We start from the raw sequence: 43,348 nt of genomic DNA on the forward strand, positions 1-43,348 counted from the left end.
CGTTACGTCCTTCGTACGTGGCTGGATACGTCAGGCCACCGTCACAACTTGTCCGCGTCATCCGTACGACATGCGCGGGCTCATTCTCATCGAGGTTCCATATGACACAGACGATTGCCGGCATCAAGATTCCCGACAGCGCGATGGCGCGCGAAGCGACCGAACTCGTGCGCGACACGGAAACGGATCTGCTCTTTCATCACTCGCGCCGCGTGTTTCTGTTCGGCGCGCTGACGGGCGAGCGCAAAGGGCTCGCCTACGATCCCGAACTGCTCTACATCGGCGCGATGTTTCACGACATGGGGCTTGTCGAACCCTACAGCAGCAAAGACGAACGCTTCGAGGTGGACGGCGCCAACGCGGCGCGCGATTTTTTGCGCCGCCACGGTATCGGCGCCGCGGATATCGACGACGTCTGGGATGCCATCGCGCTGCACACCACGCCGGGCATCCCGAAGCACAAGCGGCCGGTGGTCGCGCTCGTGACGGCGGGAGTGGAGATGGACGTGCTCGGGCTCGCGTACCACGACTTCACGGACGAGCAGCGCCACGAGGTGACGCATGCGCATCCGCGCGGGCTGGGGTTCAAGGAGGGGATCATCCACGCGTTCGCGTGCGGAACGATGCACAAGCCGGAAACCACGTTCGGCAACGTAAAGGCAGACGTGCTGGCGCTCAAGGACCCGCACTATCACCGCGAAAACTTCTGCTCGATCATTCTCGGCTCGGCCTGGAAGGATTGAGACGCCCTGGACGGGCCGTCGGCGCGGCCTGCGCTTACAGCGATACGATGACGCGCATCGGCGTGGGACTGCCGAGTTCGAATTCGCGCGTGCGGCCGGCGCGCACGTCGAGCAGCAGGCGGTCGATCTGATTGACCGCCGCGCGCATGCGCTGAGCCTCCGTGGTCGACGACGAATGGTCGGCCTCGGCGAGCATCGATTGGCGGGTCTCGACGAGCAGGGAAATTGCACGCGAGCGCGACATGAAGAAGCGTTCCATCTGTGCAGCCACGCGAACGAATACGGGGAAAACGGATATTAACCGTACACAGACAATTGAGCCGCGTGGAAATTCCCAGCTGGGCAGGATGTGCCGCGTCACGACGCACGTGGTGTGGCGAACGCCCGAGGCGCCGTCGTTCGGCGATTGCCTGATTTGATCGGAATCGGAGTTTGGCAGTTGGGAGCGCGGATACCGCTGCTGCCGGGAGAGGTGCTGGCCGGTGTGGCTACCAGCAAGGCCTGTGGTGCCTGGTGGAGCGGGCGATGGGAATCGAACCCACGTCTCCAGCTTGGGAAGCTGAGGTAATGGCCATTATACGACGCCCGCAGAACGCGCAATTCTACAGGGGTTTGGGTGGGGATGGCAAGCGGGGCGTTTTGGCCGGTGGCAGCGAAACTGGCGTGGCTGCTTGATGGAGCGGTGGCATCGCCGAGAATGGTTGCCAATCGTCAAGGATCGGCCCAAAACGGTCCGTCAACGCAATTTGCTCGACTGATGGAATCCGCAAATAGCCGGGGCGATTCCGCCCGGGCCAGGGAGCAACTAGCCGGTAGCGCGCTTGCCGGCGAGCCGTCGTGTGGACTCTCTTGGCCAACCGGTCACGAAGTACTAAAAATTGCGCGTCGTGATTGGTTAGACTATAACTAAACGGCATTCGACCAAGCACAGACAATCGAATCCGGCAAAGACACCCGAAGCGATGTCACTAGCAGACAGACTTCAGGAAAAACCACAAGAGAGACCATTATGAAGTTCGAGCTTCCGGCAAACCACGGGTTGTCGGTGGAATCTGTCGAATCGCTTGTCTTTCGTGACGGCACTGAATATTCCCTTACAGACGTTCAATTTGCTGCGCTCGATGCCGGGGTCGGCCGCGGTGAAAGCGTATTGATCGTTTCTCCAACGTCTACCGGGAAGACGCAGGTCGCGCTTTGGGCCATCGCGCATGGATTGGAGAACAACTGCCGAACGGTGTACCTGCTGACGCATCGTGCTTTAGCAAGGCAGAAGTTCGAAGATTTTCGAGAACAGTTGATCGAGAGTCATCTGGACGGCGATCTTACGTCGTTGGTAATTGCAACGGGTGACTACGTTGAAACAGCCGACGGCAGCGTACCCAAGAATCCTCTCGACGCGCCTCTGCTCGTCGCAACGTACGAGAAATATCTCGCGTTATTATCAGCGAATGGTGTGCCGTCTGATATGAGCTCCACGGTTGTTGTTTGCGACGAAATCCAACTCATCGGTGACGAGCATCGTGGGCAGAACGTCGAAGTGTTGCTCACGTTGCTTAAGAACGCCGGGTGGCGGCAGTTCGTCGGGCTTTCCGCTGTGCTTCAGGCGAATGATGCGCGAGATCTCGCTCATTGGCTCGGAGTGAAGTTGGTTTCAGCGGACCATCGTGAAAAGCACTTGAGATATGAATGCTGGACCAATCAGGGGATATTTTCGGTGGAGACTAACTCCCCCGAAACGATCGTGCAGTCGACAGCGACGGGATCGAGCAGCCTCAATCCTCTGGATGTCTTAGCGGTGCTTCTACGGCAAGAGCCGGCAGTCCGCCCGATCATCGTTTTCTGTACGAGCCGCAAGCAAACCTATGATTTCGCTGCAGCGTATTTCAAGTCGATAACCAAACCGATTGCAGGCCAATTGTCGCTTGCCTTTGATCAGCTTCCTGTTACTACAGCGAATGCATTGTTGGCGCAGTACTTGCCGCATCGGTTTGCTGTTCACAGCTCAGATCTGACCGAGGAAGAGCGCACTATTATCGAGCAACACCTGCTGAGCGGACAGCTTGACGTCGTCTTCGCCACGACAACATTGGCGGCCGGCGTTAATTTTCCGTTGGGTGCTGCGATCATTTTCTGGGAGCGATGGAATAACGAGCTGCGGGGGCGCGAGCCTATCTCTGCTGCCGAGTTTCATAACATGGCTGGGCGTGTTGGCAGAATGGGGTTCGACCATGACCACGGTCGAGTGATTTTCTTGGCTTCGAGTGATCAACAGATTCGTGCTTCTAGGCAATATCTGGACCTTGGCAGTTTGCCCCCTCTTCAGTCTCGGATAGGCCCTGGTGGATTTGATCAGCTTGCACTTCAGCTGGTTGCGTCGGGATTGTGCAAGTCGAGGGCGGAGGTCGATGTGCTCGTCAAATCCACGTGGAGCGGGCTCAGAGAGGAAGACAGGAACACCGCTGCGTTTTCTACGTGGTCGTCGCGCCTAGGAGAATCGATCGACTATCTAAAGCAGGAAGTGTTGCTGATCGAAGCGACCTCTGGACGACTTGTTGCGACGCCGTTTGGAAAAGCCGTCGCTCACTCGGGATTGTTACCGGAGACCGGGGTAGCGCTCATGCGTCATCTGGCGCATCAGGCGGATACTCTTCCAGAGTACCTGCCTGGCAGTCAGCGAACGCCTGACACTGACAAGCTCGCCTTTCTCGTCACCTCGGCGTGTTTTAGTTCCCCGGAATTCAAGGGCGGGCCACGCGAGACACGCACGAGACACTTGCCATATCAGCTTGAAGAACCGTACTTGATAGATGCGGACGCGTTCAGCAAAGAACTTATGGAGCCCGTATGGCAAGCCGATCCAGCGCCGGTCAACGCCGCCAAGATTACAGTGGACTGGATTAACGGCGCTGAACTCCGGGACATAGAAAATTCGCTAGACGCGCTTCGTGCCGGTAGTCTGCGCGACATGTTTCGGAACGTATGCTGGGTGTTGAGCGGTGTCGCCTCCATTGTCGAGGCTGTCACAGACGCCCGAACGCCAAATGCATTGCGGCCACCGTATCTCACGATTCCCAATAACCAACTCGCGAACCTTAGGAAGCTACCGCGATATTTTCGCCGATTGTCACTCAGAGTGGCAGAAGGGTTGCCGGACGACGTGTTGTGGATGACCTGGTTGAATAACCGCGACGCCGCGTTCAGATTAACGCGGGGAGAGATACTGGCGCTCAGACGTCACGGCTTCACCTCTTTAGATCAAATAATGCAGGGAACGCCCGAGGCCGACCAAGTTAGGCTAGCGGTATTCGACGCCATAAAGCCAACTCCGCACACGAAGGCGAACTGGTTGCGCGATGCTTCGCGACAATGGAAGCAAGAGCAGCGTCGGCGAACAGCAGAGCGACACGCTACGCGTGCAAAGCATTGCCCCCATGCACAACATGTCGAAACTTACTATACCTCCCGAGGTACTGACTTTGAAGCGGCGTTTGAAAAGGCTATGCAGTTGCTTAATATCAAATTTCAACGCCTTGACGATAGGGCCGTGACGGGCGCTCCTGACTATCTTCTGGAGCTCTCGGATTCTCCGCCTCTCATTCTCGAATTGAAGTCGAAAGTTAATGATAAGCTGGTTGACTACAACTCGGCAGTCGAAGTCTTGGCCGCGTCAGAGGTTCACGGATACAAAGAGATATTTTGCGTAACGCTCTGCCATCCTGGTGTGGATCCTAGTGTGCCGAGTGTGATCAACGCGTGCGGCAGATTGAGTGTGGTCGAAAGTCATGACCTAGGCGAGGCGCTTCTTCGGGTGTGCGAGGGCAACCTTACGCAGGCTCAGCTATGGCAGTGGCTTGCTACACCTGGCCAAGCGAAAGCCGATGATCTTCCGTTCAGAACTTATCCGTAGAACCATATCGCGGGGCGCACGTGTGCTCGCTGGAATAGCGGTAGCTTGCTGTCAAGCTGGTGCGGAATTCGATCAGCCGGTCTTCCGGTACTACATAAGATAGGGCGACCTAAATCCGAACATGCCGACAATCTACTGCGATGAAGCTGGAAATTCGGGCGCGAACCTGCTCGACAGGGATCAACCGTTCTTCGTTCTCGCGTCTAACGATTTTTCGAGAGATGAGGCGGTGGCGCTACTAGAGCATGTTAAGTCGCCGCAGGGGGCAGAGCCGAAGTTCACGGCACTCAAGAAATCAGGTGCCGGGGTTGCAAAGCTCATCCGCTTTCTTTCTGATCCCCGACTCAACGAAAATCGTGTCGTTGCCGACGTGTTCGACAAGCGATTCATGATCGTTACGAAAATGGTCGACCTAATTGCAGAAACACTCGTTCATCGGATAGGGGGAGACCTCTACGAGCGCGGCGCAAACATCGCCATGTCGAACATGCTGCACTATTGCATGCCTGTTTTCTGTCGCGAAGAGAATACTGATCGATTCCTGCAGTCCTTCGTCGAACTTGTCCGTCAAAGAGAAGAAGCGCAGATATCCGCGTTTTATGATGCTGGAAAAGCGATGGTGGAGGCTTCGACGAACGAAAAGTTTAAAGAGGATCTCATGTATTTTACCGAGCCTCGACTGTTCTCGCTGTGGTTCAGCGAGGAAATTACCCCGCAGGCTCTCGACCCGGCGATTCCTGCGTTATTTGGCCACATTGCCACCTGGGGGGCAAGGAAAGACGAAAGATTCGAGGTTGTTCACGACTCGTCTAAACCAATTCTCGCTTCCCAAGCAACGTTTACCAACATGATGGCCCTCTCCCATGAGGAGTCGGTGCTGGTGGGTTACGATCGACGCAAGTTTCGCTTTCCGTTGCGAGCAACGTCGCTGTCGCAAGCCGATTCAAGGGAGCACCCGCAACTTCAGGTTGCCGATCTGTGCGCGGGACTTATCAATCACTTCAACAAATGCAATTTGGTTGGTGAACTTGATGACTTGGCCATCGCTACCCGTGAATTGCGAAGACTGGACTGGGTATTTGACGCGGTGATTCCAACGACTGACGTCACACCTGAAGCGCTTGGCACCGAGGAGGTGGGAGGCATCAATCCGGTGGATGGCGTTATCGACTATTTGTCGCAACGGACCACACGAACCGAGTAAGGCGGACGGCGCTATGTGAGCCTTCGCAACTTCCACGGCGAGCGTTGAATGCGTCACGGTCAGCGATGCACGCGTCGTATTAGTATGATCGCGGCGACAGATGCGCGGGGCCGGGATGTGAATTGACTTCGTCTGTCAAATTCGGTTGATGGAGTTTGCTAATCCGAGCCGGGCATATCTTGTTGTCTTGGCCGGACGTTTGCCCGGATAGTCGTCACATGGACGACATTCAATATCCCAACGATTTGACCAGTGAACAGATACAGGCGCTGGTCGAATCCATCCAGGACTGCTTCGGTAATGATTTCTCGCGGGCCGAGTTCACGAACCATCTGCTGGCACTGCTAGAAGACGTGCCGGGATTCGAGATCGGCGATGTTTCTGCATCGCTGATCGAGTCAGCGTGGGGCATCTACTCGGGCGGTCGCTCATGAGCCGGCCGCTATTCCCACTCGGCCAAGTTGTTGCGACGCGCGGCGTAGCGGCCCATCTTGAACGCCACCGCATCTCCGCTTTTCTGTACCTAGACCGTCACGCTCACGGCGATTGGGGCAGGGTGCCTGCCGAGGACGCACGGGCCAATCACCGTGCCGTCGTGCATGGAACGCGCATCTTGTCGAACTACGACATTGCGGACAAGTACGTCTGGATCATCACTGAGGCAGATCGGCACATGACAACGCTGCTGTTTCCGAGCGAGTATTGAGCATGAGAGGCAAGCATCGCATCGCGCCTGAAATGGCGATGCCGGACCTGATCCGCCGTCCGCTGCGCGACTTGATTACGGGGTTGGCGCGAGTTCCCACGACACTGTCCGGCGAACCAGACTACTCCGAAACTGATCCAGCCGTGCTAGTTGACCTCGCGGAATCGGCAGAACTGGTGCTTCAGATCGTGCAGGAGGGACTGGCTTCGATCGGTTTGCTGTACGCACACACGGCGAACCAGATCGCGGAAGGGAACGTCAATGCCGCGCATGCTGTCGCCATTGGCCGTCTTCAGGTCGAACTCGGGGAACTGCTTCCTTGCATCTATCGGTTGTCGTCGGAGTGCCGACGCTACACGGCGGACTACGTGGGCGATTAGATCACTTGCGCCGCGTCGCCTTCACTGGCTCGACCTCGAACGCCAGCATGTCGCTCGGTGCCACGTTCAAGGTTTCGGCTAGGACGCAGATATTGTATAGCGCGATATTCCGTTGGCCGCGCTCGATCCCGCCGACATACGACCGCGCCAAGCCCGATTCGAGGGCGAGTTTTTCCTGCGACCAGCCTTTCGCCTTCCGCAGTTCCACCAGCCGTTTTCCGAACAATTCGAGCGGGTCGTAATCCATCGTTGGATGTCCATGAACATCCGGTGGAGGGTATGGATTTGACCTTTATGAAGCCACTCTCTATAGTGACACGCACTATGAGTGACAATTTGGGGTGGCGGCATGTCGCCATGCCATCAATGGTCGCCGGAAAATTACAGAAAGCCAAACGGGGTGACGGGAATGATCAAGCTGGAAATCAGTCTTACAGGAGCGGGGCCGGACGAAGCTCGTCAGCTGGAAGCTGTGCTGCGGAAGGTTCTTGCCGAAATGAAGCCGCAGTTGAAGGGTATTGAGGCGACCATTGCCGCAACTCCTGTCGCAGATCCCTATGAATCGACCAAGAAAAAGATCCTCGACCATATCAAGTGGCGGAAGATCGAAACGGCAGAGCGTCTGACCGAAGATTTCTGGGAAGTCGATATCCAGGACTGGTTGAATCCTAAGGACAAGAAGAATCTCTATTCGGCCATCGACTCGTTGTGCAAAGACGGGTATCTCGAACCCGGCGCGGATCGACGTACATATTATCTGACGAACTTCGGCTACAACGTGATCTACTGACAAAAGGCGAGGCCAGTATGTCGCACGATTCGAAGAACGGCTTATTCGCGATGATCGATCGCCTATGGCGAGCGTTCGTAGCAATGTATTGGGTAGCAGTAATGGTGCTGCTCCCTATCGTAGCGGTGCGCGGTTTGTACGTCGCGTATCGCAGAAAACGTGCTGCCACGGACAAGCACGAACGGCGCTATTGGCGTAACGAAATCCTGTTCAACTGGTGCCTGCTGTACGGGACCGTAGTGGTCTATTACCACATCTTCCAAGACATCCTTTTCCTCCCGTTTAGCTTTCAGGCTCAGGCGCGGTTCACCGCCTACTTCGACACAATCATGGGCCTGCCGGCTGCGATTTGGTATGGTGCTTCCGGCCAGAGCGGTGTGTTCGGCGATGACCCGATGGCTCTCCTGATGCCGACGTTCTTCGGCGTCTTCATCGTGTTCCTATGCTCGTTTGCATTGAGCTGGTTGCGCGTGTTCGGCCACGTAGATGAAGCGGGCGACTGGATAGCACCGAATCGAGTCAATCGTGAGCGAATCGCTCAGTTTGAACACGAGGAAGCGCCTTCCCGAGCGCTGTCGAAACAGTGGTACATGCATAAAATGCAACACCCAAGCAATCATCCAGCTTGGGACGAACTGCCCGAAGAGAAGCGACGGAAATTGATCGAGAAATGGGAGGCGGAGAAGGCCGACCTCTGGAGAAAAATCGAAGAGTGTCCTCGGGCATCGTACTTCAGCCGATCGAAGTGACCGAGATCGAGGCGGACATGAAGTTCGGAAAGCTGTTCGAGGGAAAGGTATGGCCGGAGGTGTCGGAGCGGATCGGCGTTATGTCGGTCGATTCGCTCGATCGGCTATGGATACCCGTTGCCGAAGAAGGCGGCTATCTGATCGCAAAGTCGAGAGACGGTCAGGCGGCATTACTCGGCCGCATGGGGATGCGTTATGACGGCAAGTTCTGTATCGAAGTCATGGTGCGAGCGACCATCGAGAACGGCAGACTCTCGGTTCCCGAGTTCTGGCACGTCGATCATCGGAATGATTTCGCGGGCGAGCAGCAGCACGCGAAGTTCATCGATGAAACGCCATGCACCGGACGGGGATTTTTCGAGCCAACGCTTCATCTCAGAGACGTAACGGAGCGTGTCGCTATACCGTTCCGACATCCGTTTCGCATTACCGAGGTCGGTTGCGCGCGAGACGCTGTCGTTGTTCTTCTGGTGCGAGTTCGCCACGTTTGCGGCAATCTGGGATACCTCCGACTCCGACAGCGGCGGGTCGCAATTGGCGGCGTTGTACTCCAGCAGTTCCTCTTCCAGCAGGTCAGGGTTCAGACCTGCATTGAGCAGGGAGAACCCCTCGAATGCGACGGACTCGTTGCGGTTACCGATGATCGCAGATTTCGATTTGGCGGATTTCCGTTTGCGCGTCTTCGTGCCCTGCGTCGAGCAGAGCAGTTCAAGCAGCCACGCAGGGGCACGGGAAATGGGCAGTACGGGCTCCTCGAAGAAATAGGGCTCTCCGTTGATGGCTGACGGTGGAGCGAGACAGTAACCGCCCTCCGCCTTCACATCGACGCGAGGCAGGAAGTTGATCCTGCTCGGCACCTTCAGGTTCTCCGGATACCGGTAGATGAGGTGATACCCACCTGACGGTGTGAACACCTTGCGAGTAGGAGGGAGTGCGCCGTGTTCTTTCTCCAGACGACTGATCGATTTGAGGCCGGTTGCATCCCCATTCTTCACATCGACATCGACAACGAGCACGTAACCGGACGCCGGTCCTGTCGCGTAGGCGACGTTGTAGTCGGGGCATTCATTCGCCCATGCGCGATGCTTGTCGGGGTCCATGTTCGCATCCTTGAATCCGTGCTGCGTAGCAGGAACCTTATCGTTCAGGCGGATAGGGAGCGGGGCGAGGCCTTCGGCTGCGAGGGCGGAGTATTTTTTGATTGGATCCGTATTCATGCTTAGGAATGCATAATAGATGACCGAGAGGTAGTGTATGCACCATCTCCCGGTAGCGGGTTAGCAGATTTTGAGTGTTATTCGCCCGTAATCGGGCATGTCAAGTCGTGGTTACGAGGTCCGCAGGTGTCAGGCATACACCATCTCCTCGGAGCCGACCGGTACAGAGTCCATTGGCAGAGCGAGGTCCGTTGTTGTGTAGATGGCGTTGCACTCCTCGCAGACGAAGCCATACGGTTTTCCGTTCATCCCGATAATGCGGAGCGGACTGTGCCCGATCGGGTGCATGGGGCAGTGGATGTAATCTCCGATCCGAAGGCTGGACAGGGGCTGCTGGCCGTCAACAGCGGTAACCGGCCAAACGGGGTACTCGGGGGGCAAGTCAAGGACCCAATTATCAGGGCCGGACCATTGAAGAAGCCCCTCTTCAAGAAACAGGTGGAGGGAGCGTGTCGCGTCATTAAATTCGGTATGCATAATATTTCCCTGTGAAGTGGAAGGCCAAGCTGTTCACCGTGAACGTCGCTGGATCGAAATCAAATGCGAGGGAGCACCTCGCCGCACGTTCTTCGTCGCCGAGGAGGTGTGCAGAAAAATTCGATGGACTGGACTGTACGGAGGCGGAAAGCGCGGCGCAAGATGAGTAGCTTTTGTCTTTTCCGGCGCGGAGCACGAACTGGCGGGAGCCGAAAAATCGAATGCGCGAGCTAGAAGGGTGTTACAAAAAAAGGGGGAAGGGGTGGAGGGGTTACGTCATTTGTAACAGGCCTTGTCGGACCGTTTTGACGGTCGACGATGCATGTTTTCGGTCGAGACATCCCCTCGAGATTGGAGGCACAATTCCCTCACATGTGTTGCTAGGGAAAACCCTTATTCGCTGGTGTAGTTTCGTTGCTTTCTTACGTCAATCTAGTGAAAACCCCTATTTTTGACGATTCGATTCCATGACGGGTAGGTGCAAATTTTCGGGGGGAGCCTGTCGTATATTGGTCATTGGGAGACGTCCGGCGGGCCGGCTCCCTCGGTCGCTCGGCGTCCTTCTCCTCGCCCTCTCACCCGTGCGCGCGAGCACAACACATCCTAAACAATTCAACGATTTCTTCATTTTTCAAAAATTTCTCCATTTCTCTCTCCTCCTATACAAATTTTCTAAAAACAGGAAGAATTGTTTAATTGTTTAAAAAGCCGTTCCCTTCTGTTGGATGTGAAGAAATTTCATCCCCGCAACGCGGGGGCGGTCGGCGACGCTGGAATACGAGGGGGCGAGCGGGAAGGTCCTGCGGCAGAATCCTAGAAAGCTGATGATCTGATGTGGAAATCCCCGACAGATCAAGGGGATAGGAGAGATGCGGACGAGGGTGACGTGAAAACTGTCACTGTTCCTCATCGGATTTCATGCTGGTAGCTGTCGTGTCGGTCGTGATTGCTCGTCGCCGTTGCCCCGAAGGTCGATCTGCCGGACCCTGGCCGCACTTTCAACGAACGGAGTGCGATCATGGTCGATCAGAAGCAAGGTGCAATCGGTAAGGACGAGAAAGCCGGCAAGCCGGTTGTTGTTGACCAGAAGGAGGGCGCGGCCTTGAACTCGACGGGGAACAATATCGCAGCGAAGGCGACACAGGCGACGGCGGCCGCGCCGACGAAGATGGAACTGGCGACCGAAATCTACAAGCGGATGCGGACCGTCAAGGATGTGACCCGGAAGGACATCATCGAAAAGTTCGTCGCCGAGGTGAAACTGACGAAGGCCGGCGCGAGCACCTACTATCAGATGATTAAGGACAAGCACGAGCCGCAGGGTAAGAAGTGAGCGCTGGCAAATTAGGGGTAGCAGCGGAAGGCTCCTTGCGAGCCTTTCCGTTCATTTGGATTGTGGATTGCGCACGCGTTTTTGGGACGTTTTAAGCCTGTGCGACCAAGCGATCACATCCTCGAAGGCGAATGACCGGGTGCGGCCCGCCAAAAAATCCGATGAATAGCGTTCGTACGTCCTGATGCTGTGCTCCACGCTAGTAATCCGCTTGGCTATGTGCCGTACTTCTGCAATTTCCCCCCTCCGGTAGGGGCCGCGCGCCCACTTCACTCGCGTAAGCAGTTCATTTGTGCGCGCGTCCCGGCCTGCCGAGCTACATTCAGCCTCGTACCATTGTAGGAAGCTTTCGACGAGCTGGTTCTCAGCTTGAAAAAAAAGGAACAATGGTGTCGACGAGTTGCCCACTCGCGCGTCCGCGAGATGGTTCAATGCTGCCGCCAAATCACCGGTCTCGAAGAACATTTGGTAAAACTGCGGCATTTGTTTATCCAGATATCCTTCGGTTGGTTTTTCGACGCTACCTACGAGGAAGTTGAATGGCGCGGGCAGTCGGATTTTGATGTCCTGAACTAGCCGAAATCCGTAGCATGTCGCCATCACTACGCCTAGGTTGCCGCGACAGGCAACGTTGATGCGCCGTAGTAGATTGCGCAGCAGATCCCAACTTACCAATTCGCGATTCGGCCCAACTTCCAGCCCACGCGTCTTGTCGCCGTGAGCGTTAAAGTGCAGGATGGGGTTTAACTCGATCTGACGCGCACATGCTGCGATCCCTTCTAGGACGCTGCGAACGTCTCCGGTGTTACGAACTCTTAAATGCACCAGATGCCGATTTCTGCCAATTCCCTGGTTCCGCAGATCCTTCAGCCGGTGGCCGATATTTCTGTCGGGTGCCCATTCACTCTCTGGAAGGCACTCGATCACAAACACGGCATTATTCTTGATATGCCAAGTGAGTGGGAACCCCTGCCAGAAAGGGGCGTGCTCGAACGGGCCGATATCCGGAGTATCGTTTATAGGTGATTTTTTCATAGGTATCTTGGCTGGCGCCTCGGCTCCCGTATGTCAAGGCTTGGTGCTTCGGCGTCCCTTCTTCAGATAACGGCCGATGCTCCAGTCGTAGAGAGAGGTGGAGAAAAACACCCCAAGTCCGTAGTATGTGCTCGTCTTGCCATTCCAACCCACGTACCAGGAAACGCCTCCCGCAATACAAATCAAAAGCCCAACAAATCCCCACGTGATCAGATCGGAAATGGTGATCTTGACGCGCCCCGGGGTTTCGCCGTGTCGGAACCAAAGCCAAAGGTTTTTTAGGATCGTTCCCGCTGCCAATGGGTAGGCCGTCAAAAAAAACCGCGCAGAATCGATCCAGATCGGTCGTTGCGTTGGGGCGATGGGCAAAATAACCTGCGGTCGCCCATAGGGTGAGGGCGACAACGACGAGTCCGACGGATCCGCCTACCTTATCGGTTGCGTCAACTGCTGCAACGATTCGATCTCGCATACTTGTCTTTCGCGAGTTAAAGCTGTGTATACGGTCTATCGACGAAAAACTTGAATTTTGGCAATGCGGGAAGGGGCAGAGGAGGCATGGGCGAGGGTGAAGTGAACACTATAACTGCCGCACGTCCGATTCTCGCACGCGTCGCGTAATCGCGCGCTGCGATTGCGGACATGGAATTCGAGAGATTGTTCGAAGGGAAGCCGTGGTCCGCGACGACGGAGCGGGTTGGTATCATATCGGTCGATTCGCTCAGTGAAGGCGGCACGGGCGACGGCGGACGTGCCGACGAAGATGGAACTGGCGACCGAAAACTGCAAGCGGATGCGGACCGTCAAGGATGTGACCCGAAAAGATATCATCGAGAAGCTCAGCGCTGAGGTGAAGCTGACGAAGGCCGGCGCGAGCACCTACTACCAACTAATCAAGGACAAGCACGAGCCGGTGGGCAAGAAGTAGATTTTGATGCCTGTTGCGGTGGAGGCAGACATTCGAATTTATCTGTCTCCCTCAATTGCCCCAAAGACTCGCTATGTACGCCAGCTCAGCATTGATCATTCGCTGAGTTGTTGCTGAACTCGCGCCGTAGGTGAATGCCTTCGCTTTCCTGATGTCTAGCACTGTCATCACATCGGTTGGTGCTGCCAGTTTTCGGAGCTCAGTTTCCATGAGATAAGTTATCAGGTCGGCGCGCGGTTTCGTCAGTGCATCGGCCTTGAAATACAGTTTGATGACATGACGGATGCTGTCAACCGACATGCCGAGCTCTGGATTGATATTGATTTGAATGCCGGCATGCTCATAGCTCGCTCTTGGTGGCGAGAACCAAACAAGGCTTTTCTTTCCCCACCACTTTCTGTAGCCTTCGAGTAGCGCAGGGTAGTTCTTAATTTTCTTAGGATCACTAAGCTTGTCGAGGATGCGATCCAATTCGCTTTTCGGTTTGCTGCTCTGGTGAAGGTGAATGATTCCCTCACGCAACGTACGATAAAAATCGAGTGCTGGCTCATAGTCGGGGCGTTCCTTGACGCTCGCGACCTTGGTTGCTTTTGGCGTTCCAGACTTCGAGACGATGTCCACGAAATCGGTAAGTGAAATGACGGCCATCTGCTTTCGCCCTTATGAGAGCCGTAGACCCCTATTTGCCTTTCGGCCCGCGCTTGTGCGGTTCGGGATCGTTCTTCTCGTCGGCAAGGATCCGGGCTGCCATGCTCTTCACGGTTTTCTTGCTGGCAGTACCGGTTTTCAGGGCGCGAGCGGCGTTGCTTGCGAGATTCTTTGTTGGTTTTTGCTTTTCTGCCACCGCAGCCTCCGCACACTTAACAATGGTCGTACAAAGATAGTCGGGCATATCGTCACATTCAAGTAATAAGTGCGTGAGCGAGTCGCGGGTGGGGAGTTGTTACCGATTGACTCATCAGGCAAAATACACCGGTTCGGTAGCGCCCACGGGCATCTCTGCGGGTTGCGCTGCACGTTACCAATCGGCCCTTTGGCGCCCATGCGAGCGATCGCGTGTGCGTGACCGGCGGAATCAGGGGCGGGTCCGAATCGCAAGATGCGGTCCGCAACGAGGATGCCGAAGGGGCGACCGGGTCGCTTTCTGTCCCTAGAACTGTTGGGAAGGCGATTAACAAACGTGTGGGGCATCCCCCAGGCAGGGAGGCGGGCGCGCCGGCAACGTCGCGGCGCATGTCTTCGAAGCATCGCCCTCGTTGCGCCGGCCGGAAGCTGGTCTGCGCGGCCGTGGCCGCCATCGCTTGCATCACCGGGATCAAAACCAGCGTAATGGAGGTGAGAATGAGAAGCATTTGCATCTACGCCGCCGCTTCGGTCGAAGTGCTGCGCCCACGGGCATCTCTGCGGGTTGCGCTGCACGTTACCAATCGGCAACCTGCGCCCATGCGAGCGATCGCGTGTGCGTGACCGGCGGAATCAGGGGCGGGTCCGAATCGCAAGATGCGGTCCGCAACGAGGATGCCGAAGGGGCTTTCAGCCGCTGGTCTAGGGAGGATGTTCAACGCCAGCGAAGCACCTGAGATATGGCTAGAAACGCATACCATACTGCCCTGTCACTTGATGCCCTACGCGCGGCGTGGGGCATTCTATTTAAGAAATCTTCACCTCGATCCCGCAATACTACGGGCGTCGATGACATCTCCATCAACGACTTTCGTGCTGACGAAAAGGCTCGTCTCAATCGATTGGCTCGCGATTTGCACCGCAAAGCGTTCCAGTTTTCCGATCTTCGACCACACCTCATTCCGAAGTCTTCAGGAAAGGATCGGTTGATCTGCGTTCCGACGGTCCAAGATCGCATTGTGCAGAGAGCACTTTTGAATTTTCTTTCGGATCGCTACGCAGATCGGCTTGCTAACAAGATCAGCTATGGCTTCGTGAAGGATCGTGGGGTGAAGAAGGCTGTTCACGACGCTTGTGAGATTCGAGCGAAATATGGATGGGTCTACAAGACAGATATCGCGTCTTTTTTTGATTCCATTGATCGGTTGCATCTTGAGCGAGCGCTGAAGGCTGTCATCCGTGAGCGCTCCCTCCATCCGCTGCTGATGCAGGCAATTGGTTGCGAGATTTCCGCGACGAAGGGGAGCGTTGCGAAGAGGATCAATCGACTCGGCATCAAAGCCGGGCGAGGCGTGCGACAGGGAATGCCGCTATCCCCATTCTTTTCCAATATCATGCTGGCCGGTTTTGATCGCGTGATTGAGCAGCAGAGTCTTCGTGCGGTCAGGTATGCGGACGACCTGATTTTCTTTGCCTCGTCTCGTGGTGAGTGTGAGGATGTGGCTGAATTCTGCGCGCGCCATCTCGCCCCGATTGGGTTGATGGTGCCACCGGTTGAGCCCGGCTCGAAGTCAGTGATATACGAACCCGAGCAGGCTGCCGAATTTCTTGGTGTGAGCTTGGTTCGCCACCAGTCCAGCTACCGGCTTGAGTTGACGCAGGAACAAATCGATGTCATTCGTGATGACCTGCTTAAGCTCGGCTCAGTCCAGGAACTCGTGGCGCGACGGATAGCTCTGCCAAAACTGGGTAATGTACTCATGTTGAGGCGAAACGGGTATTTGGCAGCCTATGACATGTGTCACAACGTAGAAGATCTGGGTCGCGAGTTGGGGAAGTTGGAGCAGCGGCTACTTCGAAGAATCTATAGCGAAGGCCTCGGGATCGATCTCGCCAAGTTGTCGCCTGTGGCCCGCAACTTCTTGGGATTGAATTGACGTAGTTCGTTGAAGAGTATGGCAATAAGTATTCGATCTTGAGGTGAACAGTGGCTGCTGCATGTGAAAATGGCAGTGCGTTCGTCTTCATTGGAAATCAAATCACTGGACCTGATGATGGCAGAGAGCATTCCTCCCAGAGTATTCATTTCCTATTCTTGGGACAGCGAGGACCACAAGGCTTGGGTCCGCGCCTTGGCCGAGCGTCTCACAAAAAATGGTGTTCACGCGAGATTGGATCAATGGCATATTGTTCCAGGACAAAGCCTCACTCAGTTTATGGAGGCGGAAGTTTCTGGATGCGATTTCACCCTCGTAGTCTGCACCAAGGAGTACGCGCGGAAATCTCTGGCGCGAGTTGGCGGTGTAGGCTATGAACAGCAAATCATTACTGGAAATATTGTCTCGGGGAAGGCTAGGGAGCACTTTATTCCAATCGTTCGTGATGGCGATTTCGCTGCGGGTCCTGAGTGCTCGATACCTGCTGCATTCCACGGAAATTACGCCATTGATATGCGCTCCGACGCTAATTCGGATTTTTCAATGGAGTCGCTGCTAAGAGCGATTTTCAAAGCGCCGATGTATTGTCCGCCTGACCTTGGCGAACCTCCGATCTTCGCAGTTGATCAAGAACCGATCACAATTGAGCAAGAACAACAAGAAGGTGAGGAAATCCATCTTGCTGAACTTGATATAGATGGTTGGCGCCTGCGAAGTGGCGTTGCTAGTCACCGCCGATGGCCCGAAACGTTTGAGATTCCGGATGAGCAAGAGCGTCGTGGACTCGTAAGTGGCGACATCGTCAAGCTTATGTTCGATATACAGGTGCCAGACGATCCCGAACTCGGTGATTGCTCTAGCGAGCGGATGTGGGTCATCGTACACGAGCGATCTGGTCCCTACTATATTGGAGAGCTAAACAATATTCCCGCTTGCGCCGACGAGCAGGAGCACCTGGCGGTTGGCGATCGAGTCGTGTTTTTGCCGGAACATGTCATCTCGATCTATTCGCGTGGTGGCGCAGAGGTGACAGTCGATGACGAAGACCAGGCTTAACGGTTTTTAGAATCGAGTTCTTAACCGTAATTTCCTCCCTGCTCGAAACGCTCGTTGCCGAGAGTGCGTCTCGAATTGCAAGGGGAATGAAACAGTCTCCGTGCTTTAAAACGCGAGGCTATATCGTCAGCTTCTTGATGTCGGTGCTGGCGTGAAAACTGGCATCGCAGTGAATCCCGCATGAACAGCGGTTCATCGTGAGGCTGGGAGAAATTATGACGTGAGAACGCGCGTTGTTAGTGATTTTAATTAACGCGCTGGGGCTTGGGAAGCTGGGGTAATAGCCATTATACGACGCCCGCGGAGCCGGTGATTCTACAGGGATTTTTGAGGTTTGGGCAGTGGCGGGGTTTGGACGCTGGCAGCGAAACCGGCGTGGGTTGATGGTGGAGCAATGGCATCGTTCGTAAGATGACTTGTCGCCCGTGTTGAAGGGGCCAGCTCCAGGTTTCGGCGTATGATCACGCGATCTACGGCTACGGGTAGTGAGCGATGGCGCTGGCTAGCGTTCCATTCCAAATATCGGGCCATGCACAAGCCGAAATCGATCGATTTCGGGCTCTCGCAGAGCATTGGGCGAGTGCCGCGCAGCATGCCATCGTGTCGTACTTGGCCATTGAAGACGCAGGCGCAAAGTGGCTTCATTGGGCGATAGTTCGATACGTCTACGAGACAGTCCGCCCGTCTTTGCTCGAACCTTCTGTCGTAGAGCTGGACGGGATTGTAGTAGGGCGAGTGCCGATTGATTTGGCGAACGCGAGTTTCGACCTTGATCGAATCCTCCGTACAGGGCAGATCGAGATCGACGGCGAGTTCTACACGCTGCCGCAGACTGAAGGGAATTCCTTGGGGGCAACGTTTTTTGCGGACAGCCATCCTCAAGTTCAACCCAGTCAGGCAAGATCGCCAGCGCTGATGCTGTCAGCCGGCCGGTCGCCAAATCTGGACCAGCGGCTGCTCAGAGATTTTGAGCATCGGGTGCGATCTCTCGACGCTCCGTACGACGGCATGGCTGACTTGTTGAATGAGCATCTCTTGCCCATCGCAGTCATGCAACGTACGGATGCAGCCATAGAGATCTTGCTCGAAAGACCGGCGGAGACTGTCTTGGGGGATTCGTTCATCGGCGACGGCAAACTTTCAGCCAAGATCGTTGCTAGCCCTCGTGTTGATCCTTCCCTGCTCAAGGTTGGTGTGAAATATACGTCGGATACACAGAAAGCTACGCGATTGTCGGTAGGTGGGGCAACGCTTGGCTGGACCGATCAGGATGACGGCCTAATTGCTGCGCGAGTTGAGCAAGATGTTGGCGATGCGCCAGTCTGCCAAGTCTTTCTCAGCTACGCTGGACATCATATTTCACGATGGTGGGTCGGTGATCCCATGCGATTGCCCAGTCAGCGCGCGGCATTCCTTGCCCAATTCGATAAGAACCTCGCAAAGCTACGCGAAGAACTATTGTCGCGCGATTCGCGTGGTCACCCGTTCGAACGAGTCTTGGCACTCGTACTGGAAGAACTCGGGTTCGACTGCATGTATCTCGGTGAGGTGTCCCACTTGCAGGAAGCGCCGGATATTTATTGTGAGACTCCGACTCGACGGGTGGCAGTGATCGAGTGCGCGGCAGCCGTCACCAACTCCTCCGAGAAGCTTTCGAAGCTACACCAGCGCGTGCTACGTATAAAGGACAGCTTTGCCGTGCAGCGACTCGGAAATGTTCGGGTGAACGGAGTCCTCATCACAAAGCACGGAGATGCAGAGATCGTGCCGTTTATCGAAGAGGCAGAGCGATTCGGATTAGCTATCGTTGGTCTTTCTGCGTTGACTCGTCTTGCGGATGGATTGCGCTTCAAGATTCAGCCCGATACGCTGTATGATGAGCTTTCTAATCCTGTCCAGCGATCTGCGGACCTGTTTGATCAGATTGGTACATCCCGGCGAGACTCCTCAGTTGTTTAAGTGCAGGCCTTGGCTCAGCTTGGGCTTGTCTCCAGTTGAGCGATACAGAATGACCGCATTTCATTGAGAGCCCCGATCGCCTCCTTGGCCGGATAAACCTTCGCTTCTTGAAGAGCCTGCTCGATATGGCTTCTGTTTTCTTTCAGTAGTTTCCGAGCAAAATCCGGAACGAATGGCGACTGCAAACCCTTCTCGACGTGCGAAAGATCGAGTTTAGGTCCTTCGACGTGCTCGAATGGACCCAGTTTCGATGACAAATACTCGCTGAAATCGAGAGCAAATTCGAGGCAGAAGGTGCGGACATCTTGTTCGGGCGCAGGTATTTGAATGAGTGCCCCTCTGTTGTCAAACCTGCGGATTTCGGCCGGGACGTAGAAATGACCATCCGCCCAAACGGAAATCATCGGATTGCCGTCATGAGTTGCCGCATTCCTGCTCATTCTCATGAATTCGCCGTGCCTCAACTGACCGATGTCTGTCCATGTGATCTTCGGGTCCAGAAAAGTGGAGCCAGCATCTTTCAAAGTTTGGACGGCGTTGCTAAAAGAAGAAAAAGCGAAAGGGACTTCGGCATGCGCGCTTTCGGGCTGATTTAGTCCCATGCGTAAGGTCTCAATGGACTCGTCGCAACACCTTACGATCCATCGCAAATGGAATCCGAATTCTTCGATTTTTCCTTTGAAAAAATTTGAGACCCAAATACGGTGTAGTTCCGGCGTGAGATTCATAGGCAACCTCTTTGCAAAGAGGAGGATTCTACTTCGTTGCGTCGACCGCAGGACTGCCGGGATAGTCGACGCATCGACGACATCCGACACTACGACGATTTTTCTCCGCTGACCATCGACCAGATTCAAGGGTTGGTGGAATCTATTCAAGACGCGTTTGGCAATGATTTCTCGCGAGCCATCTTCACGAATCATCTGTTGGCCCTGCTCGAAGACGTGCCGGGTTACGAGACGGGCGATGTCCCTGCGACGTTGATCGAGTCGGCGTGGGTTGCCTACAGTCAAAGCGCGTCGCCGTCAAAGTAGTCTGAATCTATCTTCTTGATCTGATAGCTGCTCGCGGTTGAAACCTCGACATCATGATCTACCATGAGTTGAACGAGCAACTCGCGATCCAAGAGAATGATCTTCGACGTGATCGCGTTTGCGTATTCCTTGGCTTCGCGAGTAAAGGTGGCCGATGGCGTCTTCCAATTTGTGTCAGTAGGAACAACTGCCATCTGCAATATCGACACCTACGTCTACTCTGCGATCGTGGGCACGATCGCATCTATTAGTATGATCCTCCGGGACGGTCGAATTAACGATGCATATGCGCGGCTGAGAAAATGCTACGACTCTGCGGTGATAAACGTTTACTCAAATTTATACCTTCGGGAGCACTACGAGAAATGGGATTTCACGGCGGAGACGCTGCTGGCCGAGCAGATCAATGGCTGGCTACATGGTCGAGTGAAGTTGCCCGAGTATCGCGTGATGTCGAGTTATATACGGTCCAGCGAAAAGCTTTGTACGATCAACAGTCTCTTGCACGCGGACGATACATACAAGAAGACCCGAGGTCGATGCAACGATAACACTCACTACAACTTCTTCGAAAACATCATGCTGAACAATCGAGAAGTGTATATCCGCAGCCGGGGTGCCGCTATCGAACAGATTCGACTGGATGCGATTGTGATTTTCGTTCTCCACTTCTCCTATGTAGTTTCGGTGAACGAGCACTACTTGGTGTCGAGCGACTACACGGATTATATGGAGTGCGGCTTCGCTCTCCCGGAAGGCTGCGAGCACTGGGTCGCACCCTACGCGCAAGATGCGTTCAATTCGATCCTGCGTGTTCATAGGCCCGACTTAGCAGAGGCCATTCGGCAAAGTAGCGCAATGCAATTTGATGGCTGATAGGAAGTCTAGGGGAAGATTGGGAAGAGTGATGTGAAAACTGTCATTGTTCCTCGCCGGATTTGCGGATGGTCGCCGTCGTGTCGGCAGCGGGTGCTCGCCTGCTGTTGCCCTGAAGGTTGATCTGCTGGACCCTGGGCGCACTTTCAACGAACGGAGTGCGATCATGGTCGATCAGAAGCAAGGTGCAACGAGTAAGGACGAGAAAGTGGGCAAGCCGGTTGCCAGCGATTCGAAGACGGGCGCTGGTGCGTCGGCGGCAAACGTAACGGGGAACGATACCGCAGCGAAGGCGGCACAGGCGACGCCGGCTGCGCCGACGAAGGGAACTGGCGACGGAAATCTACAAGCGGATGCGGACCGTCAAGGACGTGACGCGGAAAGACATCATCGAGAAGTTCATCGCCGAGGTGAAGCTGACGAAGGCCGGCGCGAGCACGTACTACCAGATGATCAAGGACAAGCACGAGCCGATGGGCAAAAAGTAATACGATGGATGACTAAACGATGCGACGAAAGGCACATTCACAGTGCCTTTCCTTTTTTCGAGTCGCACGTTTCGCTCTGGTCAGGAAGGTTGCCCAGCTTGATCGCGTGGTGGAAGCAATGACGGGTCGAGCCTGCATGCTTCAAGTTCAAGAAGGGCAGGCTGTTTCCACGATCCGGTAAGGTGCGCGGCGTATTCCAATAGGGGGATAGGGCCGACGAATTTCTTGGCCTGAGGGGCGACGACGTAGACTTGACCCGCATGCAACGTGGTTGTCTCTCGCCAAAGGCCGGGATCATCTGACACCGCAATATGCGCGCTTCTTCCCGCCGGCGTGAAGAGATGCAACCCAAGCTTGTCCTTGCTCGGCATGATGGCGATGGTATACGCGCCACGCCATGAAAGCAGGTTCCCGGCGCTGTCGGCGGGGACCCCAAAAAAGCCTGTCCCATATATAGGGATAGCGTTCGCCCGTTCGAGATCCTGCTCCCACATGGCATCTTTCAGGTGGGCTGCATACGGGGTGGTGAGAAATTGATCCCCGAAGAGATTGTAGCCTACCGCGCGAGCGACCTTTGCCATGAACCGAGCTTCAGGATTGACGCCGATGCTCATGTTGACGTCGCGTGGACCGTTGCCGAGAGATTGAATTTTATCGATATCAATCTGCGCCTGTGCGTCGGGTGCACGGACGAATGGGCTATCTTTCGGGTCATCAGTGATGCTGAAATTCAAAGCATATCTTCTGGCACGACGGAAATGCGCTTTGAAAGAGCGCAGTGCAAGACTAATCCACCACGGATGAGTAACGGTGAGTGCCAGGTAGGCGCGTCCGGTGTCCTTTTGTCGCGCGATCGGATCGCCGCCCAAGTAGGTGGCGAAGCGCTCGTCGTCGCGCTGGTGGAAGTGATAGACGTGCTCCCCGCATGGACCGAGCCAGGATTCACACACTTCATCTGTCGTCGAGATTGCTCGTATTTCGCCCATGTAGATTAGCGGCAGCGTGCTATCTTGGGAATCTAGCGTGAGGTAATCGCGAGACGCAACCGCGTCATGATTGTTGCGGAACCAACTTTTAATGAACGGGCCATCGATGAAGAGGCCAGACAGGTTATTGCATCGTTGGCACACTCGCCGAGTCTTGAAAAGGTCGCTGCACAGCGATCCACCAAGGCTGTCCGGAAAGATATGCTCCAGGGAAAACTCGGCTATGGGCTTGTCTTTCCCGCAATAAAGACAATTCTTCGCTGGGAAATCACCTGTAACAACACTGTCATTGGATGCTGGCATGGTGGGCTAACATTTTGGCAATGTGGAAAGTCGATTGTATATGCTACCAAGAGCGACAGCGGGGGCAGTAGCAGGGCTCGATCTGTGTAATCTCCTTTGGAGTGGGGTTCGGGAAAATTAGAATCCCTGCATCGACAGGGATGCATTTCACAGTTTTAGATTATTTTTTGTTCGGCTGTTTACTGAGTCCTCGATAGAAGGTATGGGCTCTCCATAATATTCTCGAATTAGGTCTGATTGGGATGCTTGAATTCCAATGAATGGTGCATCCAGCTCTGAGCCGGGAGGGCGAAAGCAGATTACCGCTCCGCCATTCATTCTCTTTTCATAAAGTTCGAGTGTTAGAAGAAATGCGCGAAAAGCAAAGCGAGGTAGACCTCGGATCGCCCATTTTGATTTTTCTAGTCCGGCATTTTCGAAGAATTGCTCCGCGTGCTGGCGAGAGAACATTAGTGGAATGAGTGCCTTGCTTGATCCAAATTGACGTGTTGCGTAATGAGATCCAGTGATTTCTCCATCTCGAATCTCCATGATAATCCAAAACGGCTCCCCGATATAGCTGTCATCAGGGAGTGCCACAGCTTTAAGTCGTTCAGCAAGAATGGTTCTGAAAGACGGAAGATCTTCAAATTTCAGCGGAATGATGTCGTTGAATTTTGCAAAATCGACTGCTCCGCTTTGATATCCGTTTCTCGATACGATAACGCCGATAATGGTCCCAATGTCTCGTAGCTTTGATTCGAATTCCTGAATCTGTCCTTTCGCGACGGGGGTAGCCCAGTCTTTGCATTCAATGGCTACTCTATGACGGATGCCCGCCTTGGTGAATTCGTAGTACACGTCGATTTCATGCTGCACTCCAGACTTACCGTTGACGATGACCCTCTTTCCAACTACGACGCCTTCGTCCCGCATATTAAGAAGGGAGCTGTAGATCTGCTGCACATCATTTTCAAGTGATGACCCGGGCTTCATGATTCTCTGTCTCTACGATAGCCATGGTGAATGCCCACCACGTGTTACTTTGCCTAGTCAAGGGCCGAGGCGGGGTGGCGGAGCGGAGGAGGTATCTCGGTCGAATGTTTCAGACACCTCGCTTATCCAGATAACGGATTTCATGCAGAGGAACTTTAGAGCCGGAAGCTATATCGTCAGCTTCTCAAGATTGGCGCTGGCGTCAAAACTGGCATCGCGGTGGAACCTGCGCGAACAGTGGTTTTGCGTGGAGCAGCGAGAAAACGTGACGTAAGAACGCGCGTGAATAGTGGTTTTGAGTAACGCGCTGGGGCTTGGGAAGCTGGGGTAATAGCCATTATACGACGCCCGCGGAGCACGCAATTCTACGCGGTTTTGCCCGAATTCCGCAATCTCGCGCGCCGCAGGCGCGGCACGCGAGCTTTACTGCATTCAAATGCCGAACAACGTGAGCGACACCGCCAGTCTCGTCACGACCATCAGGAGCACCTGCACGATCACGAAGAGCAGGATCGGCGACAGATCGACTCCGCCTACCTGCGGCACGACGCGGCGCAACGGATTGAGGAACGGTGCGGTGAGCTGATAGAGAATCGGCATGGCCGGCGAGCGCGGATTGAGCCACGAGAGCAGCGCCATCAGGATCGTCAGCCAGATGAGCAGGTTCAGCGCCCATTTGACCACCGTGAGCACGGCAACGAGGAGCAGCATGGGCAGCAGGCCGAGCGGTTCGACGCCGGCAATCAGCACCATTAGCACGACATAGACGAGTGCCGCGATCAGCGCGGCGACCACGCTTGCCCAGTCGATACCGCGCGCACCCGGAATCACGCGCCGCAACGGCAGCACGAGCCAGTTGGTGACCTGCAGCACGGCGCTGGAGACGGGGTTGTACGGCGGCATGCGCACGAACTGCAGCCAGGCGCGCAGCAGCAAGGCGGCGCCGAACAGCGTGAAAACGGTATTGAGCAGAAAGCGGGCGATATCGCCGAACATCGCGTGTCCTTTTCTTTCAGGGCGCATCGATGGATGCGCCGGCCTTGTTGTCGAATGGTGTTCCGCGTGGGGCGCAGCCTCGCGTGAGCGCCCCGAAGGCATGCGCCCCGCGCCGCCTTCGCGCGGCAAATGGATGGCGCCGCGCCGGTCGTCACATTATCACGGCTTACTCGCCGCTTGCATCCGCCGGAATGCGGCCAAGCGTGCGCACGAGCGACGCCTCGACGGCGCTCGCCATCGTATCGATTGTCGCGGGCGGTGCCTTGCGCCTGCGTGCGAGCTGGATGGCACGTCGTGTCATGAGCGCGTAGAGCGGCGCATGGTCGCCGCCCAGCGATTCGAGCAGCGCGAGCTGCTTTTCCACGACGCCCGCATCGCCGCGCGACACCGGGCCGGCAAGCGCATTGACGAGCCCTTTGTCGCGAGCGGTTTCGATCGTGCCGGAGAGCATGGGCAAGACGGCGCGCAGCGCATCGTTTTCGTCGAAACCGAGCTTGCGCCACAGGGCGACGCACTCCGCGAGGCTGCACAGTGCGAAGCTCGCCGCATAGTGCGCGGCGGCGTGGTACAGCATGCGGCCGCCCGGCGGGATCGAGAGCGGATGGCAGCCGAGCGCGCGGGCGAGGTCCGTGAGGGCGTCCTTGAGACGACCATCCGCCTCGATGGTGACAGAGCAGCCGGCGATGCGCGCCAGGTCTGCGAGATTTCCGGCGAACAGGTAGAGTGGGTGAAAACCACCGGTTGCAGCGCCCTGGTCGCGAGCGGCTGAAAGCAATTCCACCGGCGACGCGCCGCTGCAATGCACGAGGGCCCAGGCGCCAGTGCGCGCGGACAAAGGGTCGAAGCGAAGACTGTTCGCTGTCGAACCGATGGCATCGTCCGGGACGGTTAGAAAGACGATATCGGCTGCGTCGACAACCTCTTGCGGGTCGTCGTACGCGACACATTGCCCGATCTGACTGGCGAGCGCACGAGCCGATTCCGGCGTGCGACTCGCGATGGCCGCCACCGGATACCCGGCGCGCGAGAAGCCGTGCGCGAGACAGAACGCGATGCGGCCCGCACCGATGAAGCCGATGCGCGGTAGTGGGGACAGAGACATGGTTTCTGCTCCGACGAAATGAATACGGAAGGGTGGAGTATCGCCCATCAAAAGGGCGATAACCGCGGCGGACGGCTGGTTTGGGCGGGCGTCGTCGGTCAACACGCTGTGGCGTGATGGCCGCTACGTTGCGACGGGCGCTTTCCTCAGAACAGTACTGGCCGAGTATGGCGGATGCCACGGCTCATGTACGGGCCATGCCCTTGACGCAACGGAAACTGCGCACAATTTCCGCTCGGCTCCGGCTTTCCGTTGTGGTTGGTCGTCGTGTTGCTTCTATCCGGCAGTTCGTTTCGGGAGCGTTCACCATGAGCATCTTTTCTTACCGGAAACACCTGCGGTTCCTGACCCACTCGCAGCGCCGTCGGTGGTGGGACCAGAGAAAACGTCTGACGCCACGCGTGCAGATCGGCGGTGCCTACGTGCCGCCCAGCGTGAGCCGCGAATTCACCTACGTCAAAGTCGGATAGCGCCGCGGGCCCAGCCGGCGAATAGCTTATGAACAGACCCCGAGCGCCCGGCCACGTGCCGGGCGTTTTGTTTTTCCGTCAGGCGATTTGATGCTGCTGCCGGCTCTTCTTTCGTTCCGCAGCGGCGCGCAAGTCCAACACAACGGCATGACCCGTGCTGCCGGATCACAACACCACCACCCCCGAATTTGTAATTAAACATTACCGGTCCGGCGTGGGCCGCCGTCGGCGAGCCGGTAAGAACGCCTTTGACTATCGATACGGCACGGCAAATGTCTTGATTTATCTTGAATTCACATGGGCCGCGCGAATCCAACATGAAGCGGCCGTTCCCCCTGCTCGCCGACGCGTTCACGGACCTTGCAATTTGCAACAAATGGCGTCGGCGGCATAACGGCGTTTTCGTTACATTGAACGCATGACCGTACCGTCATGCGGGCCGGCAGGGTGCCGTGCCGCAAGGAGAAGAGAAGTGAAGAAGACCGTTTCGTTTGTCGTTGCCGCCGCGCTCGGTTTGGGGCTTGCGGGTGCGGCCGAGGCCCATGTGTCGATCGGCGTCGGCATTGGGGTGCCGCTGGCCCCTGCCTATCCTGTCTACGCCGCGCCCCCGCCTGTTTATTACGCACCGCCTCCGCCGCCAGTCGTCTACGCGCCGGCTCCGGCTTACTACTACGGTCCGCCGCCGGGCGTGGTGGTCGGCGGTTACTGGGGCCGGCCGTATTGGCATCACGGCGGCTACTGGGGACACGGCCACTGGAGGCGGTGAGCTTCGGCCAGATGCCGGCCGGCGGTCGATGCGGTCTCTTGTAACCGTATCGATGACGCTCTGATACGAATGGCGCAACGTGAGGCTTCCCGCCCCGTTGCGCCGTTCTGCGTTTACAGCACGCCGTTGTTCTGCGCGTGCTGCACGATGAGGTCGTGATATCCGTTCACGATCACGCTCCACGAGAAGTACGCAAAGAGCAGCGCGGAAAGAACGTGGCATGCGCGCAGCAACCCGGGCCCCGCCCGTTTGCGGCCGTGGCTCGCGAGGCTGCAGAGAAACAGCGTCCAGGCGAGGCCGCCCAGGAAAAAGCCGCTGAGAAACACCGCGGCGCCGCTGGCGTTCGTTGCGCCGGACTTTGCGATGAGCGCGCCGCCCACCGCGGCGAACCACAGAATCGCAGTCGGCGACGAGAGGGCGAGCAATGCCCCGCGCGTGAAGCCGCGCGAGGGGCTGAGGTGCGGGGTACTGGCATCTGCTTCGCCGGCCACCGCGGGCGCCACGGCGGGGTTGACGGCCTCTCGCGCCATCTTCCATGTGAGGAACAGCAGAATGGCGCCGCCGCCTATCCAGACCACCCACCGTACCGGCGCGAACTGCAGAAGCGCGGCCATGCCCGCGAGCGCAAGCGCGGCGTAGATCAGATCACCCAGGCAGGAGCCGAGGCCTAGCCAGAATCCCGGCTTGAAGCCGTGTGTCAACGTGAGCGAGATCATCGCTACGTTGACGAGTCCAATGTCGAGGCACAGCGACAGCGAGAGAAAGAAACCGTCCGAGAACATCGAGAGGGCGGGCATGCGCGAACAAACTCCAGTTTCTGATTTGTTGTGACGACTCGCGTACAGGAATGCGCGGCCAGTCGCGAAAGCGGTCTGCACGTGACTGTGCCGCCGTCACGCGACCGTCGCTTTTTTAGCCGCCTCCGAGTCCGAGTTCGTCCCACAGGCGATCGATGCGCGCCTTGACCGCGCTCTCCATCACGATCGGGCGACCCCATTCCCGGTTGGTTTCGCCGGGCCATTTGTTCGTGGCGTCGAGGCCCATCTTCGAACCGAGGCCCGCCACGGGCGACGCGAAGTCGAGATAGTCGATGGGCGTGTTCTCCACGAGCACCGTGTCGCGCGCGGGGTCGATGCGCGTCGTGATGGCCCAGATCACTTCCTTCCAGTCGCGGATGTTCACGTCTTCGTCCACCACGACGATGAACTTCGTATACATGAACTGCCGCAAGAAGCTCCAGACGCCGAACATCACCCGCTTGGCATGGCCCGGGTAGCTCTTCTTCATCTGCACGATAGCCATGCGGTAGCTGCAGCCTTCGGGCGGCAGGTAGAAGTCGGTGATCTCGGGGAACTGCTTCTGCAGCAGCGGCACGAAGACTTCGTTGAGCGCGACGCCCAGCACGGCCGGTTCGTCGGGCGGCTTGCCTGTGTAGGTGGAGTGATAGATCGCGTCGCGGCGCATCGTAATGCGCTCCACGGTGAACACCGGGAACCACTCCTGTTCGTTGTAGTAGCCGGTGTGGTCGCCGTAGGGGCCTTCCAGTGCGTATTCATACGCGGCAGCGGCGCCTTTCGACGGACGCGGCGGCGCACCGTGCGGTGTCTCGGGAGTCACGTGCGGATCTTGCGGGTAGATGAAGCCTTCGAGCACGATCTCGGCGCGTGCCGGCACCTGCAGCGTATCGACGCCCGGCGTGAGGCACGACGCAAGTTCGGTACGGGCACCGCGCAGCAGTCCCGCGAACTGGTACTCGGAGAGCGTGTCCGGCACGGGCGTCACCGCGCCCAGGATGGTGGCCGGGTCTGCGCCGAGTACGACCGCGACGGGATATGGCTTGCCCGGGTTGCGCAGCGCGAACTCACGAAAGTCCAGCGCGCCGCCGCGGTGCGCGAGCCATCGCATGATGAGCTTGTTGCGTCCGATTAACTGCTGCCGGTAGATGCCCAGATTTTGCCGCACCTTGTTCGGCCCACGCGTGACGGTGAGCCCCCACGTGACGAGCGGCCCTGCGTCGCCGGGCCAGCAGGTCTGGATAGGTAACCTTCCGAGGTCGACGTCCGCGCCTTCCCAGACGATTTCCTGGCAGGGCGGCGAGCCAACTGTCTTCGGCGCCATGTCCCACACGGCCTTGGCGAGCGTGAAGAGCTTGCCCGCGTCCTTGAAGCCGCGCGGCGGTTCGGGTTCCTTGAGGGTCGAGAGCAACCGGCCCACGTCGCGCAGCGACTCCAGCGCGGCACCTTCGCCATCGGACTCCGACGCGTCGACGCCCATGCCGAGCGCCACGCGCCGCGGCGTGCCGAACAGGTTGCCGAGCACCGGGAACCCATGCTGACCGCGATGCTCGAACAGCAGCGCGGGGCCGCCGGCCCGAAGCACACGATCGCATAGCTCGGTCATTTCCAGCACGGGCGACACGGGCTGGGCGATGCGGCGTAGTTCGCCGAGCGTATCGAGGCGGCTGATGAAGTCGCGCAGGTCTTTGTATTTCATTCGGATGGGTCAAGGCCGCGCGAGTGCGGCGAGGCCGAAGAGGTGAGCGAAACAGACGGACGACAGGGTGCGTTCCCGGCGTCCAAAACGGTTGTCGATTTTACCTGCGTTACCCGCCGCACGTTGGTGGCGGAAATCGCGATGGGCCGGAAACGCGCTCAGTGAGCGGTTCTCCACGCGCTGAACAGCGTTCATTATTACATTTAGTTATAGTTGTGACGGGCTATAGTGTTGACGATCTATAAAACCCTGCTAGAATCGCTCGACATTGGTTGCAGGGCTTGAATTCTTTACCATCGCCCCCGGTCCTTCAGACGCAACGCGTCACCGTTTGCCGACCCCTGCACGGCTACTGAACGGTCTAGATTTGTTGTCCTCGCCGGCGCCACGTGACGCCGGCTTTTCGCGTGGGAGTCACTGCGCGCATGTCTTCGACACATGCCGCCCGACTTTTGTGGATGACTCCCCGTACGGCGCACCTGCCGTTTCCCGACGCTACCGCACCAACCAGAGCGCGTGGCGTCTTTGACCCTTCGAATGGCCGTACGTCGGCTTGCCGACACGTTCACCGGGTCATGCAACATGGGAGATCCGGAATGAACACCTGGTTAACGTGGCGTCCCGACGAACGGTTCGCTGAACGCATCACGCAAGGTTTGCGTGCCGTTCTGCGCCGTGGGACGCGTTTGAGTCACCATCTCTTCAGCGTGGTAGGCGGCATGGCCGTCCTGTTCGCGCTCGCGCTCTGGCTGATGCCCAGCTGGCGCGGTACATTCGCGGCCCGCGTCATGCCGTTCGTGTCGGCGGCCGTCCAGGCTGGACCGGCGCGGCTGTTGCAAGGCAATCCGCTGCCGTCGTTTGCGCCGCCGGGCGCTCGTAGCGGTGTGTCGGACGACTCGCTGGCCTCCACGGCAAGCAATTCCGCGGTCGTGGCAGGCGGCGTGGCGCCCGTATCGATGTCGGGCGTTGCGGGCGACAGCAACAGCGCCGCAGCCACGTCCTCGCCGTTTGCGTCCGTCACGTTGAACGGCCTCGATCCGCGTTCGTTGCCGAGCGTCGGCGAACTCGCCCGGATGATCCCGTCGCAACGCGTGGCCGCGGATGCGCGGGATAACCGCGTGCTCGTTTCCGTGCGGGAGCAGGCGCTCGTCGCGACGTATCTGTCGCGCCGCTATCGCGTGGCCCAGGAGCCCGTTGGCGAACTGGTGAAGGCGGCATTCGACACTGGTCGTGAAGTCGGTCTCGATCCGCTCCTGCTGCTGGCCGTGATGGCGATCGAATCCGGCTTCAACCCGTATGCCGAGAGCGGCGTCGGGGCGCAGGGCCTCATGCAGGTCATGTCGAAAGTCCATTCCGACAAGTTCCAGTATTTCGGCGGCAAGAGTGCCGCGCTCGACCCGCTCGCGAACATCAAGGTCGGCGCGCTGGTTCTCAAGGACTGCATTGCACGCGGCGGCTCGCTCGCGGGCGGCCTGCGGCTGTACGTCGGGTCATCGACGCAGGACGACGGCGGCTACGGCGCGAAGGTGATCGCGGAGCGCAGCCGTCTGCGCGACGTGGCGCGCGGCGTGAAGGTGCCGATCAACGCGCCCCAGGCGCCCACGACGGCGGCCGCTCCGGCGCAGCAGTCGCAGACCACGGTCGCCTCGGCCAAGCGCGTGCAGGTAACGCTCGATGGCGCGCATCCGCTCTCGGACAAGGCTGCTGCGGCAACGGCGCACGTGCCGGCTCAAGACGACGCCAGCACGAGCGCGCAGAAACATCCGTCGTCTGAGATGGGCGCCTGACGCGTTCGCTGGAGCGCGCAAGCCGACTCAGGCGAAGCGAAGAAGGCGGGACTGTCGTTGGCCGGATGGGCAAGGCTGACGGAAACAGGCGAAAAACAGAAAGGGCACCTCGCGGTGCCCTTTTTCGTTGACGCGGCGTTTGGGGTGCCGCTCGCTTTGTCTTCGATGGGACGCTCAGCGCCCCGTGCGCTCGAACAGTACCCGCAACCGCTGTACCGCTTCCTCGAGCTTCGCCTGCGCCGTCGCGTAGGAGAGGCGAATGTAGCGGCGCGGCTCGTTCGTGCCGAAGTCCATGCCCGGCACGAGTACGACGCCGGCGTCATGGAGCATTGCTTTCGTCAGTGCGTCACTGTCGCCGGCTGCGGGATGAGGCACGTCCGTGCAGTCGGCGTAGACATAAAACGCCCCGTCGGGCATCACCGGCACCGAGAACCCGAGCGACGCCAGGGCCGGCACGATGTAGTCGCGCCGTGCCTGGAATTCGAGCCGCCGGGCTTCATAGATAGCGAGCGTGTCGGGCTCGAAGCAGGCGAGTGCCGCATGCTGTGCGAGCGCCGAGGCGCAGATGAACAGGTTCTGCGCAAGTTTCTCAAAGGCGCTCACGAGCGTGGGCGGCACCACGAGCCAGCCAAGTCGCCAGCCGGTCATGTTGAAGTACTTCGAGAAACTGTTGACCGTGATGACGTCGTCGCCGAACGTCAGCGCCGAGACCGGCCGCGCGCCATAGCTGAGGCCCTGGTAGATCTCGTCGACGATCGTGAAGCCCCCGCGCGCCCGCACCGCCTTGACGATGCGATCGAGCTCGGCCGGCTCGATGGAGGTGCCCGTCGGGTTCGACGGCGACGCCAGCAGCACGCCGCGCGTGCGCGAGGTCCACAGGCGCTCGACGTCGTTTGCCGTCAACTGGAAGCGTTCGGCCGGACCACTCGGCACCAGCACCGGCTTGCCTTCCGCCGCGGCCACGAAGTGCCGGTTGCAGGGGTAGCACGGGTCGGGCATCAGCACTTCGTCGTCGCGATCGACCAGTGCCGCACAGGCGAGCAGCAGCGCCGCCGACGCACCCGCTGTCACGACGATGCGCGCCGGGTCCACGCTGACGCCGAAAGCCTGCTCGTAGTGGCCGGCAATCGCTTCACGCAGCGCGGCGATACCGAGTGCGCTCGTGTACTGCGTCACGCCGCGCCGCAGCGCGGCCGCGGCGGCTTCGACGACAGGCTCGGGCGCCGTGAAGTCGGGTTCGCCGATGCCCATGTGGATGATGTCGCGCCCGGCCTGCTCGAGCAGCGCCGCCTCCTTGGCCAGTTCCATCACATAGAACGGCTGGATGGCGTCGACGCGGGCGGCAAGCCGCAGCAGCGGTTCGGCTACGGAGTTCATACGGTGTTTCCAGTTCCTGCAGGTGCCCGGCGACTCGGACTTCAGCGGCCCGGGCTTGAGGCGTAACGACGGGGCTTAACGTCAGAGCTTAGCGGCGGCGCGCGGCCTGCGATTCGTCGGGCCGCAGTTGCGCCGAGAGCTTGTCGAGCACGCCGTTTACGTATTTGTAGCCATCCGAGCCGCCGAACGTCTTGGCGAGTTCCACGGCTTCGTTGATCACAACGCGATACGGAACGTCGATGTGGTGCTTGAGCTCATACGTGGCGACGAGCAGCACGGCGCGTTCGACCGGCGAGAGTTGTTCGATCGGACGATCGAGACAGGGCGTGATGTCGGCGGAAAGCGTGTCCGACTCGCGGATCACCCCGTGCAGGATTGCTTCGAGGTGTTCGTGATCGGCTTTGTCGTAACCCTGCGAACCGCGCAACTGTGCATCGATTTCGCCGGCGGGCACGCCCGAAAGCAGCCACTGATACAGCCCCTGCGTGGCCAGTTCGCGGGAGCGTCGGCGTGCGCTCTTCATGCCCGTTCCTCTTCGTCTTCCTCGTCTTCGTCTTCTTCGTCGTCGCCGTCGAGTTGCTCCAGCGCGACCGCCAGGTTGGCCATCTCGATGGCCACGCGCGCGGCGTCACGGCCCTTTTCCGTCATGCGGGCCACGGCCTGCTCGTCGGTGTCGGTGGTGAGCACGCCGTTGGCAACCGGAATGCCGAAGTCGAGCGCGACGCGCGTGATGCCGGCGCCGCTTTCGTTCGAGACGAGCTCGAAGTGATAGGTCTCGCCGCGAATCACGGCGCCAAGCGCGACGAGCGCGTCGAACTGGCCGCTTTCGGCGAGCTTTTGCAGTGCGAGCGGAATTTCCAGCGCGCCGGGCACGGTGACGAGCAGCACGTCTTCGCCGGCCACGCCGAGGCGTTCGAGTTCTTCGATGCACGCGTCAGCAAGGCCGTTGCAGACCGGCTCGTTGAAGCGCGACTGCACGATGCCGACGCGCAGGCCGTCGCCGTCGAGATTCGGTTGGTATTGTCCGATTTCCATATGAGGTCCGTAGTGTCGGGTTGAGCGTGGAGAGGCCCGAAAGTGCCGGGCGGCTTTCGGATAGTGGGCCGCGCGTGTTTCAGTCGTGCGGCGATGGCGTCTCGGGCGGGTAGGGCGGCAGCGATTCCTTGCTGCCGGGCATCGGCATGAAACCGGTGACTTCGAGGCCGTAGCCCGACATGCTGCCGAGCCGCTTCGGTTTCGAGAGCACCTGCATGCGGCCCACGCCGAGTTCGCGCAAGATCTGCGCGCCGACGCCGTAGGTCTTGAAGTCGACCGGGCGCCGCGCGAGAGCCTCTGCGCGCTCTTTCTGGTCGAACGCCTTGAAGACGTCGATCAGATGTTCCTTGGTGTCGCCGCAATTGAGCAGCACGACGACGCCGAGTTCGCGCGATGCGATTTCCTTCATCGCCGCGTCGAGCGTCCACGAGTGCGTGGACGCGCCGGTTTCCAGCAGGTCGAGCACGGAAAGCGGCTCGTGCACGCGCACGGGCGTGTCCTGGTCCGGCCTGGGTGTGCCGCGCACCAGCGCGATGTGCGGCATGCGCGTGGGCTGATCGACGTACATGACCGCGTGGAAGGGGCCGTGCGCGGTCTGCATGGTGCGCTCGGCAACCCGCTCGACGATCGATTCGGTGCGGCTGCGGTAGTGGATCAGGTCCGCGATCGTGCCGATCTTGATGCCGTGTTCCTTGCCGAAATCGATGAGGTCCGGCAGGCGCGCCATCGTTCCGTCGTCCTTGATGACCTCACAGATTACGGAGGCGGGCGTGAGCCCCGCGAGCGCCGTGAGGTCGCAGCCCGCTTCGGTGTGCCCGGCGCGCACGAGCACGCCGCCCGGCTGGGCCATGATGGGGAACACGTGGCCCGGCTGCACGATGTGGTCTGCACGTGCGTCGTGTGCGACTGCGGCGGCGATGGTGCGCGCCCGGTCTGCGGCCGAGATGCCGGTGGTCACGCCTTCCGCGGCTTCGATGCTGACCGTGAACGCCGTACCGTACTGGGTGCCGTTGCGATACGTCATGAGCGGCAGGTTCAGCTGCTTGCAGCGTTCCTGCGTGAGCGTGAGGCAGATCAACCCGCGGCCGTAGCGAGCCATGAAATTGATGGCTTCCGGCGTAACGAAGTCGGCCGCAATGATGAGGTCACCTTCGTTTTCCCGGTCTTCTTCGTCGACGAGAATCACCATTCGGCCTGCTTTCAGTTCGGCGATGATCTCGGGGGTGGAGGCGAGCGTCATGTGGGCGGCAATTTGGAGAAAGCGCGTATTTTACGCCACGCTGACGCGCCCGTCCCCTCGGCCGGATGGAAAAGGCCTCCGCGCTTTCCCTGCTTGCGGCCGCTGCTCCGCTCCTCCACCCGGTTAGCCCAGCAGGTGCGCGGCGATCGAACGGGCGAACGCGGGCAGATGCTCGCCGCCCAGCATGCCCAAAAGGCCGACTAGCGCCACGGCGGGCGGCGCGGGAGACTTCACATCGAGCACGCTGTAGATCACGCCGACGAGCACGCCCACGGCAAGCGAGACCAGATAGGTTTTCAGCATGGCCGGCCTCCGTCACATCGCGATCACGACACGGCCCGCAGTACCCGCAGCCACGGCCTTGTATGCCTCGTGCGCGGCGTCGAGCCCGAAGCGTGCCGCGATGACGGGGGGCGCCAGCTTGCCGCTTTCGAAACCGTCCACGAGCGCGTTCATGAGCCGCGCGGATTCCGCCACGCCGAGCTTGGCGCTGTCCGCGCCGAAGAGCTGCGTCTCGTTGTGATAGAAGTCGATCAGGTCGAATTCGACGCGCCGCCGGCCCGTCGCGCTGATTTCGACCACGCGGCCGCGCCGTCGCACGAGGCCGAGCGCCGTTTCGAAGGCGACGCCGCCCACCGTGTCGTAGACCACGTCCGCGCCGCCGCCGGTCAAGGTCTTGACGGTTTCGACGGCGGAGGCGTCGAGCGGGACATAGTGATCGGTCAGCCGTCCGGCTGGTGAATCCGGGCGCGGCGGATGGCGGTCCACGGCGATCACGCGAGCGCCGCGCGCCTTGGCGATCTGCGTCACGGCACCGCCTACGCCGCCGCCCGCACCGATTACGGCGATGGTTTCGCCCTCGCGCAGTTGCGCGTAGTCCACCGTGCCGAGCCAGGCCACGACGAAATTCACGCCGATCGCCGATGCTTCTTCGTGGCTCAGGTTCGCAGGCTTGCGCGAGAGCGCGGCGGCCGGAATGCGGATGAATTGCGCGTGGGTGCCGTCCCGCGTGAAGCCGATGTCGCCGCCGGTGCCCCAGACGTCGACACCTATCCAGTCCGGCGGCCCGTCCACCACGACGCCGCTGAAGTCGCGCCCGGGAATGCGCGGCAAAGCGGTGTGCTCGAAATGGCCGGACACGTTCTTGACGTCGCTCGGATTCACCGATGCGCTGACGATCTTCACGATGGCCGAATCGCCGTCGCGCTCGGGCGTGGGCACGTCGACGTATTCGAGCGCGTCTGGACTGCCGAAGGTGCTGAATCGGATGGCTTTCATGGCGACCGTTCCTGTATGAGATTGCGTCGCCGCGCAGGGGCGACGTACGGTCCGAAGTGTAGGTGGCGTGCAGTCCGTCGAGTAGACAAGCGCTTTCGAATTTCGGACAAGGCGGCGTGCGGCGTTTTCGGCGGGGAAGTGTCGCGGCTGGCGCTTACGTCGCTTCGCTCTATGCGCCGTGCGCCACGCGGTGCCGCAGTCAGTCGGCCTGGGCGTCGGCGCGGCTCGAGCCGTCTGACGCACTGGCGGCCCCGCTGACGCCGCCGCTATCCGAAGGCGCTTCGGTAGCCAGCGTGGCGCGCGTGTAGAACCCGGTGGGCGGCGCGCCGAGCTCGCGGCGGAACATGTCGCTGAAACTGCCCGGCAGGTAGCCGAGCGAGCGCGCCACGCTGCCCACCGGCTGCCCTTCGGCAAGGCGCGACACGGCGACGGCAAGCTGAACCTGGCGGCGCCACTCGGCGAAACCCACGCCCAGTTCGCGCATGAACAATCGGGCGAGCGTCCGCACGCTCGCTCCGGTGTGGGCAGCGTGCTGTTCGAAGCTGACGTCGATGGACGGATTGGCGATTACCGCCTCGCACAGTGCCGCAAGCCGGCGGTCGGCGTGCGCGCCCGGCAGCGGGATGCGCAACGCGTGTCGCGGCGCATGTTCGAGTTCGAGCACGATCATGCGAAAGGCGGCGTCCAGATAGGTGTCGTCGCGATCCTGCTCGTGCTCCGCAATGGCGCTGATCAACTCGCGCAGCAGACCGTTGACCTCGAACACGTCGCACCGGTTGCTCAAGTGCTGCACGTAGGCGCTGCGCAGATAGACATTGCGCATTTCGACAGCGCTCAACATGCGGATGGCGTGCACGGTACCGGCCGGCAGCCACACCGCGCGCTGCGGCGGCACCATGAGCGCTTCGTCGCCGGCTTCCACCCACATCACGCCTGCAACCGCGTAGAGCACCTGCGCCCAGTCGTGCGCGTGCGGCTCGATGTAAAGGCCGCGCGGATAGCGCCGCGCGAGCGCACGGCCGCTGCCGTGGCTTGCCTGCAAGTCGGGAGGAATGGCCTTGGGCATGCTGGTGGCTGCGTTCAGGCTTGGAAAGATGAGGGTGCGGCCGGGCTGCTGCTGCCCGGCTGTTGAGACGCGATAACCGGTTCCGCTCGCGACGGCTGCCGCATCCGGGCGGCGTAGACGACCGCGTTACAGCGGCTTGCGGTCGTCCTGTTCCAGCGAGAGCATCCGCTCCACATCGCGCAATTATGTTGAGTCTGGCTGGAGACGGCCAGCCTATATACGCGTGGTTGCAAAGTGACAGCAGTATACCGTCAGAAATACCGTCGCCTGACCGTGTCTGTAGCGAGACGACTTCGGAAATTGGACCGACTGTCGTGTGACGGGGCACCGCGCGAACGCGGCACCTTCCTCGATCGCGCGGCTGCGGCTGTGACGATTGGCAAGGCGGGAATGGCGGTGCCGGTCGGGATGTCTTGCGGTCTAGCGCTCCCCCTCCCGTCCGGATGCTGCGCCTTACGTCGCATCAGGGGTGATAGTTCTCGTCCGGCGGCGTGGCGGGCGTCATGTTGATCACGGCCTGCGGCGTCGGAGTGTCCCAGTTGTTGACGCCCGAGATCCAGGCATTGCCGCCGAACCGCACCCATGCGTTGTCCTGCCAGCTGTAGTGCACGTGGGCGCGCACGGTGATGTCCGGCAGATCCTGCACCGGCACGTTGCTCCATTGGACGGTCAACGTGTATTGATAGCCTTGCGGCGCCCAGCCGTCCGGCGGAACCTGGGCAAAGATCGGGTTGAGGTCGTACTGGGGCGGATTGCCCAACAATGTGGTGGCTGCCGCAATCCGGCGCTGTGCGGGTGGAACGTAGTTCATTGCGCTGCTCCTGTTCGTTCGATGTCGGGAAGGTCCGGCTGCGGTCTCGCGACTACGGCCTGTTCGAATGAACGTCTGGCGGCTGGCAACGTGAAAACCCGTGACGGATGGTGACCTGAGACGACCGACGACAATCGGCGATGCGGCCAGTTTGAGACGTTCGACGTCGACCCCTGAATCAGTGACGATGAGACTTGCTCGGTGGCTCACGCCGCGGCTGAATGGGTATAACTGGCGAGGATTTCGAGGGCTGGATCGAGGATCGTCGCCTGCGGCTCGGAGGTACGGTGGGCGACGACTGCGATCAATGATCGAGTCTCTAAATCTAGCGATTCGCATGGGTCGAGATACGGCCAGGATGGGACACTCAATCGGCAGCGATAGGTGGCCGAAACTCAACCAGTTTCAGCCATCCAGGTCGGAGCGTATCCGACAGCCTGTCGCCGCCGCTTAACTCGTCGTCAGGATAATTTTCCCCACATTCCCCGCCGATTCCATGCGGCGATGGGCGTCGGCCGCGCGCGCCAGAGGAAACGTACTGTCGACAACGGGCTCGAGGCGGTGGCCACCAGAGAAGCGGCAGAGCCAACGTTCACCGAAACGCCGGACCATCGCGTGCTTTTCAGCCTGGGCGCGTGACTTCATGACCGTGCCGATAATCTGGATGTGGTGGTACAGAAGAGTCTCCAGGTCGACACTCACCTGGCCGCCGCCACCCAGAATCCCAACTTGCACAAGACGCCCCCCGTGCGCGAGGGAAGCGATATTGCGTGCGAAATACGGCTCCCCGACGAAATCAATCACAACATCGACGCCCCGCCCACCAGTCTTCTGGGCGACGACAGCCGCAAAATCCTGCGCGCGGTAGTCAATGACATGGTCGGCGCCGAGTTGAACAACACGTTCGAGCTTCGTCGCCTCGGCAGTCGCAAATACAGTCGCGCCGGTCGCGTATGCGAGCTGGACCGCGGCGGAACCAACGCCGCCCGCCGCCGCATGAATGAGCACGGAATCGCCCTGCTGAAGCCGTCCGAGATGCATCATCGCTTCATGCGCAGTGACGAATACTTCAGGGATGGCAGCCGCGTGCACGTAGTCGAGCTGCTCAGGAATCGGCATCGCCATGCGCCAGTCGATGCGAGCAATTTCAGCGTACGCGCCGCCACCGACTACCCCCATCACGCGGTCGCCAACCTTATAGCCTTCGACCGACGCGCCGACCTCCAGCACCTCGCCCGCGATTTCCAGCCCCATGATGGTCGAGTCGCCGAAGTTCGGCCGTCCGTATCCGCCGCGTCGATGCGTGACGTCAGCGCGGTTCACGCCTGCTGCATGTACACGGACCAAAAGGTCGTCGGGGCGCAGTTCCGGGTCGGGAACGTCGGCGAGTTTGAGCACATCGGCATCGCCGAATTCGTTGAAGGTGATGGCTTTCATGATTGCGTGTCCTGTTATGCCTGTACATCGCCAAGCGTCGATTGCGCGGCGGCGGAAGCCGAGATAGCGGCCGGAAATCCTGCGTAGAACGCGAGGTGGGTAATGGTTGCTGCGAGTTCTTCCCGCGTGACGCCATTGCTCACAGCACGGCGCAGATGCGCGGGAAGCTCGTCGTGGTGGCCACCAACAGTCAGGGCGGCGACGGTCACGAGGCTTCTGTCTCGCGGCGAAAGCGCCGGGTCGGCCCAGACCTGCGGAAACAGCACGTCATCGACGAGTGCGGCGAGCTTCGGCGTGAATGCCCGCGCGGCTTCACGCGGGCTGTCGAAATTGGTTTTTGACATGATGTGGCGCTCCTCAGATTTGGCTGATGAACTTGTTGGTGAGATAGAACTCGATGCCTTCGGCGCCACCTTCGGAGCCGATTCCGCTTTCCTTGAGCCCGCCGAACGGAAGCTCAGTGGAGACGATGCGGTACTGGTTAATGCCAATCATCCCGGCTTCCAGCCCGTCGCCCACGGCGAGGGCGGTGCGTGCGTTGTTCGTGAACGCATAGGCCGAGAGGCCGTACGGCAGGCGGTTCGCTTCGGCAAGACCGTCTTCCAGCTGGTCGAAACGCATCAGCACCGCGATGGGACCGAAAGGCTCCTCGTGCATCACGCGGGCGTCCATCGGCACGTCGGCGAGCACGGTCGGTTCGAAGAAGTAACCGTCCCCCGCGATGCGCTGGCCGCCTGCCAGCACCTTTGCGCCGCGCGCCACCGCATCCGCGACGAGTTCTTCCATCTTTGCAATCTGCCGAGGATTTGCGAGCGGGCCGACCTGCGTGCCGGGCTGCATGCCGTCGCCCACCCTGAGCGCCTGGGTAGCGGACACGAAGTGGCCAACGAACTCGTCGTAGACTTCGCGCTGAATCAGGAAGCGTGTTGACGAGATGCAGACCTGGCCGGTGCCGCGAAAGCGGTTCGCCGCGCCTTCGACGGCGGCCCGTTCGACGTCTGCGTCTTTGAAGACGAGCACGGGGCCGTGACCGCCAAGTTCCAGCGTAATCGGCTTCACGCCTTCGGCGGCCCGCGCGGCAAGCAGTCGGCCGATGGGAACTGAGCCCGTGAACGTCACCTTGCGGATGATCGGCGACGCAATCAGCGTCTTCGACACCTCGTCGGGTACGCCGAAGACGACCTGCAGCACGCCCTTGGGCAAACCTGCGTCGTCGAGTGCGCGGGCGAGAGCGAGGGCCGTCGCGGGGCTTTCCTCGCCCGGCTTGATGATGACGCTACAGCCAGCGGCCAGCGCCGCCGAGAGCTTCCGGGCAGGCGTGATAGCCGGAAAATTCCACGGCGTAAAGGCGGCGACTGGTCCGATGGCCTGCTTCTTAACCAGTTGCTGCACACGAGGACGGTTCGACGGCACAACGCGACCGTCGATACGGCGCGCTTCTTCCCCGAACCATTCGAAGTATTCGGCTGCACGCAGTACTTCGTCCCGGCTTTCGGCAAGCGGCTTGCCCTCTTCGAGCGTCAGCAGTTCGGCAATGTGAGTGGCGCGCTCACGAATCAGGTCCGCGCCGGCTTTAAGAATACGTGCGCGCTCCGCCGGCGCCGTATTGCGCCATACGTCGAACGCGCGCTTTGCCGTACGCAACGCCAGGTCGAGGTCAGCTGCCGTTGCAAGCGGCACGCGGCCCAATTCCTGCAGCGTAGCGGGATTGACGACCGGGGCAGTGTCGCGTTCACTGGCAGCAATCCACTCTCCGTTGATGAAAAGATAGAGGGAGTCGTAGTCGGCATTCATTTTCACAACCTCAATATGGTTAGTAATTCGAATTAATAATGGTTAATGCCCAGACCGACAAATGAATTCATCCTGACGTTGCCGACCCTGGCGAAACTGGAGGAAGCGGTCCTGGCTTTCGGCTTTCCGTCAATGTCTGCCTGCGGAACGCAGTCTAGGCGGGAAGCGCAACCGGTTTTAGCCAGGGCAGAAAGAATGATTCTTTCCGTGAGAGGGAAAATCCGCGCGCTCCGACCGGTTACGCTTACCGACACGCAAGGCGGCGCTCGCCTATGATGGCCGTACGCCCGTGCAGCGCGGGCGCGGATTCAGTGAAATCAGACGAACGGGACAGGTGGGATGGACAAGTTATATAACATGTCGGTTTTTGCAAAAGTCGTCGAAATGGGGAGCTTCACTGCGGTCGCGAACCATCTGGACACGACAGTAGGGAACATCTCGCGCGCGGTTTCGGTACTCGAGGAGTCGCTGGACACCCGGCTCATACAGCGCTCGACGCGCCGTCTGGTCATCACCGACGCGGGACGGCGGTTCTACGACCGGTGCGTGGCCATCTTGACCGACGTGGAGCATGCGGAGGCCGAGGCGCGGGACGCTCTGCTGGAGCCGCGCGGCACGTTGCGCGTCCACTCGGTGCCCGGGCTTGGGCGCAATCTGGTGACTCGCGCCGTCATGGCGTACCGCAACTCGTATCCGGAGGTGTCGGTCGACCTCCTGCTGTCCCAGCGCATGCCGAATCTGCTCGAAGAGCAACTCGACGTCGGTATCGTGATTACACGAACGCTACCCGACTCAGCCTACGTCAGCCAGAACATAGGCACCAGCCATTGCATCCTCGCAGCATCGCCCGAGTACCTGGCAGCCCATCCGGCACCGACGTGCCCGGAAGACCTTATCGACCATCACTGCGTTCTGCTCGGGACAGTCGATTATGCGCCCGACGAGTGGCATCTCCAGAGCGCGGCTGGCGACGCTACCTTCCGCCCAACCGGCCCACATTTCAGCGTCAACGATATGGATTCGATGTCACAAGCCCTTCGAGATGGCGCGGGTATCGGCCTCCTCGCGGCGTTCTCAGCGATGGATGACCTGCGCAGCGGCGCACTCGTTCGCATACTGCCCGGGTATCACACGCAGGTGCGCAACGTCTATGCGGTCTACCCATCTCGACAGTTCGTCGACGCAAAAATCAAACGGTTCGTCGAGATGTTGAAGGCCCACGTGGGAGAGCATCTGGACGCTTACGCGAGAGAACTCGACCTCGCTCCCGCCGCAATTCTGCCCTCAGTTCGCTAGTTTCAGGTACAGCGAGTCTGCGCGAAGACCGCTCAGTCGCTGTATCTGGCAAGGCTCCCCCAACGGTAGCAGACGAATTGCGCGATCCCTGCTCCGCAGTGTGGAGCCGTTTGACCTCTTCCCGAGACCGTGCTCAGCCGATCGCGCCTCCAGTTTCGAGAGCTCGTTGCGCGTAGCGCGGGACACGGTGCAAAACTGCGGGCGAATCTGTTCATCTGTCGGGTAGTGGGACCCCAACCGACGTTCATGCCAGAGCGGCGGCCGACCGCTTCGGGTCGGGTTATGCCATTTGCATCGCGCGCACGCCAGACACGAACGTCACGATCCGTCGTCGGGCGCTAGACGGCCGATTCTGTTGAAAAACTCGCTTTTTGGCCTGGATGTTTTGGTGGCTCGAGATCGCAGTTCTCTAGCGCGGCAGTTGCGATAGAGACTTCGGGAGAGAAACGGTCGCCCCGATGCCCCTCAAGCGAT

Annotated in this window: 42 protein-coding genes, 1 tRNA gene and 2 pseudogenes; 19 read left to right on the forward strand and 26 right to left on the reverse strand. The window is 59.2% G+C overall.

Going from position 1 to position 43,348, the window contains the following annotated elements:
* The first annotated feature begins 101 nt into the window (after positions 1-101).
* On the forward strand, positions 102-743 hold the full coding sequence (locus PKKP23_RS18370) for an HD domain-containing protein (protein WP_017774456.1): 642 nt from the start codon (positions 102-104) through the stop codon (positions 741-743).
* Positions 744-777: 34 nt separating this feature from the next.
* Here PKKP23_RS18370 and PKKP23_RS18375 read toward each other — a convergent pair whose 3' ends face one another.
* Together PKKP23_RS18375 and PKKP23_RS18380 are read right to left on the reverse strand one after the other, a co-directional pair.
* A complete protein-coding gene (locus PKKP23_RS18375; RefSeq protein ID WP_017774457.1) occupies positions 778-1,002 on the reverse strand; it encodes a hypothetical protein in 225 nt (74 codons plus the stop codon).
* A 255-nt stretch (positions 1,003-1,257) separates the two neighbouring features.
* Positions 1,258-1,332, reverse strand: a tRNA-Gly gene (locus PKKP23_RS18380).
* 420 nt (positions 1,333-1,752) lie between these two features.
* Here PKKP23_RS18380 and PKKP23_RS33765 point away from each other — a divergent pair.
* The 4 genes from PKKP23_RS33765 to PKKP23_RS18405 all read left to right on the forward strand — a co-directional run bounded on the left by PKKP23_RS33765 (position 1,753) and on the right by PKKP23_RS18405 (position 6,940).
* A complete protein-coding gene (locus PKKP23_RS33765; protein WP_161978117.1) occupies positions 1,753-4,650 on the forward strand; it encodes a DEAD/DEAH box helicase in 2,898 nt (965 codons plus the stop codon).
* 121 nt (positions 4,651-4,771) lie between these two features.
* Positions 4,772-5,854 carry a DUF3800 domain-containing protein gene (locus tag PKKP23_RS18390; RefSeq protein WP_126877939.1) on the forward strand — a complete coding sequence of 361 codons (1,083 nt, stop codon included), beginning with the start codon at positions 4,772-4,774 and terminating at the stop codon, positions 5,852-5,854.
* Positions 5,855-6,072: 218 nt separating this feature from the next.
* Entirely contained in the window at positions 6,073-6,288 is a 216-nt protein-coding gene (locus tag PKKP23_RS18395) for a hypothetical protein (RefSeq protein WP_126877940.1), read from the forward strand.
* A gap of 274 nt (positions 6,289-6,562) precedes the next feature.
* Entirely contained in the window at positions 6,563-6,940 is a 378-nt protein-coding gene (locus PKKP23_RS18405) for a hypothetical protein (protein WP_126877942.1), read from the forward strand.
* Position 6,941: 1 nt separating this feature from the next.
* Here PKKP23_RS18405 and PKKP23_RS18410 read toward each other — a convergent pair whose 3' ends face one another.
* Positions 6,942-7,187: a helix-turn-helix domain-containing protein gene (locus tag PKKP23_RS18410; RefSeq protein WP_085517517.1), complete on the reverse strand. Its 246-nt coding sequence runs from the start codon at positions 7,185-7,187 to the stop codon at positions 6,942-6,944.
* 162 nt (positions 7,188-7,349) lie between these two features.
* Between PKKP23_RS18410 and PKKP23_RS18415 the strand changes: the two genes are divergently transcribed.
* Complete coding sequence (locus tag PKKP23_RS18415) at positions 7,350-7,730, forward strand: hypothetical protein (protein ID WP_126877943.1); 381 nt, start codon at positions 7,350-7,352, stop codon at positions 7,728-7,730.
* 17 nt (positions 7,731-7,747) lie between these two features.
* The gene (locus PKKP23_RS18420; RefSeq protein ID WP_126877944.1) at positions 7,748-8,479 is read left to right on the forward strand and encodes a hypothetical protein; all 732 of its coding nucleotides are present in this window, start codon (positions 7,748-7,750) and stop codon (positions 8,477-8,479) included.
* Between the two features lie 170 nt (positions 8,480-8,649).
* Here PKKP23_RS18420 and PKKP23_RS18430 read toward each other — a convergent pair whose 3' ends face one another.
* Complete coding sequence (locus tag PKKP23_RS18430) at positions 8,650-9,696, reverse strand: bifunctional DNA primase/polymerase (protein ID WP_240659056.1); 1,047 nt, start codon at positions 9,694-9,696, stop codon at positions 8,650-8,652.
* Positions 9,697-11,191: 1,495 nt separating this feature from the next.
* Between PKKP23_RS18430 and PKKP23_RS18435 the strand changes: the two genes are divergently transcribed.
* Positions 11,192-11,506 (forward strand): hypothetical protein, encoded by a 315-nt coding sequence (locus tag PKKP23_RS18435; RefSeq protein WP_126877945.1) that lies wholly within the window; start codon positions 11,192-11,194, stop codon positions 11,504-11,506.
* 51 nt (positions 11,507-11,557) lie between these two features.
* On the opposite strand, the gene PKKP23_RS18440 is transcribed toward PKKP23_RS18435, so the two are convergent.
* Positions 11,558-12,541 carry a hypothetical protein gene (locus PKKP23_RS18440; protein WP_126877946.1) on the reverse strand — a complete coding sequence of 328 codons (984 nt, stop codon included), beginning with the start codon at positions 12,539-12,541 and terminating at the stop codon, positions 11,558-11,560.
* Positions 12,542-12,574: 33 nt separating this feature from the next.
* Positions 12,575-12,946 carry a hypothetical protein gene (locus tag PKKP23_RS34325; protein WP_176049074.1) on the reverse strand — a complete coding sequence of 124 codons (372 nt, stop codon included), beginning with the start codon at positions 12,944-12,946 and terminating at the stop codon, positions 12,575-12,577.
* A 316-nt stretch (positions 12,947-13,262) separates the two neighbouring features.
* Here PKKP23_RS34325 and PKKP23_RS34155 point away from each other — a divergent pair.
* Positions 13,263-13,469: pseudogene (locus PKKP23_RS34155) on the forward strand (hypothetical protein); the annotation flags it as partial.
* A 51-nt stretch (positions 13,470-13,520) separates the two neighbouring features.
* Here the strand turns inward: PKKP23_RS34155 and PKKP23_RS18450 are convergent.
* The gene (locus PKKP23_RS18450) at positions 13,521-14,117 is read right to left on the reverse strand and encodes a hypothetical protein (RefSeq protein WP_009689783.1); all 597 of its coding nucleotides are present in this window, start codon (positions 14,115-14,117) and stop codon (positions 13,521-13,523) included.
* 31 nt (positions 14,118-14,148) lie between these two features.
* Entirely contained in the window at positions 14,149-14,361 is a 213-nt protein-coding gene (locus PKKP23_RS18455; protein ID WP_126877948.1) for a hypothetical protein, read from the reverse strand.
* A gap of 691 nt (positions 14,362-15,052) precedes the next feature.
* Here PKKP23_RS18455 and PKKP23_RS18460 point away from each other — a divergent pair.
* From PKKP23_RS18460 to PKKP23_RS18470, 3 genes are all read left to right on the forward strand, one after another.
* On the forward strand, positions 15,053-16,249 hold the full coding sequence (locus tag PKKP23_RS18460; RefSeq protein ID WP_126877949.1) for a reverse transcriptase domain-containing protein: 1,197 nt from the start codon (positions 15,053-15,055) through the stop codon (positions 16,247-16,249).
* Positions 16,250-16,318: 69 nt separating this feature from the next.
* Positions 16,319-17,305, forward strand: coding sequence for a toll/interleukin-1 receptor domain-containing protein (locus tag PKKP23_RS18465; protein ID WP_126877950.1), 987 nt, complete (start codon positions 16,319-16,321; stop codon positions 17,303-17,305).
* A gap of 492 nt (positions 17,306-17,797) precedes the next feature.
* Positions 17,798-19,264, forward strand: a complete 1,467-nt coding sequence (locus PKKP23_RS18470) for a hypothetical protein (protein ID WP_126877951.1) — start codon at positions 17,798-17,800, stop codon at positions 19,262-19,264.
* 14 nt (positions 19,265-19,278) lie between these two features.
* Here the strand turns inward: PKKP23_RS18470 and PKKP23_RS18475 are convergent, their stop codons facing one another.
* A complete protein-coding gene (locus tag PKKP23_RS18475; RefSeq protein WP_126877952.1) occupies positions 19,279-19,992 on the reverse strand; it encodes a hypothetical protein in 714 nt (237 codons plus the stop codon).
* Between the two features lie 36 nt (positions 19,993-20,028).
* Between PKKP23_RS18475 and PKKP23_RS18480 the strand changes: the two genes are divergently transcribed.
* The 3 genes and pseudogenes from PKKP23_RS18480 (at position 20,029) to PKKP23_RS18490 (ending at position 21,662) form a co-directional block, all read left to right on the forward strand.
* Positions 20,029-20,298 (forward strand): hypothetical protein, encoded by a 270-nt coding sequence (locus tag PKKP23_RS18480; RefSeq protein WP_240659057.1) that lies wholly within the window; start codon positions 20,029-20,031, stop codon positions 20,296-20,298.
* 96 nt (positions 20,299-20,394) lie between these two features.
* Entirely contained in the window at positions 20,395-21,174 is a 780-nt protein-coding gene (locus PKKP23_RS18485; protein WP_176049076.1) for a hypothetical protein, read from the forward strand.
* Between the two features lie 166 nt (positions 21,175-21,340).
* Positions 21,341-21,662: pseudogene (locus PKKP23_RS18490) on the forward strand (hypothetical protein).
* Between the two features lie 80 nt (positions 21,663-21,742).
* On the opposite strand, the gene PKKP23_RS18495 reads toward PKKP23_RS18490, so the two are convergent.
* From PKKP23_RS18495 to PKKP23_RS18510, 4 genes are all read right to left on the reverse strand, one after another.
* Entirely contained in the window at positions 21,743-22,951 is a 1,209-nt protein-coding gene (locus tag PKKP23_RS18495) for an HNH endonuclease (protein WP_126877953.1), read from the reverse strand.
* Between the two features lie 147 nt (positions 22,952-23,098).
* A complete protein-coding gene (locus PKKP23_RS18500; protein WP_126877954.1) occupies positions 23,099-23,926 on the reverse strand; it encodes a restriction endonuclease in 828 nt (275 codons plus the stop codon).
* Positions 23,927-24,358: 432 nt separating this feature from the next.
* Complete coding sequence (locus tag PKKP23_RS18505; protein ID WP_017774458.1) at positions 24,359-24,922, reverse strand: YggT family protein; 564 nt, start codon at positions 24,920-24,922, stop codon at positions 24,359-24,361.
* A 166-nt stretch (positions 24,923-25,088) separates the two neighbouring features.
* Complete coding sequence (locus PKKP23_RS18510; protein WP_126877955.1) at positions 25,089-26,024, reverse strand: Rossmann-like and DUF2520 domain-containing protein; 936 nt, start codon at positions 26,022-26,024, stop codon at positions 25,089-25,091.
* 308 nt (positions 26,025-26,332) lie between these two features.
* On the opposite strand from PKKP23_RS18510, the gene PKKP23_RS34160 reads away from it, so the two are divergent.
* Both PKKP23_RS34160 and PKKP23_RS18515 read left to right on the forward strand, forming a co-directional pair.
* A complete protein-coding gene (locus PKKP23_RS34160; protein ID WP_168724576.1) occupies positions 26,333-26,494 on the forward strand; it encodes a hypothetical protein in 162 nt (53 codons plus the stop codon).
* Between the two features lie 418 nt (positions 26,495-26,912).
* Positions 26,913-27,260, forward strand: coding sequence for a hypothetical protein (locus tag PKKP23_RS18515; protein WP_233411300.1), 348 nt, complete (start codon positions 26,913-26,915; stop codon positions 27,258-27,260).
* Between the two features lie 113 nt (positions 27,261-27,373).
* Here PKKP23_RS18515 and PKKP23_RS18520 read toward each other — a convergent pair whose 3' ends face one another.
* Positions 27,374-28,057, reverse strand: coding sequence for a LysE family translocator (locus PKKP23_RS18520; protein WP_126877956.1), 684 nt, complete (start codon positions 28,055-28,057; stop codon positions 27,374-27,376).
* A gap of 115 nt (positions 28,058-28,172) precedes the next feature.
* Positions 28,173-29,753, reverse strand: coding sequence for a UbiD family decarboxylase (locus PKKP23_RS18525; RefSeq protein WP_126877957.1), 1,581 nt, complete (start codon positions 29,751-29,753; stop codon positions 28,173-28,175).
* Positions 29,754-30,349: 596 nt separating this feature from the next.
* Here PKKP23_RS18525 and PKKP23_RS18530 point away from each other — a divergent pair.
* A complete protein-coding gene (locus tag PKKP23_RS18530) occupies positions 30,350-31,540 on the forward strand; it encodes a lytic transglycosylase domain-containing protein (protein WP_017774464.1) in 1,191 nt (396 codons plus the stop codon).
* 174 nt (positions 31,541-31,714) lie between these two features.
* Here PKKP23_RS18530 and PKKP23_RS18535 read toward each other — a convergent pair whose 3' ends face one another.
* From PKKP23_RS18535 to PKKP23_RS18585, 11 genes are all read right to left on the reverse strand, one after another.
* Positions 31,715-32,917 carry a pyridoxal phosphate-dependent aminotransferase gene (locus PKKP23_RS18535; RefSeq protein ID WP_126877958.1) on the reverse strand — a complete coding sequence of 401 codons (1,203 nt, stop codon included), beginning with the start codon at positions 32,915-32,917 and terminating at the stop codon, positions 31,715-31,717.
* An 88-nt stretch (positions 32,918-33,005) separates the two neighbouring features.
* Complete coding sequence (gene nusB / locus PKKP23_RS18540) at positions 33,006-33,440, reverse strand: transcription antitermination factor NusB (RefSeq protein WP_017774466.1); 435 nt, start codon at positions 33,438-33,440, stop codon at positions 33,006-33,008.
* Complete coding sequence (gene ribH, locus PKKP23_RS18545; protein ID WP_017774467.1) at positions 33,437-33,952, reverse strand: 6,7-dimethyl-8-ribityllumazine synthase; 516 nt, start codon at positions 33,950-33,952, stop codon at positions 33,437-33,439. Before ribH ends, nusB begins: the two co-directional genes overlap by 4 nt.
* A gap of 79 nt (positions 33,953-34,031) precedes the next feature.
* A complete protein-coding gene (gene ribBA / locus PKKP23_RS18550; protein WP_017774468.1) occupies positions 34,032-35,192 on the reverse strand; it encodes a bifunctional 3,4-dihydroxy-2-butanone-4-phosphate synthase/GTP cyclohydrolase II in 1,161 nt (386 codons plus the stop codon).
* Positions 35,193-35,315: 123 nt separating this feature from the next.
* A complete protein-coding gene (locus PKKP23_RS18555; RefSeq protein WP_017774469.1) occupies positions 35,316-35,495 on the reverse strand; it encodes a DUF1427 family protein in 180 nt (59 codons plus the stop codon).
* Positions 35,496-35,507: 12 nt separating this feature from the next.
* The gene (locus tag PKKP23_RS18560; RefSeq protein WP_126877959.1) at positions 35,508-36,470 is read right to left on the reverse strand and encodes a quinone oxidoreductase family protein; all 963 of its coding nucleotides are present in this window, start codon (positions 36,468-36,470) and stop codon (positions 35,508-35,510) included.
* Between the two features lie 199 nt (positions 36,471-36,669).
* A complete protein-coding gene (locus PKKP23_RS18565; protein WP_126877960.1) occupies positions 36,670-37,536 on the reverse strand; it encodes an AraC family transcriptional regulator in 867 nt (288 codons plus the stop codon).
* A 463-nt stretch (positions 37,537-37,999) separates the two neighbouring features.
* A complete protein-coding gene (locus PKKP23_RS18570) occupies positions 38,000-38,347 on the reverse strand; it encodes a hypothetical protein (protein ID WP_126877961.1) in 348 nt (115 codons plus the stop codon).
* A 450-nt stretch (positions 38,348-38,797) separates the two neighbouring features.
* Positions 38,798-39,784 (reverse strand): NAD(P)H-quinone oxidoreductase, encoded by a 987-nt coding sequence (locus tag PKKP23_RS18575; protein ID WP_126877962.1) that lies wholly within the window; start codon positions 39,782-39,784, stop codon positions 38,798-38,800.
* Positions 39,785-39,798: 14 nt separating this feature from the next.
* A complete protein-coding gene (locus PKKP23_RS18580) occupies positions 39,799-40,128 on the reverse strand; it encodes a carboxymuconolactone decarboxylase family protein (protein ID WP_126877963.1) in 330 nt (109 codons plus the stop codon).
* A 13-nt stretch (positions 40,129-40,141) separates the two neighbouring features.
* A complete protein-coding gene (locus PKKP23_RS18585; protein WP_042304184.1) occupies positions 40,142-41,578 on the reverse strand; it encodes an NAD-dependent succinate-semialdehyde dehydrogenase in 1,437 nt (478 codons plus the stop codon).
* A gap of 339 nt (positions 41,579-41,917) precedes the next feature.
* On the opposite strand from PKKP23_RS18585, the gene PKKP23_RS18590 reads away from it, so the two are divergent.
* On the forward strand, positions 41,918-42,874 hold the full coding sequence (locus tag PKKP23_RS18590) for a LysR family transcriptional regulator (protein ID WP_042261622.1): 957 nt from the start codon (positions 41,918-41,920) through the stop codon (positions 42,872-42,874).
* The last annotated feature ends 474 nt before the right edge of the window (positions 42,875-43,348 follow it).

The sequence above is a fragment of the Paraburkholderia kururiensis JCM 10599 = LMG 19447 genome, assembly GCF_003986935.1.
Lineage (GTDB): Bacteria > Pseudomonadota > Gammaproteobacteria > Burkholderiales > Burkholderiaceae > Paraburkholderia > Paraburkholderia kururiensis.

Bases quoted from the DNA above. Each gene is read 5' to 3' on its own strand.
- PKKP23_RS18370 (WP_017774456.1), top strand. From the start codon at position 102: ATGACACAGACGATTGCCGGCATCAAGATTCCCGACAGCGCGATGGCG.
- PKKP23_RS18375 (WP_017774457.1), bottom strand. From the start codon at position 1,002: ATGGAACGCTTCTTCATGTCGCGCTCGCGTGCAATTTCCCTGCTCGTC.
- PKKP23_RS33765 (WP_161978117.1), top strand. From the start codon at position 1,753: ATGAAGTTCGAGCTTCCGGCAAACCACGGGTTGTCGGTGGAATCTGTC.
- PKKP23_RS18390 (WP_126877939.1), top strand. From the start codon at position 4,772: ATGCCGACAATCTACTGCGATGAAGCTGGAAATTCGGGCGCGAACCTG.
- PKKP23_RS18395 (WP_126877940.1), top strand. From the start codon at position 6,073: ATGGACGACATTCAATATCCCAACGATTTGACCAGTGAACAGATACAG.
- PKKP23_RS18405 (WP_126877942.1), top strand. From the start codon at position 6,563: ATGAGAGGCAAGCATCGCATCGCGCCTGAAATGGCGATGCCGGACCTG.
- PKKP23_RS18410 (WP_085517517.1), bottom strand. From the start codon at position 7,187: ATGGATTACGACCCGCTCGAATTGTTCGGAAAACGGCTGGTGGAACTG.
- PKKP23_RS18415 (WP_126877943.1), top strand. From the start codon at position 7,350: ATGATCAAGCTGGAAATCAGTCTTACAGGAGCGGGGCCGGACGAAGCT.
- PKKP23_RS18420 (WP_126877944.1), top strand. From the start codon at position 7,748: ATGTCGCACGATTCGAAGAACGGCTTATTCGCGATGATCGATCGCCTA.
- PKKP23_RS18430 (WP_240659056.1), bottom strand. From the start codon at position 9,696: ATGAATACGGATCCAATCAAAAAATACTCCGCCCTCGCAGCCGAAGGC.
- PKKP23_RS18435 (WP_126877945.1), top strand. From the start codon at position 11,192: ATGGTCGATCAGAAGCAAGGTGCAATCGGTAAGGACGAGAAAGCCGGC.
- PKKP23_RS18440 (WP_126877946.1), bottom strand. From the start codon at position 12,541: ATGAAAAAATCACCTATAAACGATACTCCGGATATCGGCCCGTTCGAG.
- PKKP23_RS18450 (WP_009689783.1), bottom strand. From the start codon at position 14,117: ATGGCCGTCATTTCACTTACCGATTTCGTGGACATCGTCTCGAAGTCT.
- PKKP23_RS18455 (WP_126877948.1), bottom strand. From the start codon at position 14,361: ATGCCCGACTATCTTTGTACGACCATTGTTAAGTGTGCGGAGGCTGCG.
- PKKP23_RS18460 (WP_126877949.1), top strand. From the start codon at position 15,053: ATGGCTAGAAACGCATACCATACTGCCCTGTCACTTGATGCCCTACGC.
- PKKP23_RS18465 (WP_126877950.1), top strand. From the start codon at position 16,319: ATGGCAGTGCGTTCGTCTTCATTGGAAATCAAATCACTGGACCTGATG.
- PKKP23_RS18470 (WP_126877951.1), top strand. From the start codon at position 17,798: ATGGCGCTGGCTAGCGTTCCATTCCAAATATCGGGCCATGCACAAGCC.
- PKKP23_RS18475 (WP_126877952.1), bottom strand. From the start codon at position 19,992: ATGAATCTCACGCCGGAACTACACCGTATTTGGGTCTCAAATTTTTTC.
- PKKP23_RS18485 (WP_176049076.1), top strand. From the start codon at position 20,395: ATGATCTTCGACGTGATCGCGTTTGCGTATTCCTTGGCTTCGCGAGTA.
- PKKP23_RS18495 (WP_126877953.1), bottom strand. From the start codon at position 22,951: ATGCCAGCATCCAATGACAGTGTTGTTACAGGTGATTTCCCAGCGAAG.
- PKKP23_RS18500 (WP_126877954.1), bottom strand. From the start codon at position 23,926: ATGAAGCCCGGGTCATCACTTGAAAATGATGTGCAGCAGATCTACAGC.
- PKKP23_RS18505 (WP_017774458.1), bottom strand. From the start codon at position 24,922: ATGTTCGGCGATATCGCCCGCTTTCTGCTCAATACCGTTTTCACGCTG.
- PKKP23_RS18510 (WP_126877955.1), bottom strand. From the start codon at position 26,024: ATGTCTCTGTCCCCACTACCGCGCATCGGCTTCATCGGTGCGGGCCGC.
- PKKP23_RS34160 (WP_168724576.1), top strand. From the start codon at position 26,333: ATGAGCATCTTTTCTTACCGGAAACACCTGCGGTTCCTGACCCACTCG.
- PKKP23_RS18515 (WP_233411300.1), top strand. From the start codon at position 26,913: ATGACCGTACCGTCATGCGGGCCGGCAGGGTGCCGTGCCGCAAGGAGA.
- PKKP23_RS18520 (WP_126877956.1), bottom strand. From the start codon at position 28,057: ATGCCCGCCCTCTCGATGTTCTCGGACGGTTTCTTTCTCTCGCTGTCG.
- PKKP23_RS18525 (WP_126877957.1), bottom strand. From the start codon at position 29,753: ATGAAATACAAAGACCTGCGCGACTTCATCAGCCGCCTCGATACGCTC.
- PKKP23_RS18530 (WP_017774464.1), top strand. From the start codon at position 30,350: ATGAACACCTGGTTAACGTGGCGTCCCGACGAACGGTTCGCTGAACGC.
- PKKP23_RS18535 (WP_126877958.1), bottom strand. From the start codon at position 32,917: ATGAACTCCGTAGCCGAACCGCTGCTGCGGCTTGCCGCCCGCGTCGAC.
- nusB (WP_017774466.1), bottom strand. From the start codon at position 33,440: ATGAAGAGCGCACGCCGACGCTCCCGCGAACTGGCCACGCAGGGGCTG.
- ribH (WP_017774467.1), bottom strand. From the start codon at position 33,952: ATGGAAATCGGACAATACCAACCGAATCTCGACGGCGACGGCCTGCGC.
- ribBA (WP_017774468.1), bottom strand. From the start codon at position 35,192: ATGACGCTCGCCTCCACCCCCGAGATCATCGCCGAACTGAAAGCAGGC.
- PKKP23_RS18555 (WP_017774469.1), bottom strand. From the start codon at position 35,495: ATGCTGAAAACCTATCTGGTCTCGCTTGCCGTGGGCGTGCTCGTCGGC.
- PKKP23_RS18560 (WP_126877959.1), bottom strand. From the start codon at position 36,470: ATGAAAGCCATCCGATTCAGCACCTTCGGCAGTCCAGACGCGCTCGAA.
- PKKP23_RS18565 (WP_126877960.1), bottom strand. From the start codon at position 37,536: ATGCCCAAGGCCATTCCTCCCGACTTGCAGGCAAGCCACGGCAGCGGC.
- PKKP23_RS18570 (WP_126877961.1), bottom strand. From the start codon at position 38,347: ATGAACTACGTTCCACCCGCACAGCGCCGGATTGCGGCAGCCACCACA.
- PKKP23_RS18575 (WP_126877962.1), bottom strand. From the start codon at position 39,784: ATGAAAGCCATCACCTTCAACGAATTCGGCGATGCCGATGTGCTCAAA.
- PKKP23_RS18580 (WP_126877963.1), bottom strand. From the start codon at position 40,128: ATGTCAAAAACCAATTTCGACAGCCCGCGTGAAGCCGCGCGGGCATTC.
- PKKP23_RS18585 (WP_042304184.1), bottom strand. From the start codon at position 41,578: ATGAATGCCGACTACGACTCCCTCTATCTTTTCATCAACGGAGAGTGG.
- PKKP23_RS18590 (WP_042261622.1), top strand. From the start codon at position 41,918: ATGGACAAGTTATATAACATGTCGGTTTTTGCAAAAGTCGTCGAAATG.